Origin of the sequence: Caballeronia sp. LZ032, assembly GCF_031451315.1 — a bacterium.
Lineage (GTDB): Bacteria > Pseudomonadota > Gammaproteobacteria > Burkholderiales > Burkholderiaceae > Caballeronia.
Window position 1 is genome coordinate 1 of the sequence record NZ_JARUXP010000004.1, and the last position, 56856, is coordinate 56856.

The window sequence follows — 56856 nt, forward strand, 5'->3', positions numbered from 1 at the left end:
GCCGAGGTTGTCCTCGAACGCATACGCGTTCTGGAAGCCGAAGATGATGCCGGTCTTGTTTTCCTTCTTCGCGCGCAGGATGTCGTCGGTCGTGCGCACGAGCGTCAGGATCTCGCTGTACTCGCGGATCTGCTGCTTCATCTCCGCGATGTTGTCGATGGTCTTCTGAAAGTCTTCCCACACCGAGACGGTGCAGTTGACGGCGGTGACGTTGCCTTTGCGCATGTCCTCGAACACGGAGCGCTCGAACTTCGAGATGTTCAGGCCGTCGATGATGATGCTGTTGTCGTGCAGGGTGCTCATCGTGAATTGCTCCGTGTTGCGCGGTAAATGGGAAAGCGTTCGCACAGCGACGCGAACGGTGTTTCGAAGCGAGGAGTCGGGTTCGACATGAAAGAGTCCGTGGGATCATCAGGCAGGTCTGGCGCGGCTCGGAGCCGCTTCTCGCCGCCTTCTTTCGTTGCGTCTATTCTTGACTTTTGCCCCGTCGGTCAATTTACGAATTTAGACGTGTTCTTGGCGTTTTCCGACATCCACGTCTGTTTTCGACAAGTGGCGAATCAGGATTCGGTGTAGCCCTTCGAACGGCAGTGCTTGCTGCACTGCGACGGGACGATCGTGCGCTGGACCGGTGCGCGCCTTTGTCCGTCAGGCCCTGCGTCAGTGCGCAGGTGCGTTCAAGCATGAGCGATGCCGTGAGCCGCTCAGGGTTTAGCCTGATGGCATGGTAGTTGCAATCGAAACCAAAATTGCAAAGTGGCAAAGCGCCGCGTCTGACGGCGCCAATCAAACAGATTCGAAGGAATCAGTTCTTACATGTCCCCCGATCGCACGGCGTCGCTGTCGCACTTCGCGTTCATGCCGCTTCCCAACTTCACGATGATCGCTTTCACCAATGCGATCGAAGTCCTGCGCATGGCGAACTATCTGACGGGACAGCCGCTGTATCGCTGGTCGATCGTCAGCCCGGACGGCGGCCCGGTGACCGCGAGCAATGGACTGTCCGTCGATACCGGTCCCGTGGATTGCGTCGGCCAACCGGATATTGTGTTCGTGGTCGGCGGCATCGACGTGCAGCGCGCCACCACCAACGAACATCTGTCCGCGCTGCGCCGCTTCGCGCGCACCGGCAGCGTGCTCGGCTCGCTCTGCACCGGCACCTACGCACTCGCCCGCGCCGGGCTGCTTGCCGGCTATGCATGCGCGATCCACTGGGAGAACATGTCGGCGCTCAAGGAAGAGTTCCCCGACACGCGCTTTCTCAAGGAACTGTTCGTCGTCGACCGCGACCGCGTGACCTGCACGGGCGGCGTCGCGCCGCTCGACATGATGCTCAACCTCATCGCCGCACGGGTCGGCACGGCGCGCGTCACGCAGATCGCGGAGCAGTTCATCGTCGAACACGTGCGCGATACCAGCGCGCAGCAGCGCATGCCACTGGTGGCGCGGCTCGGATCGGCCAACAAGTCGCTCTTCGAAGTGATCTCGCTGATGGAGAACAACATCGAAGAGCCTTTGTCGCGGGAAGAACTGGCACGGCTCGCCGGGATGTCGCAGCGCCAGTTGCAGCGCCTGTTCCGCGAGCATCTCGGCATGACGCCGACGCATTACTATCTGACGCTGCGCCTGCGCCGCGCGCGCGAGCTTCTGCTGCAGACCGACATGTCCATCATGCACATCACGATGGCGTGCGGCTTTCAATCAGCCTGCCACTTCTCGAAAAGCTATCGCGACGCGTTCGGCACCGCGCCAACCCGCGAGCGCCGCAAGCAGGTGCCGCCGCTTTCGTCGGTTTCGGCGATGGTCGCCTGACGTTCAGATGTGCATGCGCAGGCGCGTTTCGCAGACCTCGCAACCGCCTACCCGCTCCGTGCGGAACACGCCATCCAGCGTAAAGCCGAGCGCCTTGTAGAAGCGCAGGCCGCGCGCATTTTCCTCCAGCGCCCAGAGCGTCACCTGCCGATAGCCTTCGCTCGCGGCAGCGTTCACCGCCTCTTCGATCAGCATCCTGCCCGCGCCTTGCCGCCAATGCGGCGGATCGATATAGACCGCCTCGATTTCCGCATCCGTGCGGTTCTTGTCGTAGTCACGCGAGGCGCCCCACGCGATCCAGCCGAGCGTGACGTCGTTGCGCTGCGCCAGCATCACGCGCGGCATGCCGCGCGCGATCAGTTCAGACCATAGCGCCTGGCGCCGCGGCACCGAAAGCGAGGCGAGGAATTCTGCGGGGAAGATGGTCCGGTAAGCGACTTGCCACGCGTTGACGTGGATGCGCGCGATCTCCGCCGCATCGGCAGCAAGCGCGAGGCGGACGGAGAGCGCGGTGCGAAGATAGTCGGCGGTCATACATCGAGTATGCCGCCGTTTCGGCAGGAAAGCTCGAACTGATAAGCCGTCTTATGCGGCCTTCAGCAGCCCATGCGGATCGATGACGAATTTGCGCGGCGCACCACCGTCGAACTTGCGGTAGCCGTCGGGAGCATCATCGAGCGTCACCACTGAAACGTTCACGATGTCCGCAATCGGCAGACGGTCCCACAGGATGGCCTGCATCAGATTGCGGTTGTACTTCATCACCGGCGTCTGGCCCGTATGGAACGAATGCGACTTCGCCCAGCCCAGACCGAAGCGAATGCTCAGGCTGCCCTTTCGCGCGGCGGCGTCCACGGCGCCCGGATCGTCCGTGACATAAAGGCCCGGAATGCCAATCGCGCCCGCCGCCTTGGTGATCTCCATCAGCGAGTTGAGCACCGTGGCCGGCGCTTCGTGGCCGCTGTCCGAGCCATGACCGTGCGCCTCGAAACCCACGCAATCCACCGCGCAATCCACTTCAGGCTTGCCGAGCAGCTGCTCGATCTGCTCGCCGAGCGTCGCGTCCTTCGAGAGATTGATGGTCTCGAAGCCCATCTTGCGCGCATGCGCGAGACGCTCCTCGTTCATGTCGCCGACGATCGTGCACGCCGCGCCCAGGATGCGCGCCGAGGCCGCCGCCGCCATGCCGACCGGACCCGCGCCCGCGATATACACCGTCGAACCCGGACCCACGCCGGCCATCACGGCGCCGTGATAACCCGTCGGAAGAATGTCGGAGAGACAGGTGAGGTCGCGGATCTTGGACATCGCCTGATCCTTGTCGGGAAACTTCAGCAGATTGAAGTCGGCATACGGCACCATCACATACTCGGCCTGCCCGCCAATCCAGCCGCCCATGTCGACATAACCGTATGCGCCGCCCGCGCGCGACGGATTCACGTTCAGGCACACGCCCGTATGCTGAGCCTTGCAGGTCGGGCAACGGCCGCAGGCCACATTGAACGGCACGGAAACCAGGTCGCCGATGGCGAGCGTCTCGACATCGCGGCCCACCTCGATCACTTCGCCCGTGATCTCGTGGCCGAGCACGAGGCCGACCGGGGCAGTCGTGCGGCCCCGCACCATGTGCTGATCCGAGCCGCAGATATTGGTGGTGACGACGCGCAGGATGACGCCGTGGCCGATGTCGCGGCCGCGTGGATCGACCATCTTCGGATAGTCGATGGATTGCACTTCGACCTTGCCCTGCCCCAGATAAACGACACCGCGATTGCTGCTCATTGATCGTCTCCATGTTTCGTGGACGGCTCGCGCGACTTTTGTGCATGCACCTCTGCGGTCCATCGCGCCCGTGCATCGAGGGTAGCGCCGCTTGCACACCGCGACTGCCATTCAATGCGACGCGCGTTTGACTGAATCCGACATCGCCGCCCCGGAACGTTCCTTTCCGGTTTTTATTGATTGACCGTTCAAAATAAAAAACCTACCATCGGCGCACGATACTGACTGGAACGCCTGAGATGCCCAAGCTCGGCATGCGCGAGATTCGCCGCGCACAATTGATCGACGCCACGCTGCACACCATCGACCAGTCCGGTCTCGCGGGGGCCACGCTGGCCTCCGTCGCGCAGCGCGCCAGCATCTCGACGGGCATCGTGAGCCACTATTTCGGCGACAAGGACGGCCTGCTCGAAGCCACCATGCGCCACGTGCTGCGGGCGCTTTGGCAAGGCACGGCGCGCCGCCGCAAGACGGCGAAGCCCGACCCGCGTTCGAAGTTGCGGGCCGTGGTCGCGGCGAATTTCGACGTCGAACAGGTGAACGGCCCGGTCATGAAAACGTGGCTGGCGTTCTGGTCGGAAAGCATGCACAAGGCCGAGCTGAAGCGGCTGCAACACGTCAACACGCGGCGTCTCCATTCCAATCTTTGCGCGGACTTCTCCCGCGCGCTGCCGAAGCCCGCCGCACGGCGCGCGGCGAGCGGGCTGGCCGCGCTGATCGACGGACTGTGGCTGCGCGGCGCGCTCGCCGGCGAGCCGTTCGACACCAAGGCAGCGCTGCGCCTGGCTTACGACTACATCGATCTCGTGCTGGACGCGCGCGGTTGACCTCATCTCACTTGAAGGAGCGCGACATGTCGGCTTTCGAAGAGCAACGGCTTTACATCGGCGGCGCCCACGTCGATGCAACCAGCGGCGAAACCTTCGACACGCTCGATCCCGCCAACGGCGAGTTGCTCGCCCGCGTACAGCAGGCTTCGCAAGCGGATATCGACCGTGCGGTGCGCGGCGCGCACGAAGGTCAACGTGAATGGGCCGCGCTGACCGCGGTGCAGCGCTCGCGCATCCTGCGGCGCGCCGTCGATCTCCTGCGCGCCCGCAATGACGAACTCGCCGCGCTCGAAACGCGCGACACCGGCAAGCCCATTGCGGAGACGCGCGCCGTGGATATCGTCACGGGCGCGGACGTCATCGAGTACTACGCGGGACTGGCCACGGCCATCGAAGGCGAGCAGATTCCCTTGCGCGAGTCATCGTTCGTCTATACGCGGCGCGAACCGCTCGGCGTGTGCGCGGGCATCGGCGCGTGGAACTATCCCATTCAGATCGCGTGCTGGAAATCCGCGCCCGCGCTCGCGGCCGGCAACGCGATGATCTTCAAGCCGAGCGAAGTCACGCCGCTGAGCGCGTTGAAGCTTGCGGAAATCTATACCGAAGCAGGCGTGCCCACAGGCGTCTTCAACGTCGTGCAGGGCGATGGACGCGTCGGCGCGATGCTGGCGGAACATGCGGGCATCGAGAAGATTTCGTTCACGGGCGGCGTCGAGACCGGCAAGAAGGTCATGGCACGCGCGGGTGGATCGACGCTCAAGGAAGTCACGATGGAACTGGGCGGCAAGTCGCCGCTCATCGTGTTCGACGACGCCCATCTCGAACGCGCGGCGGACATCGCGATGAGCGCCAACTTCTTCAGCTCCGGGCAGGTGTGTACGAACGGCACGCGCGTGTTCGTTCAGCGCGGCGTGATGGAGGCGTTCGAGGCGCTGCTGCTGGAGCGTGTGAAGCGCATCCGCACCGGCGCGCCCGATGATCCGCAGACGAACTTCGGTCCGCTCGCCAGTGCGGCGCAGTTGCAGAAGGTGCTGGGCTTCATCGAGAGCGGCAAACGCGAAGGCGCGCGGCTCATTGCGGGCGGCGCGCGTTTGACCGAGGGCATCTTCGCGCGAGGCCAGTACGTCCAGCCCACCGTCTTCACCGATTGCCGCGACGACATGCGCATCGTGCGCGAGGAAATCTTCGGTCCCGTCATGAGCATCCTTTCATTCGACGACGAAGACGAAGTGATCGCCCGTGCCAACGACACCGACTACGGTCTCGCAGCAGGCGTGGTGACGGAGAATCTGTCGCGCGCGCATCGCGTGATTCATCGGCTGCAGGCGGGTATCTGCTGGATCAACACCTGGGGCGAGTCGCCGGCGGAAATGCCGGTCGGCGGCTACAAGCAGTCCGGGATCGGCCGCGAGAACGGCATCGCCACGCTCAATGCCTACACGCGCATCAAGTCCGTGCAGGTGGAGCTCGGTCCCTATCAGCCCGTGTTTTAAGGAGCTTCACGATGAGCGCGAACGAATACGACTACATCGTCGTCGGCGCGGGATCGGCGGGCAATGTGCTCGCCTCGCGTCTCACCGAGGACGCGGACGTGACCGTGCTGTTGCTGGAAGCGGGCGGCCCCGATCATCGCTTCGACTTCCGCACGCAGATGCCCGCAGCACTGGCTTATCCGTTGCAGGGACGGCGTTATAACTGGGCCTATGAAACCGAGCCCGAGCCGCACATGAACAACCGCCGCATGGAGTGCGGTCGCGGCAAGGGACTGGGCGGGTCGTCGCTCATCAACGGCATGTGCTATATCCGCGGCAACGCGCTCGATTACGACAACTGGGCCTCGATGCCCGGTCTCGACAACTGGAGCTATCTCGACTGCCTGCCCTATTTCCGCAAGGCGGAGACACGCGACATCGGGCCGAATGCGTATCACGGCGGCGACGGCCCGGTGCACGTAACGACCAGCAAGCCCGGCAACAACCCGCTCTTTGCCGCGATGGTCGATGCAGGCGTGCAGGCGGGCTATCCGCGCACTGAAGATCTCAACGGTTATCAGCAGGAAGGCTTCGGTCCGATGGACCGCACCGTGACCGCGAAGGGAAGGCGCGCCAGCACCGCGCGCGGCTATCTGGACCGCGCGAAACAGCGCGGCAATCTCACGATCGTCACGCATGCCACGACTGACCGCGTGCTGTTCTCGGGCAAGCGGGCGATCGGCGTCGCCTATCTGCATCTCGGCGAACGCGTGACCGCGCATGTGCGCCGCGAAGTGCTCGTGTGCAGCGGCGCGATTGCCTCGCCTCAGTTGCTGCAACGCTCGGGCGTTGGACGGCCTGACTGGCTGAAGCCGCTGGAGATTCCGGTCGTGCATGATCTGCCGGGCGTCGGTGAAAATCTTCAGGATCACCTCGAGATGTACATGCAGTACGAGTGCAAGGAGCCCGTGTCGCTGTATCCGGCGTTGCAATGGTGGAACCAGCCGGCCATCGGGCTCGAATGGATGTTGAACGGCACGGGCATCGGCGCGAGCAACCAGTTCGAGGCGGGCGGCTTCATCCGCACGCGCGACGACGATCCATGGCCGAACATCCAGTATCACTTCCTGCCTGTCGCGATCAACTACAACGGCTCAAACCCGATCCGCATGCACGGCTTTCAGGCGCACGTCGGCTCGATGCGTTCTCCGAGCCGTGGTCAAGTGAAGATCAAGTCGCGCGATCCGCACGCGCATCCTGGCATCCTGTTCAACTACATGGCCGATCCGCTCGACTGGCGCGAGTTCCGTGACGCCATTCGCATCACCCGCGAAATCATGCGTCAGCCCGCGCTGGAACGATACCGGGGCCGCGAGCTGCATCCGTCCGACGACCTGAAGAGCGACGCGGAACTCGATGCCTTCGTGCGCGCGAAGGCGGAGACCGCGTATCACCCGTCATGCTCGTGCAAGATGGGCTACGACGACATGGCGGTCGTGGATGGCGAAGGCCGCGTGCATGGCATGCAGGGTCTGCGGGTCGTGGATGCGTCGATCATGCCGCAGATCACGACCGGCAATCTCAATGCGCCGACCATCATGCTGGCGGAGAAGATCGCGGATCGCATCCGGGGCGTCGAGCCGCTGGCGCGGGTCGAGACGCCTTACTTCGTGGCGGGCGGAAAACGAGCGCGGGCGGCGCAGGTACTGGATCTGGCCGGACACTGATCGAGCCCGGTGAGGTTCGTCGTACTGCGGTACGACCGGGCTTGATTGGCTACGGTCTTTAATGGAATACGTGAAGGGCGGACGCATCGCTGCTCCCGCCCGACAACTCAAAGCCCGAGAGTGTTCCATGTCAGTCAGTTCCGTCGACAGCCGCCCTGCCGATTCAGCAACGCCCGCCGACTCGTCGGATTCCAGTACGTCGCAGCCCGTTCAACAAGACGCGCCTCAGCCAGAAAAGCCGGACGACAAGGACACAGGCGTCCAGGCCGACCAATCGCACGCGCCATCCATTCCAACTCAGCTCTCGGTCGACCCGCCGACCGACTCCACGCCTGCGCCGGACGCCACGGCGTCCGCACCCACGCCGCCAGCTCCGGAAGCATCCAAGCAGGACGACACCATCCTTCGAGGCGCCACCGCCGACGAACTCGAACGTCTCAACGAGACCTACGATCATGACGACAAAGCCTCTTGGCGCAATCAGGACAACGCCGCCAGCGCGCGCGAACTCAACAGCATCAACATGACGGGCCGTCCGGACTATGCCAAGGCGTTCCAGAATCAGTTGCCGGGCCTTCAGGCGCAGATCGCCGACATGCCCGACGACGCCTTGCGCGAACAGAACCTGGCTCAGCTCTCGATGTTCAGCACGGCTTTCGGGAACGCCGCCGATCCCGGCCAGCGCGCCATCATCGTCAAGCAGTTCGAGTCGTTTCGCCAAGCCGTGTCCGAAGAGCATGACGACACCCAGGCCGATCCCGTCAAGCATGCCGAGTCGATCTTCACGGCGCCCTTCGGCAGCGGCTATCTCGATGCCGACGGCAAGCGCGGCATCGAGCGTCTGGATAATCTGCGCGACAACTTCGAGAGCGCCACCACGTCTGCAGAGCGCGAAACCGCCATGGCCCAGGGCACCGCGCTCAAGCGTGTTCTGCAGTCGAAGATCGCCGACCGTATTTACGACGAGGTCGATGCAGCGAGACTCGCCCGCCAGAAGACCTTCGGCGAGGTGATCAAACGCCTGAACGAGGCCTCCGGCATGACCATCTCCGGCCCGGGCGACGATTCACCCGCACGGCTGGAGCACTTCGGCGCGATCCTGCAGGACGAGCAGCATGCGCTCGCCTTCACCGAACTGATGAAGATGAGCCCGGAGGGCTTCAGCAAACTCAGGGAATGGGAGGACCGCACCCGCCGCCGGGACGCCAACGCGGAGCAAGCCGAGCAGAGCCATCTGTTCCATCGCTTCGAGTTGCCGCCTTTCTCCAGCATCTCCGATGTCCTCAAGAACCCGCCCTTGCCCAACGATGACTACGGCAAGAACCTGGTGGCCGGGTATCAATGGGCACAACGCCGGCTCGTGGCCGCGGAACAACGCATCAGCGTGCAAGGCAAGACCGACCTCAATCCGCTGCGCCGCGAATACCTGACCGCTTACTCACCGCCTCCGCCGGAATGGCTGCAGGAGCTCGACGAAGCGTTTTGCCGCCTGACCGTCGGCGCCATGCCGGTGGCGAGCCTGTTCACCAATTCGATCTGCCCGCACACTCATCTGAACGATACCGCTCGAACGTTCATCGATATGGGTGCGGGGGTGCTGGGCACAGCGCTGGGCTACAAGATGCCCGATGTGGACTTCGTCGGTCCGGCAATCAAAGGCGGCATGTCGAAGGCCGGCGCGCTGCTCGACCTGCTGCGCAAGCCCAAGGCTGTAGAAATAGCGGCCCCGGGCGCGGCGGAGGTTGCCCAGGCGGCCTCATCCGCAAAGGCGCCGCCGCTGAGCGAACTCGACTCTGCCAGCGCACAAATCAACGGCGAGCAGCCTTTGCCCCCGTCCTACAAGTACGAAACGCCGATCACCCAATCGACGCCGGGCAGCGCGCCCGGTGTCATGGTCGACCAGCAAGGCCAGAACTTCATCACGATGGACGGTCAACCTTTTGCGGTCAAGTACGACAAGGACAACGGCACTTGGCGCGTCTACGATCGGAACAATCCGTGGCGGCCTTCGTTCCCGGTTCGGGTAAATGAGGAGGGCGTCTGGAAGTCCCATTCGGATACCGGGCTTGTCGGCGGAGCGCCGCGTCTTTCAGCCGAAGAGAAGAAAGCCATCCTGGACGATGTGAGGCAGCATCCCTACTTGACGCAGAGAGAGATAGCCCTCCGGAACGGTGTAAGCAGCGCTACGGTAGGCAGTATTCTGCAAGCGAACGACATGGAACAACGGGGACTCGAGCAGCAATGGCAAGCACGCGTGAACCAGCTCACCCCGGATGTCCGGTCGAGAATCACCGAGTCGCTGGCGGCCCATCCCTATCAATATGCGGAGATCGCCCAACAGTTCGACACCACGCCCGGCGTCGTGAAATGGCTGGCCAAAAACGCGCCGGAAAACCTGTCGTTAAAGACGACCGCTGAAGCGATCAAAACCGAACTCGCCGACTTTCCTGGGCTGGATCATGGGGAGCTGGCCAGAAGGTTCGATGTCACCCGCGAAGAGGTCGACGCCATCGCCGCCCTTCCGGTACAGAGTCCGGCGGGCGGAAATATGGCACGCCCCTTGAACAGAACTGCACGGATGCGGCCGGAAGTCATTCAAATGGTAACGAACTACCTGCAGGCATATCCCGATGCAAGCTATTCGAACATCGCGGCAAAGCTTGCTGTCAATGCGCAGGCGGTCTCCAGCATTGCAACGGAAGCTGGACTGACGCGCGCGGTGCCCCGTGTGCGCATCTCAAATGCAACGACTGAAGCAATACAGCGCTACATCGCGACACATCCGGCTGCCGGGTCGAACGCCGTTGCCCGGGAGTTCGGCGTTTCAACCTATGCCGTCAGGAAAATCCAACAACGAACTTTGCGGCGGCAAGACCTGCAACAGGCCGTTGCGACACACCCAACGATCAAGCACCGCGTGGTGCAGGATCTCCGGACGACATCTTTGACGTACGTTGAAATCGCCCGGAAAGAAGGAGCAGACGTCGCCACGGTCATCAAGCTTGCCGAAGCACAGGGATTGAACCGGGCCATGGCCCCTGCCGCCGAAGGCGCGCCACCGCCTGAAGCGGCTCAGGGCGCACCAGCCGCGCCTCCTGCCACCGAAATGGCGCCGCCAGGGCTCACGGAAGCCAACCAGGCCGACATCCGCAGTTTCATGGAGAACTGGGTCAGGCCCGAATACATCGCGCAGATGCTCGGGCTGGACGAAAACCTTGTCTCCCGGTACGTGCAGAACATCGCGCCGAATTACGCGACCACGGGTTACTTCCCTGTCAATCCCGCGCCGGTGGAGCGCAGCGCCCAGTGGTGGCAAGGATCTACATCCGAACAGCCGGGTTCGTCCACGCCATCCACCGCGCCGATGCTGACCCGGCAGGATCAGGAAACCGTCCAGATGCTCATGGGCGACAGCTATCAGTTTCCGCTGCAATCCATCGCGGACTGGATCCAGCAGCCCGTTGAAACGGTGCGAGCCTACATCCAGTCCGTCAACCCGGCGTACTTGCAGGCTCACGATTGATCGAGCGCACGCGACGCCCGCATCACATATCGAACCGTGCACGCGCCGTCGCGGCAATGCTCATCAACGCGTCCACGCTGAGCCGCGCCGCGACCGCCTTCACATAGTCGTGATGCCGGCTTTGCAGCGGCGCATCGAGATACTGTGCATGCAGATAGCGTATCAGCGCGATCCGCCGATGCTTCAGCGCAATGCTTCGGTCAAGCAACGCGAGCGCCGCATCCGCATCGTGCTTCTTGAAGGCACGTGCGGACAGCTGTGCGGCGGCATCGCGCGACGGATTCATGGCGTCGCGAATTCACGCGCAGCGCTACGCAACCGCCACGCCTCATGGTCCGCGCGACGCCAGTCCAGTTCCAGCCCGAGACGTTTCGTGCCCGGGCGGATCTTCGGCTTGTGCAGCGTGAGCGTCAGGGCATCGAGCGCGGGCCATTCATCGAACGAGAGCGCGGCAATCTCCACGGCCAGCGTTTCGAGGAGACGCGTATGCGGCTTCGTCTCGAGAAACGCGCTCACGCGATTGCACCACGCTTCGTAGTCGATGAGGCCATCGTCCGATTCATCCGGCATCGCGCGGTAATGCAGGCTCGCATCGATGCAGACAGGCTGCGGCCCTTCATGCTCATGCTCGTAGAGACCGACGCGCGTCTGCACGATCAATTCGTCGACCACGACGCGCCAGCCTCGTCCGCCCATCTCCAGCGGCTCGAACGGCTTCATGAAAGCAGCGGCCCGGCGGCATCGAGCATGATCTTCACGAAGTAGTCCGCGAAGCTGCGGCGCACGATCAGCTCGAAGCGGTCGCCGCCCAGCGGCACCAGCGTCAGCGATGCCTTGAAGAAGTGGCTCTGCGCGCACTGGCCTTCGCCGAACAGCTTCGGATGCAGATCGAGCGGACAGCCGCGCGACAGCACCTCGCGCGTCTTCGGACCATCGATATCGAGCACCGTATAGCCGCTGCCGATATCCACCGCCGCCGAGAACTGGCCGACGAACGCTTCACGCAGCTTCGCTTCGAGCGGCGCGGGACGCGAGGCGTCGTGAGCGGCGTCGGAATGCACGAGCCATTCGTCGGGACCGAGCCACAGCATCGTGTAGCCATTGCCGCGCGCGACGGTGTTCGGCTTCTCGGGCGGCGTACAGCCGAGCACGTTCTGCACGGCCTTCACAAAACTCGCGTCACGCGTATCGCCACGCACGTTCACGAGTTCGAGGAATGGCCGCTCGGTAAGGCGGAATACCTTCGGCGAGCCGCCCTGATGCGCCTTGAGCAGCGCATCGGCGCCGACGAGCGGGGATTCCTGCCAGGTACCGCTCAGTCCTTGTGCGCCGATGGCACGATCGACGACCGCAGCGCCCGTTTTGATCTCATTCAACATGCTGACGTGCTCCTTCGCTGTCGTAGAACACCGAACTGGTGATTTTTGCCTTCACTTGCTTGCCGCTCGCGAGCGGGATCAGGACCGATTCGCCCATCTTGTCGAGTCCGCCCTTCACGACGGCCAGCGCGATCGAACGCTTCAGGATCGGGCTGTAATAGCTCGACGTCACGTGGCCGAGCATCGGCGCGGTGTCGCCCTGGAACGGGCCTGCCACGATCTGCGCGCCTTCCGGCAGCACGTATTGCGGATCGTCGGTCAGCAGGCCGACGAACTGCTTGCGTCCCTGCTTCGCCGTGTCCGAACGCGTCAGCGAACGCTTGCCGATGAAGTCCTTCGACTTCGCGACCAGTCCGCCCATGCCGAGGTCGTAAGGGGTCATCGAGCCGTCCGTATCCTGGCCGACGATGATGTACCCCTTCTCCGCGCGCAGCACGTGCATGGTTTCCGTGCCATACGGCGTGATGTCGAACTCGGCGCCCGCTTCCATCAGCGCTTCCCACACCGCTCGGCCGACGTTCGCCGGCACGTTGACTTCATAGGCGAGCTCGCCCGAGAAGCTGATGCGCATGATGCGCGCCGCCGCGCCCGCCACCGTGCCGTCGCGATAGCTCATGAACGGGAACGCCGCGTTGGCGAAATCCACGTCGTGACAGACCTTCTGCAGCACCTTGCGGCTGTTCGGCCCGACGACAGCAAAGGTCGCCCAATGGTCCGTCACCGACGCGAGCCGCACGCGCATGTCGGGCCATTCGGTCTGCAGCCAGCGTTCGAGCCACGTCAGCACGCGCGCCGCGCCGCCGGTCGTGGTCGTCATCATGTAGTGCTGTTCGCCGAGGCGCACGGTCACGCCGTCGTCGAAGATCATGCCGTTTTCGTCGAGCATCAGGCCGTAGCGGCACTTGCCCACTTCGAGCTTGCTCCACGGGTTCGTGTACATCCAGTTGAGCAGCTTCGCGGCATCCGGACCCTGGATGTCGATCTTGCCGAGCGTCGATGCATCGAGAATGCCCACGCTTTCGCGCGTCGCGAGCGACTCGCGCGCCACGGCCGCGTGCATGTCCTCGCCCGCCTTCGGGTAGTACCACGGACGCTTCCAGTTGCCGACATCCTCGAACATCGCGCCGTTCTCGACGTGCCACTCGTGAATGGCGGTCTTGCGCACCGGATCGAGAAACTCGCCCAGCTCGCGGCCCGCGAACGTGCCGAAGGTCACGGGCGTGTAGTTCGGGCGGAAGGTCGTCGTGCCGGTTTCGGGAATGGTCTTGTTCAGCGCCTGCGCGAGAATCGCCATGCCGTTGATGTTGCCGAGCTTGCCCTGGTCGGTGCCGAAGCCCATCGCCGTATAGCGCTTCACGTGCTCGACCGACTCGAAGCCTTCGCGCGCGGCGAGATAGATGTCCGCCGCGGACACGTCGTTCTGGTAATCGACGAACTGCTTCGGACCGCGCGTCGCCAGCTCCTTGTTGCCGACGATCCACAGCGGCAGCATCGGCGCCTCGACGATCTCGGCCACCTGCACAGGCTGCGGCTTCGCGACGATATGCCCCGCCGCTCGCGCTGCATCCGCGCCCGCCTCGACGCCAAACCGAAGGCCGCGCGCCAGCGAGAACTCGCCCGCGCATGCGCCGACGCTGCTCTCCGCCTGCATCGCCTTGCCCGGCACGAAGCACGCTTTCTCGTCGTGCCAGTGCGCCTTGCCGCCCGACTGCGCGAACAGGTGCAGCACCGGACTCCAGCCGCCCGACATGGCGACCAGATCGCATGACAGCTCTTCCTGCTTTTGCCCGACCTGTCCGTTCGCATAGGCCGCGACTTCCACCGACGCGACGCGCAGCTTGCCGTGCGCGGCCGTGATCACCGCGTTGTTCATCACGCGGATGCCTTGGCGGCGTGCGGCCGCCGGCAGCGTGCCCTTCGATTCGGCCGTGCGCGGATCCACGACGGTCACGGCAGCGCCGGCCGCCTTGAGGTCGAGTGCGCACTGATAGGCGCCGTCGTTGTTGGCGAACACCACCGCGTTGCGGCCCGGCAGCACCGCATAGCGATGCAGATACGTCGACACCGCCGACGCCAGCATGATGCCCGGCAGGTCGTTGTTGCCGAACACGATCGGACGCTCGTGCGCGCCGGTGGCGAGAATCACGCGCTTGGCGCGGACCTTCCACATCAGTTCGCGCGTGCCCTTGCGGGTCGAGACCGGCAGATGCTCGGTCAGACGCTGTGTGATCGTGACGAGGTTGTGGTCCTGATAACCGAACGCCGTGCTGCGCGACAGGATCTTCACGTCGGGCATGCGGCGCAGTTCGGCTTCGACCTTCTGCACCCATTGCAGCGCGGGCTTGCCGTCGATCTCCGCGCGGCACGACAGCAGCGAACCGCCGAGTTCGCGCTGGTCGTCGACCAGGATCACGCGCGCGCCGGACAAACCCGCCGCATGCGCCGCCGCCAGACCGGACGGACCGCCGCCGATCACGAGCACGTCGCAATGCGCGAAGCACTTGTCGTAGCGGTCGGCATCGAGATGCTTCGGCGCTTCGCCGAGGCCCGCTGCGTCGCGAATCACTTCCTCGTACTTCGGCCAGAACTTGCGCGGCCACATGAAGGTCTTGTAATAGAAGCCCGCCGGAATGAAGCGCGCGATCTTCTGATTGACCGCCATGCGATCGTTCTCGATGCTCGGCTTCGCGTTCACGCTCTTGGCGACGAGCCCCTGATACAGCTCGACTTCCGTGGCGCGCGCGTTCGGCACCGTGTAGGCGCCGGTTTCCAGCTGCACGACGGCATTCGGCTCTTCCACGCCCGCCGTGATGATGCCGCGCGGACGGTGGTACTTCCAGCTGCGCGCGACGAAGCGCTCGCCGCTGGCGAGCAGCGCGGAGGCGAGCGTGTCGCCTTCGTAGCCCTGGTAGGTCTTGCCGTTGAACGTGAAGGTCAGCGTAATGGCGCGGTTGATGCGCCCGCCCAGGCCGAGTCGGTCTTTCTGGCTCATTTCGACTGTGCTCCGTTGTCATTCATCACAGCCAGCGGACGGTCGAAGGTCTCGTAGCCCTGAATCTCGTAGGAAACCGTATCGCGCTGCACCTTGAACCAGCGGCGGCAACCTTGTGCGTGCATCCATTGCTCGCGCGCCGTGCCGCGCGGGTTCTTGCGCATGAAGAGGTAGTCGCCCCATTCGCGGTCGGTGAGCTTTTCGGTGTCGAGCGGACGCGCGATGTCCGCTTCGCCGCCGCAGGAGAATTCGGTTTCGGCGCGTGGCCCGCACCAGGGGCATTCGATCAGCAACATGGTTCTTTCCTCAGTGTGCGGGTCAGTGAGCCACGGCAGCCGCGCCGTGTTCGTCGATCAGATGGCCGGTATAGAAACGGTCCAGCGAGAAGGCCGCATTGACCGGATGCGGTTCGTCGCGCGCGATGGTGTGCGCATACGCCCAGCCCGAGCCGGGGGTCGCCTTGAAGCCGCCCGTGCCCCAGCCGCAGTTGAAGTACAGGCCCTTGACGTCGGTCTTGGAGATGATCGGGCAGGCGTCCGGCGAGACATCGACGATGCCGCCCCACTGCCGGTTCATGCGCACGCGCGAGAACACCGGGAACATCTCGACGATCGCCTCCAGCGTGCCTTCGATGATGTGGAAGCTGCCGCGCTGGCCAAAGCCCGTGTACTGGTCCACGCCCGCGCCGATCACGAGATCGCCCTTGTCGGACTGGCTGATGTACGCGTGCACCGCGTTCGACATCACCACCGTGTTCACCACCGGCTTGATCGGCTCGGATACGAGCGCCTGCAACGGATGGCTCTCAAGCGGCAGGCGCACGCCGGCCATGTCGGCCAGCGAGGTCGTGTTGCCCGCTGCAACCACCGCGACCTTCTTCGCCTTGATGAAGCCCTTGGTCGTATCGACGCCCGTCACCTGGTTGCCCTCGCGGCGAATGCCCACGACCTGGCAGTTCTGGATGATGTCCACGCCTGCACGGTCCGCGCCGCGCGCGAAGCCCCAGGCCACGGCATCGTGCCGGGCGACGCCGCCACGCCGTTGAATGGACGCACCCAGCACCGGGTAACGGCTGTTGAGGTTGATGGTCGGCTCGATTTCCTTGATCTGCTGCGGCGTCAGGAACTCGGCATCGACGCCGTTGAGGCGGTTTGCATTCACGCGGCGCTCGGTGTCGCGCACGTCCTGCAGCGTATGCGCCAGGTTCATCACGCCGCGCTGCGAGAACATCACGTTGTAGTTGAGGTCCTGCGAGAGGCCTTCCCAGAGCTTCATCGCCTTTTCGTACAGCGCGGCGGATTCGTCCCACAGATAGTTGGAACGCACGATGGTCGTGTTGCGCGCCGTATTGCCGCCGCCGATCCAGCCCTTCTCCAGGATCGCGACATTCGTGATGCCGTGTTCCTTCGCGAGGTAATAAGCGGTCGCGAGACCGTGGCCGCCGCCGCCGACGATCACCACGTCGTATTCGCGCTTCGGCTCCGGACTTCTCCACTGGCGTTCCCAGTTCTCGTGATACGACATGCCGTTGCGCAGCAGGCTGAATATCGAGTAGCGGCTCATGGTGTTTCCTTCTTCGTGCGGGGTGTTATGCGTTGAATCAGAATCAGCATTCGATGACGTTCACGGCCAGGCCGCCGCGCGACGTCTCCTTGTATTTCGTCTTCATGTCGGCGCCGGTTTCGCGCATCGTCTTGATGACCGAGTCGAGCGACACGTAGTGCGTGCCGTCGCCTTTCATGGCCATGCGCGCGGCGTTGAGCGCCTTGATGGCGCCCATTGCATTGCGTTCGATGCACGGAATCTGCACGAGCCCGCCGACCGGATCGCAGGTCATGCCGAGGTTGTGTTCCATGCCGATCTCGGCGGCGTTCTCGACCTGCGCAGGCGTGCCGCCCATGACCGCGGCGAGCGCGGCGGCGGCCATCGAGCAGGCGACGCCCACTTCGCCCTGGCAGCCCACTTCGGCGCCGGAGATCGACGCCGTTTCCTTGTAGATGATGCCGATGGCCGCGGCCGTCAGCAGGAAGCGCACGATGCCTTCGTCGTTCGCGCCGTGCATGAACTTCACGTAGTAGTGCAGCACGGCGGGAATCACGCCGGCGGCGCCGTTGGTCGGCGCGGTGACCACGCGGCCACCCGCGGCGTTTTCCTCGTTCACGGCCATGGCGTAGAGATTGACCCAGTCGAGCATCGACAGCGGATCGCGCAGCGACTCTTCGGAGCGCGAGCGCAGCGACGCGGACAGGTCCGCCGCGCGGCGCTTCACGTGCATCGGGCCGGGCAGCTCGCCGCGTTCCTTGCAGCCGCGCTCGACGCAGGCGGCCATCACGCGCCATACGGCCAGCATGCCTTCGCGCACTTCGGCTTCGCTGCGGCTCGCGCATTCGTTCTGCATCGTCACTTCGGCGATGGAGAGACCGGTTTCGCGGCAGACGCGCATGAGGTCGTCGCCGGTGCGGAACGGATGCGGCACCGTGCCGCCCGCGCGCAGGCCGTTGACGCGATCGCCGTCGCGATTCACGACAAAGCCGCCGCCGACCGAGTAATACTCCTTCTCGACGAGCAACTGGCCGTTGTCGTCGAACGCCTGGAAGCGCATGCCGTTCGGATGCACGATGCTCGAACCGGGCGCGCCCGGCATCAGCTTGCGATAGAAGCCGATGTGCTCGCGCTCTTCGAACATCACTTCGTGCTTGCCGAGCAGCATCAGGCGCTTGCCCTTGCGGATGGCGTCCAGGCGCGGCGCGATCACGTCGGGATCGATCAGATCGGGCAGATTGCCTTCAAGGCCGAGCAGCACGGCCTTGTCGGTGCCGTGGCCCTTGCCGGTCGCGCCAAGCGAACCGAACAACTCGACGCGCACCCGCGTGACGAAGGCGAGCAGGTTGGCGTCCTCGATGTGGGACGCGAACCGGCACGCCGCGATCATCGGTCCGACGGTATGCGAGCTCGACGGTCCAATGCCGATCTTGAACAGATCGAAGACGCTGACGTTCATGTGCGAATCCCTTTGCTTGGCTTTGACTGGGCGCGGCGCGGCAGGCGCGTGCGTCGTTTCGGTATGGCGCTCATTGCACCAAACCGCAAAAAGACTCGATAGAACAAAAGCGCCGTCGAAATGGGATGGCGGCGTCAGCGCGTGGCGCAGCGTGCACGCATCGGTGTAATCCCTAGGCTCTGAACCGGCCTGCGCGTTTTCTGACGCGGGTGCCGCGCGCCGCGCGCGAGTGCTATGCTCGCCGGATCACTTCGAGCCGCCGCACGTCACGCGCATGAACCCCGCAGAGTCCCTTCCACCGCTGTCCATCGACGGTCAATCGAAATCGCGTATCCGCTTCGGCATCATCCTGCTGCCGAACTTCACGCTGACCGCGTTCTCCGGTTTCGTCGACCTGCTGCGCCTCTCCGCCGACGAAGGCGATTTCAGCCGCCCCGTGCGCTGCTCCTGGAGCGTGATCGGCGAGACGCTCGCGCCGGTCCGCGCGAGTTGCGGCATCCAGGTCACGCCGTGGGAAACCTATGAGAAAGCCGAGCCGTTCGACTACGTGGTGGTGGTCGGCGGACTGCTGCATTCCGGCCCCGCGACGAGCGATGCGACGCTGCAGTTCATTCGCCGCGCAGCCGCGGCGGATGCGACGATCGTCGGCATGTGTACGGGCGTGTTTTCGATGATGCGCGCCGGTGTGCTCGAAGGACACCGCATCTGCGTGAGCTGGTTTCACTACTGGGACTTCGTCGAGCGCTTTCCGCATGCGGATGAACAGGCGCTCGTCGCGGACCGGCTGTTCGTGATCGACCGGCGGCGCATTACGTGCTCGGGCGGACGCGCTTCCATCGACGTGGCCGCGGCCATTCTGCTGCGCCACTTCGAGACCGCGACAGTGCAGAAGGCGTTGCGCATCCTGCTCGTCGACGACATGCAGAAAGGCAACGCGCCGCAGCCGCATCCGCCCGGTCTCGCGCCGGCGACGCATCCGAAAGTCAAACGTGCGATCCTGCTGATGGAGCAGCACGTCGGGCGTTCGTTGACGCTGGACGAACTGGCCCACAAGCTCGACATGTCGACGCGCCAGCTTGAGCGTCTTTTCAAGGCGGAGACGGGCAAGGCGCCGCAGGCGTATGCGAAGCAGGTGCGGCTGCGCACGGCGGCATGGCTGCTGACGAGTTCGGACAAGACGGTGGCGGATATCGCGTCGAGCTGCGGCTTCTCGGATGCCTCGCATCTGGGCCGCGAGTTCCGCAAGCAGTTCGGCGTGCCGCCGATGATGTATCGAGAGCAAGGCGGTGCACAGGACGCGCAGGCCGCCGAGCAATCGATGGACTACGACGAGACTTTTCCGGGCCGCGCCCAGGCGCTGTAGAGCGCCTTCAGAGTACTTGGTTCACGTTTTCCGCGGCTCATCACACCAAGGAGGAACGGCATGGCGACTCACGGATACTCGCAGGAAGAATGGCAGGTGCGTTGCGATCTTGCGGCGCTCTATCGCGTGATCGGGCATTTTCGCTGGACCGACATGATCTTCACGCACATCAGTGCGCGCGTGCCGGGATCGGACCATCACTTTCTGATCAACCGCTATGGCGTGCTGTTCGACGAGATGCGCGCGTCGGATTTGGTGCGCATCGACAGCGAAGGACGGCCGGTCGAGCCCGGCGCCCGCGACGACCCGGAGCGCTATCGCGTGAACCCGGCGGGTTTTACGATTCATTCGGCGATTCACATGGCGCGTCACGAAGTGGCGTGCGTCGTACATACGCATACGGCGGCGGGTGCGGGGGTTTCGGCTCAGAAGCGCGGGCTGCTGCCGATCAGTCAGCATGCGTTGAAGTATTACGGGCATCTGGCTTATCACGATTATGAAGGGATCGCGCTGGATCTGGCCGAGCGGGATCGGCTGGTGAACGATCTGGGTTCGCATAACGCGATGATTCTGCGTAATCATGGGCTGCTGACTTGCGGGAAGTCCATTCCGGAGGCGTTTCAGGAAATGTATTTTCTTGAACGGGCTTGTGAGATTCAATTGCGGGCGCTGGCGGGAGGCGGGGAATTGAACTGGCCTTCGGAGAAGGTGTGCGAGGTGACGGCTTCGCAATATCGGCGGGATGAGTCGGAGGGGATTACGCGCATGCAGTGGGAAGCGGCGTTGCGGATGATCGAAGGTGGGGCGAGGACGGATTATCGGAGTTAGTTCGATTTGCTTGTTGCTGATCGCAGTCTTATATGCCCTCGATTTTGTTGATCTGGGGCATTTTTGTTTTACAAATTTTTATGCATGTTTACGGCTTCAGGCGGTACCGTTCGATGCTCAGTCCATCACGAAAAGTCGAATGCCGTTTCAATACAAGTTCAATATTATTCGGAGAGGGCTTCATAGTAGCTGGCAAAGAACTAAACGCACCCTTCGTCATTTTCTGCAAATGGCCCTGTTTATCTGCGTCACTTTTCGCGCCGGAATTGCTTTGGCAGTCTTCTTGATAGAGAAGACATCCATCATGTCGGACTGGCTGGATGACGCCACTCGCTACGTCCTCAGGCTAACGCATTCGGACATCAATTATCACGAAGATATCTTCGTGATTTCGGATCTCGCCGTTTTAATCGCGTGCTGGATTGTAGTAGACGTCACGGTGTTCGCGGCCTATGTTTTCGCTTCCAGATTTTGGCGTGGCAGGGAGCAAATCAAGAACGCGACTGCGAGGTGAGTCACTTCGATGCCTGTCTTCATTTTCGCAACAAAACGCATCTTCAAATTAATCCTTCAGTTTTCGCTTTGGCTCGTACTTTGGTATGGGCTCGGTGTTGTCCTTTTTCGTTATCTCAATGCGCGCGTCGAAGAAGCGCCGGGATGGATCGAATGGACCGTGCGCTTTGCGCTCGAAACCCTAGGCTACGGCGATGTGCAAGAACCTGAAACCATCGGCGCCTTTTGTGAGCTTGTCGCGCTCGTGCTCTGCTGGATATTCGTCGCGATGGTCTTGTTGATTGGATATCGATTGATCGCCCGATTCATTCACAGCGGCTGAAGCACGTGTGTTCTCCGTCCATGCATTTTGGTGCACGTTAAATTGTCAGGCGGTAAGAAAATCGTGCGCGGAGGCAACGAGTCTACTCTTATAGGTGCCAGCTCAAAGCGTATTCGATTTTCGCAGGTGGTGGCGGCAAGTTATCTATAAATTTATTACAGAACTTTTCACACTGCATGGCAATCAACCGCTAAGGTTGTGAGCGCGATTAATAACTCTACGAAGCGCGCTTGGAAAATCAATGCCAGTCAGCTGTGTATTCAAACTCAACCGACAGGTTTCCTCCGATCTGACCTGCACAGGTTTCGGCAGCATTGAGGCGTATTCAGGAAGAGGCGTGGGTCGTGACAATCCGGACGCCGTTTCGCTCGAAAGCGTGGGTCCCATTCCGCCTGGACGCTACTACCTTATTGATCGCCAAGCCGGCGGTCGTTTAGGTTGGCTTCGTGATTGGTGGACTGACTTAGTTATCGGTAGCGACCATACCCAATGGTTCACCCTCTGGAATCCCAAAACGGGCGACTCAACGATTGTAAATGGCGTCAAGCGCGAGAGTTTCAGGCTTCATCCGAACGGAGTCAGCGGGACAAGCATGGGTTGCATCACAGTAGTTGACAAGAAGGCCTTCGAAAAATTGAAAAGATTCATTCGTTCAAGCCCGCCGACTATCTCTATTCCTGGGACGTCATATAAGGCCTATGGCGTGGTGGAAGTTCAATGAAGAAGATGGCCTGGTTCGTTCTTCAGATTTCTCTTTGGATTTTCCTCTCCTACAAACTGGGCATTTTCCTTCTCCGTTTTATCGACGCGCACATTGAAGCGTGCCCGGAGTGGATTGAAAGGACCGTGCGCTTTGCACTCGATTCATTCGGCTACAACGACGTGCGGGATCCAGAAACCGTCGGTGCCGCCTGCGGCCTCTTCGCCCTGGTCCTCAACTGGATCCTCTCAGCCCTGGCCCTGTGGCTGGCCTACCGCTTGATCACCTGCATCGTCCGTAGACGACATCAATAACCCCGCTTCCGTTCACCCTAAATCCCACCCCCATGCACTCCGACATCTCCTCAACCTACAGGGAATCGACGGCGAATCGCAGGACAAAACCCATCCCAAAGCCATTCAGGTGATCTTCTGGGAATGGACCGTTTCCCAACCCTCCTCCATGCACGTCAATTCAGGCGGCGGCTCGGGCAAGGCGTCCTTCTCCGGCCTCGAATTCAAGCACGAGATCGACCGCGCATCGCCCAATCTGTTCCTCTACAGCGCCACCGGCAAGCACATACCCAAAGCGGAACTCATCATGCGCAAGGCCGGCGGCACGGCCCTCGAATACTTCCGGATCACCATGGAAGACGTGTTGATCACGAAGGTCCATCCATCCGCCGACGCCGGCTATGCCATCGAAAGCGTCGGCCTGTCCTTCGCGAAAATCAAACAGGAATACGTCGTGCAAAACGCCCAAGGCGGCAGCATGGGCGCGGTCACTGCCGCCTTCGACATCAAGGCCAACAAGGCCCTGTAACTCAATTCGCCCCCGCCACATAAGCCTTCACCGCCGGCAGCCCGTCCTTCCCGTCGAACGTCTTCACACCCGCAAGCCACTTGTCCAGCACCGTCGGATTGGCCTTCAGCCACTCGCGCGCCGCCTTGTTCGCATCGGTCTTGTTCATGATCGGCAGCATCACGTGGTTCTCGATATCCGTCGTGAATTGCAGATTGGAAACCAGCTTCGCGACATTCGGACAACGCGAATCGTAATCCGTCGGCGTCACAGTCAGCACCTTGGCCTCGCCATAATTGGGACCGAAAACCTCATCGCCACCCGAGAGATAATCGATCTTCATCTGCACGTTCATCGGGTGCGGCTCCCACCCCAAAAATACGATCGGCTTCTTCTCGCGAATCGCGCGATTCACCTCCACCAGCATGCCCGCCTCGCTCGATTCCACCAGCTTGAACTTGCCAAGTCCATATTGATTCGAATCGATCATCTTCTTGATCAGCGCATTGCCATCATTGCCCGGCTCGATGCCATAGATCTTGCCATCGAGCTTGTCATAGTTCTTCGCGATATCGTTGAAGTTGCGAATACCCGCCTGATACGCATAATCCGGCACCGCGAGCGTGTACTTCGCGCCTGTGAGATTCGGCGTCGCCAGTACCTTCAATTGATTGTTCTTCTTGAACGGATCGATGATCGGATCCATCGTCGGCGACCAGTAACCCAGGAACACGTCGATCTGCTTGCTCTTGACGCCCGCGAACGTAATCGGCACCGAGGCAATCGTCTTCGTCGGGTTGTAGCCGAGGCCCTGCAGGATCGTCGATGCGAGTCCGGTCGTCGCCGCGATATCGGTCCAGCCGACATCCGCAAAACGCACGTTCCTGCACGCCGCAGGCTCGGCCGCGTGCGCCACGCTCACACCCGCCAGCATCGCCGCAGCGAGCGACGCGATCCACAAACGCTTCATGTTTTTCCTCTCTCTCAGGTTCATCAGGACGCAAGTCAGCCCGCGCGCGGCCCGTCACGAACCGGCGCGGAACAGAATCATTCAGACAATGGACGCGCTAGGCCGAGAGGCGCCGCTCCACGCTGGGCGCATGCCCGAACTGCGCGCGATACGCCTTGCTGAAGTGACAAGGCGAATGAAATCCGCATACGCTCGTCACGCGTGCAATCGACGCATCTGTATTGCGCAACAGTTCGCGCGCGCGACGCAGCCGCAGCGTGAGGTAGTAATGCGTCGGCGAGACGCTGAGGAACATCTTGAACATGCGCTGCAAGTGCCGCTGCGACAGATGCACGAGCCGCGCAAGCTCATCGAGCGAGAGCGGCTCTTCGATGTTCGCCTCCATCAGCCGGACCACTTCCACGAGCTCGGCGCGCGAAAAGCCCACGCGGGCATCGACGGGAATGTGCTGGTAATCCGTCGAGCCGCGTATCCGTTCGACAATGAACTGTTCCGACACCTGCGCCGCATGCGCCTGCCCCAGCCGCATGCCGACGAGATTGAGCATCAGGTCGAGCGGCGCGGTGCCGCCCGTGCAGGTCAGTCTGTCCCGGTCGATCACGAACAGTTCGTCAGCGAAACGCACATGCGGGAAGCGCTTGTTGACCGGCGACATGTCTTCCCAATGCAGCGTGCAGCGATAGCCGTCCAGCAGCTTCGCGGCCAGCAAGGCATACGGCCCGGTGCAGATGCCGCCCAGCGGAATGCCCGCCTCATGCGCGCGTTGCAGAAGGCCGATCACCTTGTCGTCGACGTAATCGGCGACCTGCCAGCCCCCACAGACGATCAGCACATCGGGCATGCCGGTTTCGTCGATCGTCGTGGCCGGCTTGACCGTGATGCCGTTGCTGGCGCGCGCGGGTTCGCCGTCCGGCGTGATGATCGACCATCGATAATGCTGCGCACGGCCGACGTAATTGGCCATGCGCAACACCTCGACCGCGCTCGTGAACGCGATCATCGAGAAGTTCGGCAGCGTCACGAAGCCGAAGTGCGCGAGATTGGACAACGGTGAATCCACAGCCGCCGGGACGATCGCGTCGCGCTTCATGCACAAGCCTCTCAGCTTTGTTGGGTCGCCGGCGTGCGGCGCACTTTCATCACGCTCTTGAGACCCGCGAACAACGGAGCGCGCGCCATGCCAGGCGAACGGCCGAAGCTTTCCGTGATGCGGTCCAGGATGATCGCCAGCAACACCACGGACAGGCCGCTCTCGAAGCCCAGGCCGATGTCGAGGCGCTGGATCGACGCCAGCACGTCGTTGCCGAGGCCGCCTGCGCCCACCATCGACGCAATGATCACCATCGACAACGCCATCATGATGGTCTGGTTCACGCCAGTCATGATCGACGGCAGCGCGTTCGGGACCTGCACCTTGTAGAGCAGCTGCCACGGCGTGCAGCCGAAGGCCTGACCGGCTTCCACGATTTCGCGGTTCACATGCTTGATGCCCAGCGACGTGAGACGCACGGCAGGCGGCATCGCGAAGATCACGGTGGCGAGAATCCCCGGCACGCGGCCGAGACCGAACAGCATGGCCGCCGGAATCAGGTAGACGAATGCGGGCATGGTCTGCATCAGGTCGAGCACCGGACGCACGATCATTTCCACCGTCCGGCTCTTCGAGGTCCAGATGCCGAGCGGAATGCCGAGCAGCAGGCTGATGAAGGTCGACGACAGCGTGAGGCCCAGCGTGATGACCATCTGATCCCAGAAGTTGGTCGCGTAGACCAGCAGCAGCGCGGCCAGCACGAACGCCGCGAATCGCCAGCCGACCCGCCACAGGCCAATGCCCACGAAGATGGCGATCATCAGCCACATCGGAATGGCCTGCAGGCCATGCTCGACCGCCGCGGCGAACGTTTCGATGACCTTGCCGATCGAGTCGAAGGTCTTCGCGTCGTGATCGAGGAGATAGTGGACGCCGTGGTCCACCCAACTGCCAAGCGGAATGATTTCAGACATGGGAACCTCGATGGTGCGTAAGGACCTTCAGGACGTTGGCCTTGTTGATCGAACCGCAATAGAAGCCGTCGGCATCGACAACCGGCAGCGGCGCCGGACTCGCAACCACGCGGTTCACGACATCGTCGAGAGCCATGCCGCGCTCGATGCACTCGATGGGATTGATCTGCGGCACCGCGTTGCCATTGCCGTCGCGGCCGACGAAACCGCGAATGCGGCGCTCGCCGTCCATCACGAACGCGTAGTCCGCGCTGCCGTTGAGCGTCGCCGCCACGCTCGACGCGTCGATCTGCGGCGCATGCTTGATGAGCGGCACGGCATCGGTCTGCATCAGGTCGCCCGCGGTCAGATAACGGCTCGTGTCGATACCCTCGAAGAAGGCCTCGACATAATCGTCGGCGGGATTGGTGATGATTTCCTGCGGCGTGCCTATCTGCACCACCCGGCCGCCTTCCATGATCGCAATTCGAGTGCCGATGCGCATCGCCTCTTCGAGATCGTGCGACACGAACAGGATCGTGCGACGCTGCTCGCGTTGCAGATCGAGCAGCACGTTCTGCATCTCCTTGCGCTTGAGCGGATCGAGCGCGGAGAAGGCCTCGTCCATGATCATCAGCGAGGGATTCACCGCCAGCGCGCGCGCCAGTCCCACGCGCTGCTGCATGCCGCCCGATAGTTGCGCAGGCAACTTCTGGGCGAACGGCGCGAGGCCGACTTGTTCGAGCACGGTCATCGCCCGTGTTTCGCGCTCCTTCTTGCCGACGCCCGCGACCTCGAGGCCGAATGCGGCGTTGGAAAGAACAGTGCGCTGCGGCATCAGTGCAAAGGACTGGAACACCATGCTCATGTCCTTGCGGCGCAGTTCGGTGAGTTCCGAGCGACGCACGGCGGCCACGTCGCGGCCGTCGATCAGCACTTTGCCGGCGGTCGGCTCGACGAGCCGGTTGATGAGTCGGATCAGCGTGGATTTGCCGGAGCCGGAAAGGCCCATCAGCACGAAAATTTCGCCTTCCTTGACGTCGAACGAGACGTTATGGACGCCGACGATCTGCCCGGTGCGCTTGAAGACTTCTTCCTTCGTCGCACCGCCGGCCAGCATGTCGAGCGCTTGCTTGGGACTGTTGCCGAAAACCTTGCACAGTCCCTCGACTACCACTTTGGGGGAATTCATCGAGTCTCTCCTGGCGGGGCGGACCTGCGTCCGCGCTGTGCATACATAGTTGCCAGAAAAAAGTCACGTCAGCCGACTAATTGCGACAGGCACATGTGGAAATACGACACTGGAATAAGGCCGGATGTGCGCAATGCTCGTCGGGGCCTTGCTGGATAAGGCTTTGCCGCCAGCGTAATGAAACGGCTCGGCGATTTTTGCGTGTCGCGTCAGGACAAGTCTGGATGCTTGTTGACGATGCAGGCGAATTGCCGGGTAGACGTCAGACAGACGAAAGGAAGGGCAATGCGATCTCGCGCAGGAGGCGCTTAGGGGACAGCGAGAAGATGCTAGAAAAACTACATGTAGCGGTGACTTGGCGGGCGGGTCGTACGGCAAAGGGCCGTCGTGTGTTGCTTGTGTTGTGTTTCCCGCGCCGCCGTCAGCGACGCATTACAGGCGAATGCCGAAAGCCGTACCGCGTGCCTTGCGCTGACGCTCCGCATCACGGAAACGTGCTTGGTAGGAGTAGTCTTTGTCGAGCGGAAGGTTCGGCGATTCGAACAGCGAAGCAAATTTTTGCAGCAGGGCGAAAAGGTAGCTCATGTCTGGCTCCGGTTAGCGTTAAAGGGTTTTCCCTTAGGACGCATTATAGGGTTTGCCCTGATTCATTCCTAGTGCGTCGCAGCATTTTCGAATAAATTTGTTGTAGTTTTTCTACATTTTACCGATTCCTGCGAGTGATTTCGCTGCTCTGAATGTGGCGACAGCCGGTAAACGCCCGTCCGGCCGCGTCTCGGCGTCGGGACACGCGAAAGCGCGACATGCCGCCGCAGCGCGTAACGATGAAACGGGAAGGCGAAGAATCAGTGTGCCGTCGAACCGGCGCGATGGTGCGCGGAACGCGCGTGCTTTTTAGACGGATAGTCCGGGCTGACCGCGCTCACCGGTTGCACCGGCGAGGCGTCGGTTCCGTACGGGTCGCGGTCATGCCGCAGGCTGACGGTGTCCGAGTCGGTATCGAGGAGCGAGACAAGCGTCGCCTGTTGGTTGAGCATCAGTTGCTCCATGCGGTCCTGCTGCAATTTGCCGTCGCGGCCCATATGCACCAGCAGCACCGTCTGCGCGATACCGGTTGCCACGGTGACGAGCATCACGCAGACGATGATCGACAACATTGTCTTCATCCGGCGCGCGTGCGCGGTCGCGGACATGCGCTGCTCGATCATGACGGCGTGGAGCGCCTCCACCGTGTCGGCAAACGCGGCGGCCCGCGCGCGGTCAAGCTCGGGCCCGGCTCCGGCCTTGATCTGCGGCGGCACCTCGCCGGGCGCTCCAGAAGATTGCACCGGCTGCGACACCCCAACGGCGCCGTGCCCATCGAGCGCGACGCTACTCACGCTCGCCGCACGCGGCACGGCGGCGGCGAGCGCACAGGATTTCACGGGCTCCATGCCGTCGCCTTCGTTGGATGGCGAGGGCTGCGCTTCGTCCTGAAACAACCCTTGCACCGGCTCGACCGGCGCCACGTTCGTCTTTGACGCCCGTTTCGCCGCGGCCGCCTCGGACGGCGACGCAGCGTGGTTCGACTGCACTGCTGCGAGAAACACCTCAGGCAGCTCGAAGCCTTCGAACGTGCCCTGACGGATATCGGTATTCAGTGCCTGAAAATGCGCGCGTTCGGCGTCTTCGGCGAACAGGTCGAGCGTTTCGCCATTGCGCGCGCCGTCGCTCAATTGCGCGAGACGCTGCGCGGAGCGCGCCGCGCGGGCGAGTTTCTTTTCGATGTCGACGCCGTCCTGTCTGGCCGGCGATTCGGGCTCCCGTCGCGGCATGGCGCGTCCGGCGGTATCGCCCGGGAGCGTGTCGGGCGTTTTGTTTGCAGCGGAATCTGGCATAGGTTCGAAAGGCCGCGGCCCTGGACGCACGGTGGTCCGGCGGTCGCGGCGAATTCTTCGAGAGGCCGCATTGTCTCACGCGGCGGGGCGCCGCCCGCATCCCTTAGGCAAATTAGCTGGCATCGTCCTCACGAAATTCGCGCACGACGTCGAGATGCCGCAAACGATCGCAGATCGCCTGATATTCCATCGCCGATGCGCGCGACAGCTCCACGCGCACTTCATCGAGATCGGGCGAGTCGTCGCTCTGCTGGACGACAAACTGCTTCACGCGCACGCTGCCGGGACCCAGCGCTTCGTGCAGGCCATGAAACGTCAGCGAGCCGCGCTCGACCAGCATCGTCAGTTGCCGGCGCTGCTTGACGCTGATGAAGCGCCGTTCCAGCGGTTTGATGCCCGCGAGAATGACGAGGATGATCGCCGTCGCCGCGATCGACGCCGTGTACAGCCCGCCGCCCACCGCCAGCCCGATGGCCGCAACCGACCACAGGCTCGCCGCCGTGGTCAGTCCGCGCACGATCTCGCCGCGCAGGAGGATCGAGCCTGCGCCGAGAAAGCCGATGCCCGACACCACCTGCGCCGCGACCCGCGACGGATCGAGCACGACGTGATCGCCCTTCAAGGCTTCCTCGAAACCATAGGCCGACACGATCATGATCAGCGCCGAGCCGACGCACACGAGCATGTGCGTGCGCAATCCTGCTGCCCACGAGAGCCGTTCACGCTCGAAGCCGATCACGCTGCCAAGCGCCGCCGCCATCACGAGCCGCGAGATGATCTCAATATTGCCCAACATGTCAGTGACCTCCTCTGGTCGAAAGCCCGGCGAGCGGCCTCGAGAACCGGTCGGCGCCAGGCTGGTTTGTTATGCTTCCGTGCTGCGCGCCTCGGGCAAGGGCGCGTCCCCTGGGTCCATCCGAGTCTATCCATGCAGGATCAGCAAACCAACGCTCAGTCCAATGCTCAATCGCCGCTGCAAGCGGTGCGCCCGGACTCCGCCGCCGCGCTGCGCGCGCATTATGCGGATGTCGTGCTGCCGATATGGCGCGGTCCCGGATTCAACGCCGCGCTCGGCTTGGCGTACGAAGCCGTCGCGGCGCATGACCATGCGCCGCTGCCGCCCAGGCGTTATCGCGCGATGGCCTGCGCGCGGCAACTGTTCGCCTTCACGGACGCCGGCGACCTCGCGCATGCCGCTAAGCTGTTCGACGCGCTACGGCACTATTTTCTGGACCGGCAAAACGGCGGATGGTTCTATAGCGTCGATGCGAACGGCGCACCGCTCGAGCGCCAGAAGGATCTCTACACCCATGCATTCGTGGTCTTCGCGTGCGCGCATTACGCCAAGCGCACCGGCTCGGCCGACGCCTTCGCGCTGCTCGACGAAAGCTCACGCCTGATCGAAGCACGCTTTTCGAGCGGCGGTGATCTGCTGAACGCGGTGCTTGCCGAAGACTTCGGCGCCACGCTCGAAACCCCGTTGCAGAATCCGCTGATGCATCTCGCGGAAGCATGGCTTGCCGCGCGCGAAGCCACCGGCGACGCCGCCTACGACCGGCGGCTTTTGCAACTTGCACGCTCCGTCGCGGACGCGTTCGTGCATGCGCCGAGCGGCTCGATCGCCGAATTGCCGATGGGCGCGCCAGGCAACCGGCTGGAGCCGGGCCATCAATTCGAATGGTTTTTTCTGGCGCTGGGAAGCCGGCACGAGGCGTTCGAGGCGGCCGGGCTCAACGAAGGACTCGCGCGCGCCTTCGAATTCGCACAACGTCACGGCGTGGACCCGGAAACGGGCGGGGTGTGCGCGGCCATCGACGAGAGTGGCCGCGTGATCGACGGCACCCAGCGCATCTGGGCCCAGACCGAATATCTGCGCGCGCTGGTCACGCGCGGCGAAGCGCCCGGCGAGCAGATCGCGCGCTTCGGCGCGCGCTTCCTGCATGACAAGGGCTGGGTGGAGGCCCGGTCGGCGCAGGGAGACGTCATTCGCGCCGAGATGCCGTCGACGACGCCGTATCACCTCGCGACGTCGTACGCGGCCTTGACTGACTGACGGGCGCTGTCTCAGGCGAGCTGGAACACCGACACCGCCGCCTTGAGCTGCCGCGTCTGCTCATGTAGCGACGACGCAGCAGCAGCAGCCTGCTCGACGAGCGCGGCGTTCTGCTGGGTCATTTCGTCCATCTGCGTGACGGCCTGGTTGACCTGCTCGATCCCGACGCTCTGTTCGAGCGACGACGCGCTGATCTCCGCCATCATCTGCGTCACGCGTGAGATCGACGCCGATACGTCGCGCATGGCCGCGCCCGCGCGTTCGACGAGCAGCGAGCCGTCGCTCACCTGCGCCACCGACTCGCCGATCAGCGCCTTGATTTCCTTCGCCGATTGCGCGGAACGTTGCGCGAGGCCGCGCACTTCTCCGGCCACGACCGCGAAACCGCGCCCCTGTTCGCCCGCGCGCGCCGCTTCGACGGCCGCATTCAGCGCGAGGATGTTGGTCTGGAAGGCAATCCCGTCGATGACGGAAATGATCTCCGCGATCTTGTCCGAGCTGGACGCGATGCCGCGCATCTTCTCGACGACATCATCCACGACGCTCGAGCCGCGCGAGGTGGCCTGCAGCGCTTCACCGGCCAGCGTGTTGGCCTCACGTGCGTGCTCGGCGTTCTGCCGCACCGTGGCGGTCAGCTCTTCCATGCTCGATGCCGTTTCTTCCAGCGAGGCCGCCTGGTTTTCCGTGCGCGCGGACAGATCGGCGTTGCCGCTTGCGATCTCGTCGGCGCCGAGGTTGATCGAATCCGACGTCGCGCGCACCGCCTTGACCGTGCTCGCGACGCTCGCCTGCATCGTCGCGAGTCCGGCGAACAGCCGGCCGATCTCGTTGCTGCCGCTGCGCTCGATGCGTTCATCCAGATGCCCGTTCGCGATGCGTTCGAAGTGCCGTCCCGCTTCCTCCAGCGGCGCGATCACGCCACGGCGCAGCGCCACGTGCGTCAGCGCGATGCCGGCCACGAGCGCCACCAGAATCACGATGCCGACCGCGCGAAACCATGCATAGCGCGTGTCGATCGACGCGAGATAGGCGCGCCCGGCCTCATCGCCGAAATTGACGAAATTTTGCTGTTCCGCGAGATAGCGGTCCTGGAAGCCTTGCGTGGGCTGATCCAGAAACGCCTGGATGTTGCCCGCATCGAGATACTGGACGAGCTCCGCCAGCGCCTTCGCATACTCCGCGTATTTGCCTTGCAGCGCAGTCGAGCGCGCGATGTTCTCGTCGCCGGTCTTGGGCGCATTCAGGAAGGCGTTGAAAGACTTGTCCGCCGCCGCGATCTGCGCGCGCGCGTGCTGCACGATGTCGGTCGGCTCGCTGCCGCCGCGCACCATGCGGGTGCCGGCGCGGGACAGGTTGATACGTGCATCCATCAGATGCTGCGTCGTCTGGTTGACTGCATTGACCTGCTTGAGCGCGATGTCGGAAAGATTGCCGACATCGTCATGCGTGCGTGAGAGGGACCAGAAACCGAGTCCCTCGGTGACCAGCTGAAAGAGACAGAACACCACCAGTACAGCCAGCAAACCCGTTGAAACCTTGATCCTTGCAAACATCACCCGCACTCCGAATTTGCGAAATCACACCCGCCCGAGCGGTAACAGTGAGGGTTTACGGCAATGCCGTCAGAAAGCTTGAATCGTTTGCGGAACCGGCTGTCTACGCGAATGCGGAGATCGCTGCGGGTTTGACTGGGCATCGTCGAAGGCGCACATCACGCGGCCCGAACGCTCCATTGCACAAAATTTGCAGGAGTTTCTTGCAGTGCGCGCGATCGCTTTCTATTGTCTTTGCAGGACGGCACCGAACCCACCCAAGGAGTGTCCGAATGGCCGAAATAGTCGATATCGCGCGCGGTGCGCTGAATGCGCAACCGTTCAGCGCCTTGCTTGGTACCAAACTGATGCAGGTCGATTCAGCGAGTCTCACGCTGTGTCTGACCATCAGGGACGAACTCAGGCAACAACATGGCTTCGTACACGGCGGGGTGGTGAGTTATCTCGTGGACAACGCGCTGACCTTCGCCGGCGCGCTGCGGCTGGGCCCGAAGGTCGTGACGGGCGAGTACAAGATCAACTACTTGCGCCCGGCGGTCAGTGGCACGCTGATGGCCCGTGCGCGCGTCGTGCATGCCGGCATGACGCAGGCCACCTGCCAGTGCGACGTGTTCGTCACCGATGGCGGCGCTGAACGGTTGGTCGCCGTCGCACAGGGGACGATCACGCGCATCAATGACGGCGTCGCGAGCGAGCCGGTTTTCCACGCCTGAGCCGCATTCTCCCTTTATCCCGTCGTCCAGAAAAAAACCTCGCCGCAGCGAGGTTTTTTTCGTTGCGCCGCCAACGTTACTTGGCTGCGACCGTCTTCTGCGTCTGCTCGCCGAGCCCTTGAATGCCCAGCTTCATCGTCTGGCCGGCCTTCAGGTACACCGCGCTCGGCTTCACACCCATGCCGACGCCCGGCGGCGTGCCGGTGGAGATGACATCGCCCGGCTGCAGGCTCATCACCTTCGACAGATACGCCACCAGTTGCGCGACCGTGAAGACCATCGTCTTCGTGTTGCCGTTCTGATAGCGCTTGCCGTCGACTTCGAGCCACAGGTCGAGCTTTTGCGGATCAGCGATTTCGTCCTTCGTGACGACCCACGGTCCGATCGGGCCGAACGTATCGAAGCCCTTGCCTTTGTCCCATTGCGTGCCGTGCTCGAGCTGCCATTCGCGCTCGGAAACATCGTTGATCACGCAGTAGCCGGCGACGTAATCGAGCGCGCTGGCTTCGTCGACATACTTCGCTTCCTTGCCGATCACCACGCCCAGTTCGACTTCCCAGTCGGTCTTGACCGAGTTGCGCGGGATTTCGACGTCGTCGTCCGGACCGCTGATCGCGCTGGTCCACTTGTTGAAGATGACCGGCTCGGTGGGCACCGGCAGGTTCGACTCGGCGGCGTGATCCGCGTAGTTCAGCCCGATGCAGACGAACTTGCCGATACGGCCGACGCACGGTCCGATGCGCGGATTGCCGTCGACGACCGGCAGCGTCGCGACATCCACCGCGCGCAGTTTCGCCAGGCTCGCCTCGGTCAGCGTCGCGCCGGTGATGTCATCGACGACCTTCGACAGATCGCGAATCCGGCCCTCGGCGTCCAGCAGACCCGGTTTTTCCTGACCCTTGGGGCCGTAACGAAGCAGCTTCATCTGAGTTGATCCTCCTGGTTCGAAAAAGAACGATGACCGGTCAGTTCGACCAGCCACCATCGATGATGTGAATCTGACCCGTCGTGAACGACGAGTCGTCCGAGCCCAGATACAGCGCGAGCGCGGCGATTTCCTCGGCGCGGCCGACACGTCCCATCGGCTGGCGGGCGACGAAGGCGGCCTGCACCTGATCGACGGTGGCGCCCTGCGCCTTGGCCTGTTCCGCGATGCGGTCCTTGAGCGACGGCGACTCCACCGTGCCGGGACAGATTGCGTTGCAGCGGATGCCGCGCGTGACGAAATCGGCGGCAACGGACTTGGTCAGGCCGATCACGGCCGCCTTCGACGCGCCATACACGAAGCGGTTCGGCACGCCCTTCACGCTCGATGCCGCCGACGACATGTTGATGATCGACCCCCCGCCCGTCTCCAGCATTTTCGGCAGGAACGCGCGGATCGTACGATACATGGCCTTGGCGTTCAGGTCGAAGGCGAACTCCCAGTCTTCCTCGGTCGCTTCGAGAATCGAGCCGGCATGCACGTAACCCGCGCAGTTGAACAGCACGTCGACCGCGCCGATTTCCTGCGCGAGCGCGTTGACCGCCTGCGAGTCGCGGACGTCGAGCCTGCGCACTTCGAAGGGCTTGCCGTCGAGCGACTCCGTGCGGATATCGGTGGCGATGACGCGCGCGCCTTCCTTCGCGAAAAGCTGAGCCGTCGCGAGGCCGATGCCCTGTCCCGCCGCCGTAATGAGCGCCGTCTTGCCTGCCAGTCTTTGTACCATCTACTGCTCCAGTCGAAGTTGTTTTTGAGACATCTTGGCTATAAGAGCCGGTTTGGGTTTTTTCCGAATCGCTTCAGAGTCGATAGAAATTTTGGGCGTTTGCGCCGAATATCGCGTCTTGCGCGGCTTTGTCGAGATGCGCGGTCAGACGGCTTGCCGTGGCGTGCCACACGGCATAGTCGCCGTTGAGATTGAGCACGGGCCAGTCGCTGCCCCACATCAACCGCGCGGACCCGAACTGTTCGACGAGATGCGCGACATAGGGTTTCAGCGTGGCCTCGGTCCAGCCAGCGTTTGCCTCAGTCGCGAGACCGGAAATCTTGCAGTGAAGTTGCTGCGGTAGTGCGGCTAGTCTCGCGATGCTGTCGGCCCAAGGCTGCCAGCTGGATTCGATGCCGTCGCGGATCGGCGGCTTGGCCGCGTGATCGACGACGATTCTCAATGTCGGATAGCGCTCGACGAACTCGATCAGCGACGGAACATGCCGCGTGAAGATGAGCGCGTCGAAGGCAAGATCGAGATCGATCAAGCGATGGATCGCCGCCGGATGTGGCGCGTGGGCGATCCATGTGTCGTCGGGCAGATCCTGAAGCATCGGCCGCACGGCTTTGAACTTCGGGTCGCGAGCGAATGTGTCGATCATCTGCACGGCATCGGGCGAATCGAGCGGCACCCAGCCAATCACGCCGGCAATCGAATCCTCGGTGCGGGCCAGATCGAGCAGATAGCGCGTTTCATCGATGGTCGGCGCAGCCTGCACGACGACCGTTCGAGCGATACCGGTTGCTTGTCGCAAGCGCGTGAGGTCATCGGGTGCGAAGACGCGGTAGAGCGGCTTCATGTCCGGCGTGAGCCAGCCGTAGTCGCCTCGCGCCGGATCCCAATAGTGTTGATGCGCGTCGATGTTCATCGCGGCACCGGCGCATCCGCATGCAGCAAGCCTTCGGCGCGCAGTGCATCCCAAAGCGCCGGCGGAACCGGCGTCGCAAAAGATGCCGCGTTCTGACGCACTTCATCCGGCGTGCGGGCGCCCATCAGCACCGTGGCCACGACTTTATGCGCATAAGGAAACTGGATGGCCGCGGTCGACAGCGCTACGCCGTGCTCCCGGCACACGCGCTCCAGTTTGCCGACACGCTCGACGATGTCCTTCGGTGCATCGCCGTAGTTGAACTTGAGATCGCCATGCGCTTGATGGTCAAGCCCGCGTGCCAGAATGCCCGAGTTGAACGCGCCGCCCAGCAGGATGCTGACGCCACGCTTTTCGCATTCGGGCAGGAGATCGTCGAGGGTGTTCTGTTCAAGCAGCGTGTATCGTCCCGCGAGCAGCGCGCAGTCGATGTCGTACTCGGCCATCATCTCGCGCACTGCAGCGCCTTCATTCACGCCGAGGCCGACCGCCTTGACGCCGCGCGACTGCTTCAACTCGTCGAGCGCGCGAAAGCCGCCTTCGTTGGTCAGTTGCTTCCAGTAATGTGCGTTGTTTGCACCATGGGTGACCCGGCCGATGTCGTGAATCAGCACGATATCGATGTCCTTCATGCCAAGGCGCATCTGGCTGTCCTCGAAGGAACGCAGGATGCCGTCGAACGTGTAGTCGTAGATTGCCTGGAACGGCAGCGGCGCGGCCCAGCCTTCGCTGCCGTCGTCGGGCGTCGTGCGTGGGACGAAACGGCGCCCGACTTTTGTCGACAGCACGAAGTCTTCACGTGGATAGCGCCGCAATGCATCGCCAAGACGATGTTCCGCCTTGGTGTGGCCATAGTGTGGCGCGGTATCGAAGAAACGAATGCCGGCTTGCCAAGCGGCGTCGACCGTCGCACGCGCGGCGTCTTCAGTGAGTTCGTGATAGAGGCCGCCGAGCGGCGCAGTACCGAGCGACAGCGCGCTCACTTCCAGCGGCGTGCGGCCAATCTTGCGTCGGCGCGAAACAGCCTGGGTGTCTCCGGTCATGTGCAAGCCTCGGTGGTTTCCTTCAGTGTGAAGCGTTCTCGGCCGTGCGAGACGCCACAGTACCCTGTCGCGCTTCGCCTCGCAAACCTGCGGACCGGGACATTGACCTTATGAGGAATCCGCGGACTGCCGCTGCTTGCGATGTTCGAACTTCGAGGAGCTCGAGATCACGCGCGTTTGCAGCGGACTCGGCCAAGTGGCGATGCGCGCCTTTGATCGCAGTCGGCGCCGCGACGTCCGTGCCAACGCCTTTTGCTATAACAGCGCGCGGCAATTCTCGCAGTGCGTCGATCTCCTGCAAGCCTCTCATCGGCGCCTGGTTTTGCGTGTACATGGCTGCCACTGGATTTACGGACGCCCATGCAAGCGCTCTGTCAGACATCATTTCCCGGCGCGTTTATTCATCAGTGAACGTAATATTCATATTCGCACGACACGAAGTCAAGAAAGCGTTGAGTCGGAACGGCAAGTAGTTTCCCGAACGCGCCGAAATGTGAACCCTTTCTGCGGCTTACACTGGCGCTCCTGACACCAGATATCCACCCAGACTGAGAATGCCTTCCGAACCGATGGACCAGGATGTCGATGCCGACCGCTACCGTGCACCCGCGCTCGACAAAGGCCTCGACATCCTCGAACTGCTGTCTGAGCAGAAGTCAGGGCTGACGCGCGCGGAAATCACGAAGCGGCTCGGGCGCAATGCGAGCGAGATGTATCGGATGCTGGAAAGGCTGGTTGCCCGTCAATATGTCGTGCGTTCGCCGGAAGGCGATCGCTACTCGCTGAGCCTCAAGCTGTACGCACTTGCGCATCGTCACCCGCCGATGAACCGGCTGATTGCAGCGGCCCTCCCAGCGATGCAGCGTTTCGCCGACGCTGCCGAGCAGTCCGTACACCTCGTGGTCTACGAGCGCGGGAATCTGCTGGTGATCGCCCAGGTGGATGGGCCTGGGACTTGGGGCATATCGGTGCGGCTTGGCGCGCGCGTCGGTCTGATCGATACCGGCTCGGGCCGCGTGATGCTTGCTTTTCAAACGGACGAGCAACGCGAACACATGCTCGCCGAACATACGAAGGTCAAGGGCGAGATGACCGTGGACGGTGCAGTGCTGGACGCCGACTATCGGCAGATCCAGGAAGCGGGTTTTTCGAGGAAGGACAGCCAGCAGAGTTTCGGCGTGACAGACGTGACGTTTCCGTTGCTCGGTCCTTCGGGCCAGGCGATTGCCGCCCTCACCTGTCCATATATGCGACGCATCGACGACTATGTTGCACCGTCCGTTGAAGAAGTGACTGCCTTGCTGATGGAAGCATCGAACTCGCTTTCGATGACGCGTGACTGAGCACCGTGCGCGACGCGTTAGAATGGCGACCCTTCCAAAAGGCAAGGCGTCATGACGGCGCATTGCCGTGTTCAACCCGACGCATTTCCGATGGCGAAACTCCTTTCCGATACCGAATTCCTGCGCTTCTCCGAACTGCAGCAAAAGCAAGCCAGCTTCACCATCACGTCCGACGAAGCGGACGAGCTGCGCGAAATCGTCGCGCGCGCACAGAAGAAACGCGACGATCGGGCGGCTGCGATGCAATCGATCGAAACCTACATCGCGCAGTTCGAGATCTCACCGGACGAACTCTTCTCGGCTGAGCAGATCGGCGAAGCGGCGCGAACCTTTGGCCTCATTCCGGCCGCGAAAAAAGAACGCGCACTACCGCCTCAGTTGACGCACAACGGCAAGCCATATCAGTGGACCTCGCGCGCACTGCCCGAGGAGATTCGCGCGCCGCTCTTCGATGCGTTCGTCTCGGGACAGTCGGTCAAGCCGTTTATCGCGACGCTCAAGGACACATCGCGCTGTGCGCTGACCATTGCGCGGCTCGAGAAGGAAACGGGAAATTCGTATGCCGAAGCATTGCTCGATGAGCTCTCGATCTCGCGCGCGCAGGTCGATGACGCGCGAGACAAGCTCGCGGCCTAGTTCGAGGCCGGCTGTGTCGGCTTGACGCCCAGCCGCATCTTGAAGCCGACGACGCCTGGATCTTCAGTCTTCGTCAACTCGAAGCCGGCACGACGCGCCAGTGCGATCATGCCGGCGTTCTCCCGCAACGCCTCGCCCACCAGCCAGCGCGTGCCGCGCTTTCTCGCGTAGTCGATGATGCGCGAGAGCAGAAGCCCGCCTAAGCCCCTGCCTTTCATGTCCGAGCGCGCCGCCACGGCGAATTCGGCTGTCTCGTTGTCCGGATCGGCAATGGCTCGCGCGACGGCCAGCGTTTCGCCGGTGCCCGCATCGTCGGCGTGGGTGACGATCAACGCCATTTCCCGGTCGTAATCGATCTGCGTCATGCGGGCGAGTTGCGAGTGATCGAAGCTGCGCACGGCACCGAAGAAGCGAAGACGCAAATCCTCCGCAGTATTGGCCGCGACGAAGGCGCGATGAGCGTCTTCGTCCTCGGGCCGGATCGGACGCACCGTAATGCGCATGCCACGCCAGTCCAGCGTCTCCTCGAGGCAGCGCGGATAAGGGACGATCGCCAACGGCTTGCGATGCACACCGAGTGTGAGTTGCGCCTCGTGCGCGGAGACGGAATCGCGCGTCACACGCAGAACCAGCCGAAGCGCGACGATTTCTTCGATATAGCAAACCAGCTGCGAAAGTGCGGTGAGTGCCGCGAGCAGCAACTCCGTTGGCAGTTCGCGCGAGCGCGGTGAGCGCATGACCAGATCCCGCGACAACACGGGATTGAGCGGCGGCAGCGCGAATTCGTGCAGCGCATCGGCCAGGCCCAGAGCCCCCTCGGCCTTGAACTCAAATACAGGACCGAACACACGATGATTGAGCAGGCGCGCCTGGATCTCGACTGCGTCGCTCGCCAATGCATTCGATGGTCCGGGTTTGACCGGAATGCCGAAGCGTTCGAGTGCGCGTGCGGCTCGTTCTCCATCCAGTTCCGCTACGCCGTTCGCTAACGCAGCACGGATGTCGTTCTGCGCGGTGTGGAGATCTCGCGGGAGCTCGGCCGGCTGACCGTCCGGCGTCTGCATGAGCAGTTCGCGTCCTTGTCGAAAATCGACAAGACGGGCGAAGGCACGCGCCAGCCGATGCGGCGTCGTATGGACCGGGATTCCGTTCGCGTGCAGGGCGTCGCGGGTTGTGGAATCCACGCAACCGAAAAAGCACGCCAGCAATCCGCGATAGGCGTGATGGCGCTCATCGATCAACGCGCGTGCGACATCGGCTACGGGCGCACTGTGCGTCGGCGCGTGCACGATAAAAGCTGTGCCGGACTCGCGATGATCCGCAAGTGCGCGAATGGCGGAACCGAAATCGGCAGGCGTGGCATCGTCGCCAAGGAGAAGAGGATTACCGGCATGAGCGCGCGGAAGCGCAGCCGCGATGGCATCGCGCGTGGCGGCCGGCCAGTGAGCGAGATCGTCTCCTGCGCTGGAGAACGCATCCTGCGCAAGCGCGGCGACACCGCGGTCACTCGTGATCAACGTCGCGACGTCACTCGACGCGACCCGGCCGATACCCAGGGTTTCGATTTCATCGAGCAGATCATCGAGCGAATCGACGCGCACCAGACCCGCGCGGCGGAATACGGCACCGTAGAGCCGATCGAATGGATCGTCGCGACCGGTGCGCAGGACCAGCACGGGCTTGTTGCGCGCGGCGGCCCGGGCGGCGGAGATGAACTTGCGTGCGGAAGTCACGCTCTCGATGGCAAGCAGGATCGCTCGTGTGGAGGGATCGCTGGCGAGGAAATCGAGGATGTCACCGGAGTCGACATCGGCCTCGTCGCCCAGTGCAATGACTTTCGAGAAACCAAGGCCGCGTGCGTTCGCCCAGCCGAGAACGCCGTTAGTCAGCGCGTTCGATTCCGATACCCAGGCAACACCACCGGGTTTGACCTTGCAGGCGGGAGCTCCAAGACACGCACCGATGGCAGGTGTGACGACGCCTAGGCTCGATGGCCCTACGATGCGCATCAGGTAAGGGCGCGCAGCGGCGAGGGCCCGTGCGGTCCACTCCTGGGTGCCAAGACTTGCTGCTTTCCACTGCGCTGGTTGCGTGGCTGAGGAGCCTCTTTCTTGCCGATCGGCCTCACCGACGATTACTGCCGCCTTGGTTCCTCGTCTACCGAGGTCCTTGATGAGCGCTGGCCAAGTATCGGGGCGCGTACAAAGGATGGCGACATCAGCGCAGTCAGGCAATGCAGCGACAGTCGGATAGACGGGGGTATCGTTTAGCGTTTCATGCTTGGGGTTGACGGGCCATAGCGATCCAGCGAATCCGGCACATAGCGCGCGCGTCCAGACCATTTCTCCAACGCTTCCGCTCCGTGACGACGCACCGACCACGGCAATCGACTTCGGTCCAAACAGTGTGTCGAGGTTGCGAACGGTCATGGCAACTCCAGCATCGATGCTTGATAGAGCGCTCAAGGATAGGCGATTTCGCTTGATGGCATTGGCCGCGGCGGACAGTCGTGAGCCGTGCCTTTATGCGCATAAAGCCTCCCCATCGGATCCACGAGCTACGCCAGCGAGAGCTTCATATCGTTCGTGCGATGGGAGCGTCCAGGCTTTATGCGCATAAAGCTCGCAGTGATCGAGGCACACTGAGACGCTCATGCCTGAGACGACAGCAGGCAGCCGCCGAAAGATTCATTTCGCGACAAGTATCGGCGCTGATCGCAGGAAACCGGCAAGGGCTCGCCTTTCCTTTTGTTCTTGAATGTCTCAACGCCATAGCAAACGATGGCAAACCTAAACGAGAAGAACCGTCCACGAATCACACGCGAACCACACTCAGGCCAAACTGCCTCGCCATGTGGCTTTATGCGCATAAAGATCTCGCAACGCGGGCAATTGGAAATGCGCCGCGGCCCCATTGAAACATCTGCGCATTGCCATAACACGCGCAGCCGTGAAGCATTGACACCACCGCGCAGCGGCGTTGTTACTCAAACCTCCTCCTGTCTTAGTTCGGCTCAATCGAAGCTTTATGCGCATAAAGCTAGGCCGAACGACCAGCACACTCTGAATTCAGCTAATTTGACTGGAAAAATCACTACGTCAATGTAGAATTCAACGAACTTCAAAGATTCGGAGCAGAACGTGGCAGCGGAAATCATAGCGATCACGCAGCAGAAGGGCGGGGTCGGCAAGAGCACCATTGCGATGCACTTGGGGGCAGCTTTTCACGAGAAGAAGAAGCGGGTTCTCGTCGTGGATGCGGATGGGCAAAACACACTCGTCCACTGGTCCAGCGCTGCCTCGGACGAGGCCCACGGTATTCCGTTTCCTGTGGTTAATCTGTCGGAAGCGGGGGGACAGATCCATCGGGAGATCAGGAAATTCGTCAACGACTACGACATCATCGTGGTGGATTGCCCGCCCTCCATTACGGAGAAAGTTTCCGGCGTGGTTCTTCTTGCAGCGAGTGTCGCTGTTATTCCGACGTCTTCATCACCAGCCGATTATTGGTCAAGCGTGGGCCTGGTCAAACTGGTCCAGCAAGCGCAAGTTATGAACGAAGACTTGCGCGCTGTCTTCCTCCTCAACAAGACCGAAGAGAAGCGCATGCTGACGCGCGAACTCAAGGTAGCCCTCGAAGAGCTTGGTTTCCCTCTGCTCAAAACTCAAATCCCCACCCGCGAGTGCTACAAGCAGGCAATGGCACTCGGCCAAACCGTGCTTCAGATGACCGATCGTGGTTCGCGTCTCGCTGCGATCGAGATTCGCGCCGTTGCCGATGAAATCCTCGGCATGCTCTCCTGACTTTATGCGCATAAAGGACCCTGAATGAAACCGTCCCAGTTTGCAAATGGCTTCAAGGCCCGTCCCGACTCCACGAGCAGCGAGAAGCGCACGGCGCTTGACCGCCTCAATGCGATCGACGGAATCGTCGATATCCAGCAGGCAAGTCAGGCCGCTGCAAATGGCCGTTCCAGCGCCTTTGTTGCCGACGACACCGCCGATGTCATCACCGGCGCCGAAACCGATGATTACCGGGCCTGGAGACGAGCAAACCGCTACACCGCCGGTCAGATCATCGATTTGCCGCTCAAGTCAATCAAGCCAAGCCCATTTAATCCCCGCCACTTTTATCTGAAGACGTCGATCGCCGAACTTGCTGTCAACCTCGCGAAGCAAGGGCAGCAACAGGCTATTCACGTCATCCCGGACTACGCCAGCCCAGGAACCTTTTTCGTCAGTGACGGCGGCCGTCGCGTGCGCGCGCTGAAGGAGGCGAACAAGGAGACGGTCAAGGCGGTGGTGGTCGACTTGCCTATCGGCATCGAGAGTTACAAGCTTGGCTACGATCTCAACGTCCAGCGCGACTCCCAAACCGTGTTCGACAACGCCGTAGTCTGGCGGCGCTTCCTCGACGAGAAACATTTCCAGAGCCAGCGCGAATTGGCCGAGCATCTCGGACTCGACGAATCGACGATCGCAGTGGCCCTGTCCGTCGCCAAGCTTCCCGAGAACGTCATGCAGGAGATGGTCACTCGACCGGACCGGTTCGGCTCGAACATGGCCTATCAAATCGCGCGCTACCATACCGCCCGCGGCAGCGACGCTACGCTGCGCCTGATCAACAAGATCACGTCCGACGATCTCAGCACACGCCAGGTCGCTGATATCGTGAAGGGACGCGCGAGCGGTCAGGCTGGATCCAGGACACCGAGCCGTCAGCGCTATGCCCAGCGACTCGAAATCAAGCTGGACGGAATCGCGGTAGGTGATTTGAAGTCTTACGGAGAAGATCGGCTCGAACTTCGTTTGCGTGGCTTGTCGCGCGAAAAGCGTGATGAACTGCTGCATCAGATCGAGACGATGCTCGAATCGGGAAAGCTCAAGAAGTAAGTGTCGCCCGTCGTCGGGGCTGAGCCCTGCCGACGCTGTGGGCCAGTCGCCTTCCAGCGGAACCGAGGTTCAACCAGCGCGCGACTGGCTCAGCGTGAACGCGAGAAGGTCTCCATCGGTGGGCTCGCCCCAGGTCTTTCGCGCAAGCCAGTCGAAGAACGACGTTTCACCCAGTTTCGAATCCAGGCCGCGCTTGCGCCAATCCTCACGCATATGCGTACCCAGTCCCGGTAGCACATCTTCTTCGAACGACTGACGCGCAACTTCCCGTTCATCCTCACCTTGCTCGTCGTAGAGCACGCGTGCTTCCTTGCGTCGATAAGCCGAGAACTCGCTCAGCAGACGCGCCTTGAGATCGTCCGCGCCATTGACCGCTGCGGCCATCGCTGCACGCGGCACGGCACCGTTCGCAGCCGGCGGAGCGGCATCTACGGGAGGTGCGTAGCCTTTCTTGAGTGCATCCTTGAACAAGGCAGCTGCGCTCCGAACCGCCGGCAATGTCGTGCTGCGCATGCGCTGCTCCGTCATCTGCAAGGCCGCGCGAATACGGTTCTCTTCACTGTCTGCGTAGAGCGTTTGCGCATCCTTGAGCGGAATACCGATCTTTACCATCCGGTCGACCAGCGTGCTATCGAAGACATTCGGATGTTCGTCCAGCGCCAGCATGGGCTGTTTCCGCTCGGTCACGCGAAACTGGATCTCGGCGACTCGACGTCCCTCCCGGTGCTCCACCAACTCGACAAAGATGTTCGTCACCGCGTTCACTTCAGCAATGGCTGGACGCAAGTAATCCCGCTTGAAGTACTTGTATTCTCGTTTGGCTTCGTCGCCCGCTTCCGTGTCCGGCGTACCGGATAAAATCGGCCGCCACCATTCCCAGGTCTCGCGCATCGTCAGATGGCTGGGATTGGTCAGGTATCTCACGCAAATCTCATATAGCGCAAGGCCGGCGCTGCTGCGTAACTGACTCTGAAACTGAAGGCTCAAACGGGCGTACTGGACGGGATCGAGCAGCTTTTTCTTGATCTTCGGCGCGAAGGAAAACTCCACCCAGACCCGGCGTGTCGTTGGATCCTCGAGAATTTCGGCGTCAGCGATAAGCGTGGAAATGCCCCACTTGCGACCAGGCTTCTGACTCGATGTCCCCGTGCTCCATTCGACCTGCACTGAGACCATGCGCCGCAGATGTTCCTTGACCAATGCTGTGTCATTCGAATCGAATGCAGAGTTGGCCACAATATCCGACAACAGCGCGCGGTAAGTGTCACCGGATTCGTCCGCCTGCTGCGCAACGGCCAAGAGTACGTTGAACAACTTGCGAGTTAGCAGCGTGATCTTTCCGCTTTTTGGCTGAATTGCAATGGCTTCGACGGCCTTGCGCAGCTCCGCCGAGCTTGGGCTGACGACGTCGGTTTTCTTGGTGCGCTTGGTTGCCATGCGGTAAACGGATTCGAGATTGCGGTGAGCATACCGATTGGGGTGAACGGCGTCTATAGGGTCAATCTCACCGTCGAGCGGTGAAGCCTTGCAAGTCGTGTCGACTCACTGCGGTGCGATCCCGCAAACACTCACCCCTCACCGGTCGATCCCATCGGAGCAGCGCCGTATCCACGCGCGTAAACGGGAAGCGCCTTGTTTTCGAGGCTCCGGTGGACGAATCAATTAGTCCCGAAAAGACTCACCTTAAAAATTTTTCTGCTCGGCGGCCCTCGTGATGACGCTGGCGAAGTACGCCGGTGGTGGCCATGCAGTGCGTGTATCGGCGTCGAATGAAGTCGACGGATGCCACGAGGTGCCTCGATGGCCCAATCAATCCGAGATATCTCCCGGAAAACCTCACCTTTGCCCCGAAACCATTTGGTGCATATGCCTTCACGATGCCCATTCGACACGCCTTTGTGCTTGGCCAGCTCCCGAATTGCCTCACCTTAGCCCAGCAAAGGTGGCGCGAAGCCTCAAAACAACCGTAAGGCGTCTCCCGAAAATCCTCACCTTTCAGCATCTGCATGTCAGAACTCTCGTCTTTGCAGGCACTTATCTCGCTTTCCTCATGCCTATTCGAGCGTAAGAGCACCTGTAGAACCTCACCTTTTGTCCCTACCAGCTCTCGCCGCGGTGGATGTGACAGCTCCTGAAATGTCTCACCTTTCGCCGGATCCGAAACTTCGCGTCATCTATAACCCATTGTTTTAGAAGTATTTTTCAGAAAAAGAGAAAGTTTCGCCCTTATCGAAGAACTGCCGGGAGACTGCCGCGTCCCGTAATTCCTCACCTTTCTGATTGTGACTTGCATCAAAAACGAACGAGTCAGCATAGAGATGACGTCCCGAAAACTCTCACCTTAGGCTCGATAGAGGCCTTCCAAAGGAGAAGGGAAGACAAATCAGCGTTGGCTACTCCCGCAAGCTCTCACCTTTACCGGTTTCAGCAAGCAAAAATCGAGGCCAGCACCGCTTGGCGCCTGAAAAGACTCACCCTCATAGCGCGTTGAGTCCCGAATCGCCTCACCGATACGTAACAATTGCCGATTCAGTCCGAAATTTCGTTCTCTTCGGTTGCTCCCGAAAACTCTCACCTATGACTTGGGCTCGCCAACGATAATCAGCATGCAAATCAACGTATCGAGCCTGCCAAGTTCCCGGAAAGCCTCACTGCTGCTGAACACACGGTCCCTGAATCCGCTCACGATGCCTCCTGTTGAACCTCACGATGCTCCCCGAATCTCATCACCGCAGCTTCCCGTAGAGCTTCACCATCCATCCCGGAGGTTCTCACCCAATCGCGCGCAAAGCCTTATCCATCAAGGGTTTCGCTTGGCGTTAACGGTTTTAACTAGGTTCAAAGGTGTTTACTTTCTAACACTCTCAAGCTCCGCGAGTTCTCAGAAGAGCACAAACAGCAAACAGCCTTCGTGAAACAGCAGCGCATGGAACGCGCTAGCATTAATTTCATAAAAAACATAGAGTTGAGGCTTTTAGCTCACTATGTTTCACGAATAGGCCGCCTTGAGCGTCGATCAGCATGACCTATTCCGGCCAGCATCATGGCAAACCCGAGCAACGCTGTTGCAAAACTTCAAATTAGTATCAAACAGAACGTAAAACGTTATGATCGATATCTCGACATTGGCGTTTAAGCTATGAATCCAGACTTTCGCACCGCGCTTAGAGATGAAATCGAGACAATGCGAGCCAACGGCGCGCGGCGGCAGGATCTTTCCCAACATGCCTGCAAACGTCTCTTCTTCGACTTCGGCGTCAGGCCATCGGTAACGACGGTGCGTGAAATCACGCAAATCGGCAGCGCCAGCGATATTCCCCGAGACATCGACGCCTTTTGGACCGAGGTACGGACCACGCTTCGTCCCCGACTTGATGCGGGCGCGATTCCGGAATCGCTAAGAGATCGCGCCGGCGAGCTGTTCGCCGCGCTCTATGACGACGCACTTCAGCACGCCCGTAGCGCGCTTGCAGAAGACAGGGCTCATCTCGATACTGCCATACGAGCCGCTGAATCTCAGGCTCGCGACGCAGACATTCGCTGTGAAGCGACCGAGCAGGCGCGAGAACGGGCGGATGCGCGCGCCGAGGCCGAAGTCGCGCGTGTTGCCGTGCTCGAAGCCGAACTGAACTCACTCCGAAATCAGCGGGCTGAGGCACAGGCGGGCCTGCGCGAGATTGTCGCTCGTTGGGAAACCGAGAATGAAGCGCTTTCCGCTCGTCTGCAACAGGAGCAATCAACGGCGGCACGTCTGCACGACCGGGTTGATCAACTGCAGAACGAGATGCGTCAGAGCGCAGAGCACTACGCTCAGCAAATCAAGGATGCCGTCAAGGAAGCGGAACGGCGTGTAAGGCCCATGCTCGTCGAACTCGACTCCTTGCGTGGCATGGCAGCCACATACCAAGCGGGCATGCGCGAGACGAGTCAAAAGGAATTCGACTTCATTCAGCAACTGAGCGCGGCCAGAAGCCGCGCTGAGAGGCTTGAGTCTCAAGTGCGCGTTCAATCCGATGAAATCGACGCGCTTGTGCGCGAGCGCGACCTCCGGAGCACCCAAGCGAGCGTCAGCAAGGAAATTGGTGAACTGCTCGCGGTGCTGGCGGGAGACGGGCGCCTGAGTGCAGCGGAAATCGCCGGGCTCGGCACTCAGGTCGACAACTACGTCGTCACGCCGATCGTCTGTCCAGGCTGCGATGCTGGCGAGCCCGAGATGCAGCGCCACGAAGATGAGTTTGAGCTTTCCTGCCCGCATTGCGAAAGAACGTCGGGCGCGGTGGCGTCGAAACTGGCGGCGGTGGATGAGTTTTTCCGCTCCAGCCGCGTCAACCATCCCTGAGTGGCAGCAGAGCAATGCACCCGAAAATCAAAGGTGAGGATTTTCGGGACCACTGTCGAGGCGCCGTGGGCTCACGTATCGGCGCCCGATTCATGGGCATGGGCCAGATCTCGCTCCCGTATCTGCTCACCCATCCAGTCTTGCCACGCGCGATAGAGGCGGTGTGCTGACACTGTCTGCTGAAGCCCGAGCCACTGCCCAACTCTGTCTGGATCCGTTCCGTTCTCGAACAGTTCAGCTGCGTAAGTGTTACGAAGTGTTTGCGGACTCGCCCTGGCGACGCGCGATGCGGCAATGCCGGATGCGTCCACGACGGCGTCGATCGCACGCAGCATGGTCGCCTTGTGCATCGAGCGTCCGGCCAATGCCGCAGGGAACAGCAGATCGCCGGCATGTCCCGCTGCTTTGCGTTCTGCCATCCACTGGTCGAGCAAATCGAGCGCGAACGGCGCGAGGCGCGCCTGTCGGATCAGCAACGGGTTGGCCGCGTCCACGGTGAGATACGGCGCGCCGGTTGCGTAACACTCGACGGTCAGCTGCGCCGCTTCGCCCGTCTTCACGCCGGCGCCAAGAAAGGCCGCTACCAGCGCCCGATCGCGCCGCTCCTTCCAGCGCTGGCCGGCCAGCAGCGAGCCCAGGGGCGAGTGCAGATGCGCGATGAGCAAGGCACGCTCGTCGTGCGTGAGAAAGCCGGTTGGCTCGTTGTCGCGGGCCTTGCGCCATGCCGCGTCTCCATCCTGCGCGATGAATCGCGCAGGGTTCGTCGCCGCCGATTCGACTTCCCGCACATGATCGAGCACGCGCTCGATGAGTCGCAGATAGCGCATCCGCTGCGGCCGGCGAATGTCCAGTTGCGCCACGAATTGTTCGATGACAGGCCGTTGCACCGTATTCAGCGTCGCGCGACGAGACGTCAGCCACTCGAGAAAGTTGCCCCATTGCGCGCGATAAACGTCCGCCGACGATGCGCGGAACTCCTGTTGAGCAAGCCACGCGTCGAAGGCCGAGTGAGGGTCGGCTTGCCAGTCAGCGCGCTGTTGGTCGAAGAGATCGGAAGTGTTCGGCATGGTTTCGGTAGCGCGTGCCTCGCTGTGTTGCACTGTGCACAGGGTCGTGTGTCGTGCTTTCTACGTCAAGCACCGCTGTGATAGAGATCGGAACGCTCGTCTTGCGCGAGTCGGGTGCGGTGATAAAGCCCGCGAAACTCACTGATGAGAAAACTCTGATTTCTCGCCACCCACCGAGGAAGCATCGGGTGGCTTCGGCGGGAATTTAATGCTCGTGGGAGCACGCGGATTGTCCCGCGTGCCAGGACCCTTGGCCTCAGTGCGCGGCGATTGCCAGTTGCGGTCGGCCATGTCGAGCAGCGCGCTCGTAGGCATCGACAGCGAACGCGAATACTGCGGGTAAGGCGTCGGACGAAGCGACGTCGACTACGTCGTCGGTCTGAGGGAAATGGAAGTTATCAGGCCGCGAGAAGAGTTCGCGAAGCGTGGCTTCGTGCCGCCCGGCGAAGCCCAGATCCGCGACGGCCTCTGCTTCGATGGCATGCAGGAGGCGCCAGGTCAGCGGCACGCCCTTGTCGATATAGCGTGCGGCGATCTGCCGTGTGATGCGTTCCAGATCACGTACCGCACGAGCAAACTGCCTTCTGCTGAGACTTTCGCCGTTCGACTCCATGATTCACCCCTTTGCGAGCTGGTCTTATTGTACTGTATAAATATACAGTACTGGTGCGATGAAACTAGCGTCGCGCTACTGGTCGCGGCTGTATGTGCGATTCCGCCTACGCGTCTTTCAGACATCCGCCGCTATGCGCGCTTGCCAACGAAGCGCACTCTGGAGCCATGCTTGGGAATGGTCCTGGGCGAGGCGCGCAGAGAGCGGTTGAGAGCGGTTGAGTACGTCTGAACCGCATAGCGCACCCATTACGCTGCAAGACACGGGAGAACCGATATGAACAAGGATCAAGTGGAAGGCGTTGGCAAGCAAGTCAAGGGCAAGATCAACGAAGGCGTTGGCAAGATGACGGGCGACAAGGTCCAGGAAGCCAAGGGCGATATGCAGCAAGCCGCCGGTAAGGTGCAGAAGGGTGTGGGCGATGCACGCGAAGACGTCAAGGACAGCGTCAAAAAGAATCCGTAAGCGGATCTGACCGAGGCGATTTTGGCGCATCAGTTGCGCCGCTTTGAAGTGGGACGCTCATCGTTGAGCGTCCTTTTTTTATGCCGATCGGTCCAAGGAACCTTAGGCATGTCGAGTCGAGCGCGACGTCAGACGTTTATGCGCATAAAGCCCACCGCGGCGGTAAAGACCGCAGCAGCTACCCATGAATGACGATAAGGAGCGCCTTGGCTTCAGCACGTCCGACGTTGCAAATCGCATGCGCTTCATCTGCCGCATAACGCGCGGTATCGCCTGCTTTTAGTCGACGTGCCGATCCCGACGCCTTGATCTCTATAGCTCCGTTCAGCACGGTGAGATGTTCGCGCGTGCCGGGTTCATGAGCTTCCGAAGTAAGCGCCGCACCAGTTTGCAGCGTGAGTTCATACCACTCGAATTTACCGGCTAGCTCGATCGGCCCCCAGACACGCAGCTGATAGCCGCCGTTGTCGCCGGTCAAGGTCGGAATGTCGTGGGGGCTGGCGACGCGAATCGCTTCCACTGGCCTTTGTTGCGCGAATAGTTGATCGAGGCTGATCCCGAGCGCATTGGTCAGTCGCCATGCAACCGCGATAGTCGGATTGGCTTTGTCTCGTTCGATTTCCGACAACATCGATTTCGACACACCCGCCGCGCGAGACAGGTCGTCGAGCGTCAGCTGTCGCTCACTGCGCAAGCGCTGAATCATCTCGCCGACACGCGGCGGAGTCGCGCCGGCGGATTCGGTTGCCTTTCCTTCCGGTCCTGAACTTGCCATGACTCCCACAATCCCTTAGAGTGTTCGGTATATCGGAAATATGTTCGAAATATCGAACGTGTTCAACGTATTGAATGGACTATAACAGGGCTATTGGTTGCGCGCGCACGCATGTTGGACTGCGTGCAACCTCCACCGGCCGCCACGAACGAGGATTTGCCATGAACGACCGATACCTCAGTCATCTCCGCGAGACACTCGAAGAAATCAGGGCTGCCGGTTTTCACAAGACCGAGCGTGTGATCGCCAGCCCGCAGTCGCCAGACATTCGCCTTGCGAACGGAAACGGCGTGCTTAACTTCTGTGCGAACAACTATCTCGGGCTAGCGGACGATCGCCGATTGATCGATGCAGCCAAGGACGGGCTCGACATGGATGGCTTCGGCATGGCATCGGTGCGCTTCATCTGTGGAACTCAGACGGTGCACAAGGAACTCGAGCACGCCATCGCGCAATTCCTGAAGACCGAAGATGCCATTCTCTATTCCAGCTGCTTCGACGCCAACGGCGGCCTATTTGAGACGTTGCTGACCGAAGAGGATGCAATCATCAGCGACGAGTTGAATCACGCAAGCATCATCGATGGCGTACGACTTTCAAAGGCCAAGCGTCTGCGCTACAAGAACAACGATCTCGCGGACCTCGAAGCGCGTCTGCAGGAAGCCGACGCGGCCGGCGTCCGCTTCAAGCTCATTGCGACCGATGGCGTGTTTTCGATGGACGGCATCATTGCCGATCTCGCCGGCATCTGCGATCTCGCCGATCGTTATCAGGCGCTTGTCATGGTTGATGATTCGCATGCCGTCGGCTTCATCGGTGAGCACGGACGCGGTACGCCGGAACACTGCGGCGTGCTGGATCGCGTGGACATCATCACGGGGACACTGGGCAAGGCGTTGGGTGGCGCATCGGGCGGGTATGTCGCGGCAAGCAAGGAAGTCATCGACTTGTTGCGTCAACGCAGCCGGCCTTATTTGTTCTCGAACTCGCTGGCGCCGAGCATTGCGGCAGCATCGCTCAAAGTGCTCCAACTGCTCGCCAGCGACGAAGGCGCTTCTTTGCGCAAGCGGGTCAAGGAGAACGGCAGGCGTTTCCGCGGGGCGATGACATCGCTGGGCTTTGATCTCGTGCCCGGCGAGCATCCCATCATTCCCGTCATGCTGGGTGACGCACAGCTTGCGTCGAAGATGGCCGATGCGCTGCTCGACGAGGGCGTTTATGTCATCGGCTTCTCTTACCCCGTGGTGCCCAAGGGGCGTGCCCGTATTCGCACTCAGATGAGTGCAGCCCACACGTCGGAACAGATCGATCGCGCGGTCGAAGCATTCGGACGCGTCGGGCGCACGCTCGGCGTCGTTCGCTGAGCCTCAAGGCAGGCTTTATGCGCATAAAGCCTGAAACGGCCGCCTAAGCACCAAGGGACGCGTGCCGGGTCACAAGCCCGCACCACTCCATGCACGCGATTCCAGCACAAACCGTCAAGACCACCGTCAGGACCAAAAGCAATGAAAGCTCTCGCCAAACTGGAACGCGCCCCGGGCCTCACGCTTACACGAGTGAAGCGGCCCGAAGTCGGCCATAACGATGTCCTCATCCGCATTCGCAAGACCGCGATCTGCGGGACCGATATTCATATCTGGAAATGGGACGAATGGGCGCAGCGGACCATTCCCGTGCCAATGCACGTCGGACATGAATACGTTGGCGAGATCGTGGAGATGGGCCAGGAGGTGCGCGGTTTTGCCATCGGCGACCGCGTATCGGGTGAAGGTCACATCACGTGCGGCTTTTGCCGCAACTGTCGCGCGGGGCGGCGTCATCTATGCCGCAATACCGTTGGCGTCGGTGTGAATCGCGAAGGCGCGTTCGCCGAGTATCTCGTCATTCCCGCCTTCAACGCGTTCAAGATTCCCCCGGACATCTCGGATGATCTCGCCGCGATCTTCGATCCATTCGGCAACGCAACGCATACCGCCCTCTCGTTCAACCTCGTCGGCGAGGACGTGCTGATTACCGGCGCCGGGCCCATCGGCGTGATGGCGGCGGCGATTGCGCGGCATGTCGGCGCACGTAACGTCGTGATCACCGATGTCAACGACTACCGGCTCGAGCTCGCGCGAAAGATGGGTGCAACGCGTGCCGTCAACGTGTCGAATGAAAATCTGCGCGACGTGATGAGCGAAGTCGGCATGACCGAAGGTTTCGATGTTGGACTGGAGATGTCCGGCGTACCGAGCGCGTTCACCGCCATGCTGGAAGCGATGAATCACGGCGGCAAGGTCGCGCTGCTGGGTATCCCGCCGGCGCAGACTGCCATCGACTGGAATCAGGTCATCTTCAAGGGACTTGAGATCAAGGGAATCTACGGTCGCGAGATGTTCGAGACCTGGTACAAGATGGTCGCGATGCTGCAAAGCGGTCTGGATCTCTCACCCATCCTCACGCACACCTTCCCCGTCGACGACTATCAACGCGCGTTTGACACGATGCTCTCCGGCAACAGCGGCAAGGTCGTACTCGACTGGACCGCAGAAACAATCTGACACCTCACTGCGCCGAATCCGCGCGCGGCTTTGAAAACTCGGCCTGGATGGCGACGTGCACATCGTCGCCGACTGCCGGATACCACGTCGTCAGCCCGAACTGTGAGCGGTTGAAGTGTCCATCGGCCGAGAAGCCCAAGGTTTCCAGCTTCGTGAGCGGATCTACCGCGTGCCCGTTGAAGGTGACGTTCAGGCTGACCGGCCGCGTCGTACCGCGAATGGTCAGGTCGCCCGTCAGCGTGCCTTTGTCGTCACCCGTGCGCTGGAAGCCCGTGCTGACGAATACGATTGTCGGATAGCGCTCCACGTCGAACATGTCCGGTCCCTTCAGCATGCGGTCCAGCAGCGGTACATTCGTGTTGACACTCGATGCATCGATGGTCGCTCGCACCGAACTGCCGGACAATCCGTCCGCAATCCAGTCGAGTTGCGCCTTTGCCTTGTCGAATCGAATGACGAAGCGTGAATAGTGAAGATGATCGACGTCGAAACTCACATTCCAGTGATGCGCATCGAGTTGATACTGTCCTGGTGGAACGCTCGATTCGCTCGACGACACATGGTGCGTAACGACCTGCAACGGCGTGCAGGCCATCATCGACGCGACAAGACTGGTTGAAACCAGCGCCTTCAAAACGTTCATCGCTCACTACCTCGAATACGGAAATTACGAACTGGAAGATCGGATCGGACGCCTTGGAAACACACGCCCGCCGTCACGTCGATTTCGTGCGTCCACCCGATAATGACGCGATCCGGTAGAGTTCGCCTCGCCCTCTCTCTCAAAAAAAAGCGCCGTCGCTGCCACGCGATGGCGGAGAACCTATGCGTCTGTCGCTACCCTGGCTCCGATCGTTTCATTCCGTGTTGCTGACCATTGCCGCAGTGCTGGCGTCCGGCTGGACATCCGCCGCTCATGCAAGTCTGTGCGGCGACGGTCTCTGGGCGGACGCGATGATCGCGTCGCATCACGTTCATCCGGACAAGGACTTCGAGCAGTTCAATCCGGGTATCGGCGTCGAATGCTGGGTCGCGCCGCAATGGGCGGTGACGGGCGGTTATTTCCGCAATTCGCTGTCGAAACCGTCTTTCTATGGCGGCGGTGTGTGGAGCCCGGATTTCCTGCACTGGCAGTATGTCCGTTTCGCGGTCATGGCCGGACTGATCTCCGGCTATGACTATGGCAGCTACGGAATCGGCCATAACCATACGGTCGGTCCCGTGGCCGCGCCGCTGATCATGCTCGAATACAAACGGGTCGGCGCCAATATCATTCTGATTCCGCCCATTCCATCGAGCGATCTTCCGTTCACGCTCGGCTTCATGCTTCGAGTGAAGTTCTGAGCCAGGCGATCCCGCTCCCCCTCACACCGTCCGGGCAGCATCTCTCAAACACTCGACCAACATCGTCGCGGCCGGCGTCAGCGGACTGTCGCGCCGCGTAATCACCCGCACTGATACCGCGGGCAACGGATCCGTCACCGGGAACACCGCGAGTCCGTCACGCGCCCACGGATGATCGAGCAAGCCCGCGGGCATCGACGCCACCGCATCCGATCCGCGCAACAGACCATGCGCGATGATGAAGCTCGGACATTCGATCACGCGTCGCGGCACCGCCAGCCCGCGCTTCGCATAGGCGTCGAGCAGCGCCTGAGTCGAGCTTTCCGGCGACGGATTCAACAGCCATTCGGCCTCTGACAATTCCGCGAGCGCCGTGGCATGCCGCAGCGGATGATCCGCGCGCCCGACAATCGAAGAGCGGCTCTCATACAGCTCCATGTGATCGAATTCCGGAGCGAGAAGCTCGGGCACGACCACCGCCACGACGAAGTCGAGCGAACCGTCGCGCAGACGCGGCATCGCCACGCCTGGAAAGCCCTCGATAAAGCTCACACGCGCATCCGGCATTCGCCGCCTGAACGCCCGATAAGCCTGCGGCAGGATCGAGAGCGCCGCGGTCGGCGTAACGGCCGCGCTCACGCTGCCCGCACCGGCGCCTTTCATCTGCGCGATGTCGTCTTCGGCACGGCGCATCTCGCTCACGATCAGATGCGCACGGACCCGCAACTGCTGACCGAACGCGGTCAACTGCACGCCGCGCGCGGTGCGCAGCACGAGCGCCACGCCCAGATCCTGTTCCAGTTCCTTGATGGCCTTGGTCAGCGCCGCCTGCGACAAATGCAGACTGCGCGCCGCAGCGCGAATGCTGCCTTGCTCGGCCGTGGTCAGAAACGCGCGCAGCTGGTGATACTTCATGCTCATGACCGACACCCTAGGGTTAGCACCGACAACTATCAGTAATCACGCATTCAATTTACCGTCTTTTGGTTGGCTTTTCGGCTTTATATGCTTGGTGCACGTCGAATCGCATCGAGCAAGGAGGAGCCTCATGTTGTCAGTCGAACCTGTAATCCCCGGCATTGCAGCCATCGCGCGGGAATTTGTCGAAGTACGCCGGCGCATCCATGCGCACCCGGAACTGGCCTTCGAAGAAACCCGGACCAGCGAACTCGTCGCCGGGATGCTCGCGCAATGGGGCTATGAAGTTCATCGCGGGCTTGGCCGGACGGGTGTCGTCGGAGTGCTGAAGCAGGGCGAGGGCGGCAAGCGCATCGGCTTGCGCGCGGACATGGATGCCTTGCCAATCGAAGAAGCCACCGGACTGCCCTACGCAAGCCAGCACGCCCGCACGATGCACGCATGCGGACACGACGGCCACACCGCCATGCTGCTGTGCGCCGCGCGCTACCTTGCCGAGAGCCGCCAGTTCTCGGGCACGCTGATCGTGATCTTCCAGCCGGCCGAGGAAGGCGAGGCGGGCGCGCGGGCCATGCTCGAAGACGGACTCTTCGAACAGTTCCCGTGCGATGCCGTATTCGGCCTGCACAACATGCCCGGCCTGCCCGCAGGCGACATGTTCTTCACGCCGGGTCCGGGCATGGCATCGTCGGATCGCGTGAATATCGTGGTGCGCGGCGTCGGCGGCCATGGCGCGATGCCGCACGCAGCGCGCGATCCGATGCCGGCCGTCGCCTCGATCATGCTGGGCCTCAACAGCATCGTGGCGCGCGAAGTCGATTCGCAGAAGCCCGCGGTGGTTTCGGTGGGCAGTGTGCAGGCGGGCGAAGCCAA

51 protein-coding genes and 3 pseudogenes (1 of these 54 only partly in view) are annotated in these 56856 nt (G+C 61.8%); 25 read left to right on the top strand and 29 right to left on the bottom strand.

Going from position 1 to position 56856, the window contains the following annotated elements; all coding sequences use genetic code 11:
* Positions 1-303, bottom strand: a 303-nt coding sequence (locus QCE69_RS27960) for a membrane dipeptidase (protein ID WP_309934230.1), incomplete at its 3' end; no start/stop codon positions are given.
* Positions 304-816: 513 nt separating this feature from the next.
* Between QCE69_RS27960 and QCE69_RS27965 the strand changes: the two genes are divergently transcribed.
* Positions 817-1812: a GlxA family transcriptional regulator gene (locus QCE69_RS27965; RefSeq protein ID WP_309934232.1), complete on the top strand. Its 996-nt coding sequence runs from the start codon at positions 817-819 to the stop codon at positions 1810-1812.
* Between the two features lie 3 nt (positions 1813-1815).
* Here QCE69_RS27965 and QCE69_RS27970 read toward each other — a convergent pair whose 3' ends face one another.
* Both QCE69_RS27970 and fdhA read right to left on the bottom strand, forming a co-directional pair.
* Positions 1816-2346, bottom strand: a complete 531-nt coding sequence (locus QCE69_RS27970) for a GNAT family N-acetyltransferase (RefSeq protein WP_309927427.1) — start codon at positions 2344-2346, stop codon at positions 1816-1818.
* Positions 2347-2397: 51 nt separating this feature from the next.
* On the bottom strand, positions 2398-3594 hold the full coding sequence (gene fdhA, locus QCE69_RS27975) for a formaldehyde dehydrogenase, glutathione-independent (protein WP_309818915.1): 1197 nt from the start codon (positions 3592-3594) through the stop codon (positions 2398-2400).
* A gap of 239 nt (positions 3595-3833) precedes the next feature.
* On the opposite strand from fdhA, the gene betI reads away from it, so the two are divergent.
* From betI to QCE69_RS27995, 4 genes are all read left to right on the top strand, one after another.
* Entirely contained in the window at positions 3834-4421 is a 588-nt protein-coding gene (gene betI, locus QCE69_RS27980; RefSeq protein WP_309934233.1) for a transcriptional regulator BetI, read from the top strand.
* A gap of 26 nt (positions 4422-4447) precedes the next feature.
* Positions 4448-5917: a betaine-aldehyde dehydrogenase gene (betB, locus tag QCE69_RS27985; protein ID WP_309934235.1), complete on the top strand. Its 1470-nt coding sequence runs from the start codon at positions 4448-4450 to the stop codon at positions 5915-5917.
* An 11-nt stretch (positions 5918-5928) separates the two neighbouring features.
* Complete coding sequence (gene betA, locus QCE69_RS27990) at positions 5929-7623, top strand: choline dehydrogenase (protein WP_309934237.1); 1695 nt, start codon at positions 5929-5931, stop codon at positions 7621-7623.
* 127 nt (positions 7624-7750) lie between these two features.
* Positions 7751-11146, top strand: coding sequence for a hypothetical protein (locus QCE69_RS27995; RefSeq protein WP_309934239.1), 3396 nt, complete (start codon positions 7751-7753; stop codon positions 11144-11146).
* 22 nt (positions 11147-11168) lie between these two features.
* Here QCE69_RS27995 and QCE69_RS28000 read toward each other — a convergent pair whose 3' ends face one another.
* The 7 genes from QCE69_RS28000 to QCE69_RS28030 are packed head-to-tail and all read right to left on the bottom strand — an operon-like array spanning position 11169 to position 18518.
* On the bottom strand, positions 11169-11432 hold the full coding sequence (locus QCE69_RS28000) for a hypothetical protein (protein WP_309927437.1): 264 nt from the start codon (positions 11430-11432) through the stop codon (positions 11169-11171).
* Positions 11429-11866, bottom strand: a complete 438-nt coding sequence (locus QCE69_RS28005) for a dihydroneopterin aldolase (protein WP_309818925.1) — start codon at positions 11864-11866, stop codon at positions 11429-11431. The genes QCE69_RS28000 and QCE69_RS28005 overlap by 4 nt, the downstream gene beginning before the upstream one ends.
* Positions 11863-12525 (bottom strand): sarcosine oxidase subunit gamma, encoded by a 663-nt coding sequence (locus QCE69_RS28010; protein WP_309927438.1) that lies wholly within the window; start codon positions 12523-12525, stop codon positions 11863-11865. Before QCE69_RS28010 ends, QCE69_RS28005 begins: the two co-directional genes overlap by 4 nt.
* Positions 12515-15517, bottom strand: coding sequence for a sarcosine oxidase subunit alpha family protein (locus QCE69_RS28015; RefSeq protein WP_309934241.1), 3003 nt, complete (start codon positions 15515-15517; stop codon positions 12515-12517). The genes QCE69_RS28010 and QCE69_RS28015 overlap by 11 nt, the downstream gene beginning before the upstream one ends.
* On the bottom strand, positions 15514-15813 hold the full coding sequence (locus tag QCE69_RS28020) for a sarcosine oxidase subunit delta (RefSeq protein WP_309818931.1): 300 nt from the start codon (positions 15811-15813) through the stop codon (positions 15514-15516). Before QCE69_RS28020 ends, QCE69_RS28015 begins: the two co-directional genes overlap by 4 nt.
* Positions 15814-15835: 22 nt before the next feature.
* Entirely contained in the window at positions 15836-17080 is a 1245-nt protein-coding gene (locus QCE69_RS28025; RefSeq protein ID WP_309927440.1) for a sarcosine oxidase subunit beta family protein, read from the bottom strand.
* Between the two features lie 43 nt (positions 17081-17123).
* Positions 17124-18518, bottom strand: a complete 1395-nt coding sequence (locus tag QCE69_RS28030; RefSeq protein ID WP_309934243.1) for an L-serine ammonia-lyase — start codon at positions 18516-18518, stop codon at positions 17124-17126.
* A gap of 274 nt (positions 18519-18792) precedes the next feature.
* Between QCE69_RS28030 and QCE69_RS28035 the strand changes: the two genes are divergently transcribed.
* The 7 genes from QCE69_RS28035 to QCE69_RS28065 all read left to right on the top strand — a co-directional run bounded on the left by QCE69_RS28035 (position 18793) and on the right by QCE69_RS28065 (position 23066).
* The gene (locus tag QCE69_RS28035; protein ID WP_309934245.1) at positions 18793-19881 is read left to right on the top strand and encodes a GlxA family transcriptional regulator; all 1089 of its coding nucleotides are present in this window, start codon (positions 18793-18795) and stop codon (positions 19879-19881) included.
* 60 nt (positions 19882-19941) lie between these two features.
* A complete protein-coding gene (locus QCE69_RS28040; RefSeq protein WP_309934248.1) occupies positions 19942-20709 on the top strand; it encodes a class II aldolase/adducin family protein in 768 nt (255 codons plus the stop codon).
* Positions 20710-20722: 13 nt separating this feature from the next.
* Positions 20723-21223: a hypothetical protein gene (locus QCE69_RS28045; RefSeq protein WP_309934250.1), complete on the top strand. Its 501-nt coding sequence runs from the start codon at positions 20723-20725 to the stop codon at positions 21221-21223.
* A gap of 9 nt (positions 21224-21232) precedes the next feature.
* On the top strand, positions 21233-21544 hold the full coding sequence (locus QCE69_RS28050) for a hypothetical protein (RefSeq protein WP_309934252.1): 312 nt from the start codon (positions 21233-21235) through the stop codon (positions 21542-21544).
* 241 nt (positions 21545-21785) lie between these two features.
* Entirely contained in the window at positions 21786-22265 is a 480-nt protein-coding gene (locus QCE69_RS28055) for a DUF2778 domain-containing protein (RefSeq protein WP_309934254.1), read from the top strand.
* Positions 22262-22558, top strand: coding sequence for a hypothetical protein (locus tag QCE69_RS28060; protein WP_309934256.1), 297 nt, complete (start codon positions 22262-22264; stop codon positions 22556-22558). The genes QCE69_RS28055 and QCE69_RS28060 overlap by 4 nt, the downstream gene beginning before the upstream one ends.
* Positions 22551-23066, top strand: coding sequence for a type VI secretion system tube protein Hcp (locus QCE69_RS28065; protein ID WP_309935393.1), 516 nt, complete (start codon positions 22551-22553; stop codon positions 23064-23066). Before QCE69_RS28060 ends, QCE69_RS28065 begins: the two co-directional genes overlap by 8 nt.
* Before the next feature lies 1 nt (position 23067).
* Here the strand turns inward: QCE69_RS28065 and QCE69_RS28070 are convergent, their stop codons facing one another.
* From QCE69_RS28070 to QCE69_RS28100, 7 genes are all read right to left on the bottom strand, one after another.
* Positions 23068-24015, bottom strand: a complete 948-nt coding sequence (locus QCE69_RS28070) for a choline ABC transporter substrate-binding protein (protein ID WP_309934258.1) — start codon at positions 24013-24015, stop codon at positions 23068-23070.
* A 97-nt stretch (positions 24016-24112) separates the two neighbouring features.
* Entirely contained in the window at positions 24113-25105 is a 993-nt protein-coding gene (locus QCE69_RS28075; protein WP_309927456.1) for a GlxA family transcriptional regulator, read from the bottom strand.
* An 11-nt stretch (positions 25106-25116) separates the two neighbouring features.
* Positions 25117-26019, bottom strand: coding sequence for a choline ABC transporter permease subunit (gene choW / locus QCE69_RS28080; RefSeq protein WP_309927458.1), 903 nt, complete (start codon positions 26017-26019; stop codon positions 25117-25119).
* Positions 26012-27190: a glycine betaine/L-proline ABC transporter ATP-binding protein gene (locus QCE69_RS28085; RefSeq protein WP_309909234.1), complete on the bottom strand. Its 1179-nt coding sequence runs from the start codon at positions 27188-27190 to the stop codon at positions 26012-26014. Before QCE69_RS28085 ends, choW begins: the two co-directional genes overlap by 8 nt.
* A gap of 432 nt (positions 27191-27622) precedes the next feature.
* A complete protein-coding gene (locus tag QCE69_RS28090; protein WP_309934260.1) occupies positions 27623-27775 on the bottom strand; it encodes a hypothetical protein in 153 nt (50 codons plus the stop codon).
* Between the two features lie 260 nt (positions 27776-28035).
* On the bottom strand, positions 28036-29004 hold the full coding sequence (locus tag QCE69_RS28095; RefSeq protein WP_309934262.1) for a hypothetical protein: 969 nt from the start codon (positions 29002-29004) through the stop codon (positions 28036-28038).
* 175 nt (positions 29005-29179) lie between these two features.
* Positions 29180-29863 carry an MgtC/SapB family protein gene (locus QCE69_RS28100; protein WP_309927462.1) on the bottom strand — a complete coding sequence of 228 codons (684 nt, stop codon included), beginning with the start codon at positions 29861-29863 and terminating at the stop codon, positions 29180-29182.
* A gap of 132 nt (positions 29864-29995) precedes the next feature.
* Between QCE69_RS28100 and QCE69_RS28105 the strand changes: the two genes are divergently transcribed.
* Positions 29996-31120 (top strand): AGE family epimerase/isomerase, encoded by a 1125-nt coding sequence (locus QCE69_RS28105; RefSeq protein WP_309934263.1) that lies wholly within the window; start codon positions 29996-29998, stop codon positions 31118-31120.
* Positions 31121-31131: 11 nt separating this feature from the next.
* Here the strand turns inward: QCE69_RS28105 and QCE69_RS28110 are convergent, their stop codons facing one another.
* Positions 31132-32673 (bottom strand): methyl-accepting chemotaxis protein, encoded by a 1542-nt coding sequence (locus QCE69_RS28110; protein WP_309934265.1) that lies wholly within the window; start codon positions 32671-32673, stop codon positions 31132-31134.
* 272 nt (positions 32674-32945) lie between these two features.
* Here QCE69_RS28110 and QCE69_RS28115 point away from each other — a divergent pair, with 272 nt between their 5' ends.
* A complete protein-coding gene (locus QCE69_RS28115) occupies positions 32946-33386 on the top strand; it encodes a PaaI family thioesterase (protein WP_309934267.1) in 441 nt (146 codons plus the stop codon).
* A gap of 76 nt (positions 33387-33462) precedes the next feature.
* On the opposite strand, the gene QCE69_RS28120 is transcribed toward QCE69_RS28115, so the two are convergent.
* The 4 genes from QCE69_RS28120 to QCE69_RS28135 form a co-directional block, all read right to left on the bottom strand.
* Positions 33463-34311, bottom strand: coding sequence for an ureidoglycolate lyase (locus QCE69_RS28120; protein ID WP_309925368.1), 849 nt, complete (start codon positions 34309-34311; stop codon positions 33463-33465).
* 40 nt (positions 34312-34351) lie between these two features.
* A complete protein-coding gene (locus QCE69_RS28125) occupies positions 34352-35095 on the bottom strand; it encodes an SDR family oxidoreductase (RefSeq protein ID WP_309925371.1) in 744 nt (247 codons plus the stop codon).
* Positions 35096-35168: 73 nt separating this feature from the next.
* Complete coding sequence (locus tag QCE69_RS28130) at positions 35169-36005, bottom strand: amidohydrolase family protein (protein WP_309934269.1); 837 nt, start codon at positions 36003-36005, stop codon at positions 35169-35171.
* The gene (locus tag QCE69_RS28135; protein WP_309925376.1) at positions 36002-37048 is read right to left on the bottom strand and encodes an aldo/keto reductase; all 1047 of its coding nucleotides are present in this window, start codon (positions 37046-37048) and stop codon (positions 36002-36004) included. The genes QCE69_RS28130 and QCE69_RS28135 overlap by 4 nt, the downstream gene beginning before the upstream one ends.
* 554 nt (positions 37049-37602) lie before the next feature.
* On the opposite strand from QCE69_RS28135, the gene QCE69_RS28140 reads away from it, so the two are divergent.
* Together QCE69_RS28140 and QCE69_RS28145 are read left to right on the top strand one after the other, a co-directional pair.
* Entirely contained in the window at positions 37603-38391 is a 789-nt protein-coding gene (locus QCE69_RS28140; RefSeq protein ID WP_309925378.1) for an IclR family transcriptional regulator, read from the top strand.
* Positions 38392-38481: 90 nt separating this feature from the next.
* Positions 38482-39027 carry a hypothetical protein gene (locus QCE69_RS28145; protein WP_309934270.1) on the top strand — a complete coding sequence of 182 codons (546 nt, stop codon included), beginning with the start codon at positions 38482-38484 and terminating at the stop codon, positions 39025-39027.
* Here QCE69_RS28145 and QCE69_RS28150 read toward each other — a convergent pair.
* Positions 39024-41456, bottom strand: coding sequence for a GNAT family N-acetyltransferase (locus QCE69_RS28150; protein WP_309934272.1), 2433 nt, complete (start codon positions 41454-41456; stop codon positions 39024-39026). The genes QCE69_RS28145 and QCE69_RS28150 overlap by 4 nt on opposite strands.
* Positions 41457-42167: 711 nt before the next feature.
* Between QCE69_RS28150 and parA the strand changes: the two genes are divergently transcribed.
* The 3 genes and pseudogenes from parA to QCE69_RS28160 form a co-directional block, all read left to right on the top strand.
* A complete protein-coding gene (gene parA / locus QCE69_RS28155) occupies positions 42168-42830 on the top strand; it encodes a ParA family partition ATPase (RefSeq protein WP_309925386.1) in 663 nt (220 codons plus the stop codon).
* A gap of 24 nt (positions 42831-42854) precedes the next feature.
* A pseudogene (locus QCE69_RS39585) lies at positions 42855-42960 on the top strand (chromosome partitioning protein ParB); the annotation flags it as partial.
* A 92-nt stretch (positions 42961-43052) separates the two neighbouring features.
* Positions 43053-43919, top strand: a pseudogene (locus QCE69_RS28160) (ParB/RepB/Spo0J family partition protein); the annotation flags it as partial.
* A 69-nt stretch (positions 43920-43988) separates the two neighbouring features.
* Here the strand turns inward: QCE69_RS28160 and QCE69_RS28165 are convergent.
* Positions 43989-45356, bottom strand: a complete 1368-nt coding sequence (locus QCE69_RS28165; RefSeq protein WP_309925390.1) for a replication initiation protein — start codon at positions 45354-45356, stop codon at positions 43989-43991.
* A 1702-nt stretch (positions 45357-47058) separates the two neighbouring features.
* On the opposite strand from QCE69_RS28165, the gene QCE69_RS28170 reads away from it, so the two are divergent.
* Complete coding sequence (locus tag QCE69_RS28170) at positions 47059-48258, top strand: DNA-binding protein (RefSeq protein WP_309925394.1); 1200 nt, start codon at positions 47059-47061, stop codon at positions 48256-48258.
* A gap of 122 nt (positions 48259-48380) precedes the next feature.
* On the opposite strand, the pseudogene QCE69_RS28175 reads toward QCE69_RS28170, so the two are convergent.
* A pseudogene (locus QCE69_RS28175) lies at positions 48381-49325 on the bottom strand (tyrosine-type recombinase/integrase); the annotation flags it as partial.
* Positions 49326-49581: 256 nt separating this feature from the next.
* The gene (locus QCE69_RS28180; protein WP_309925399.1) at positions 49582-49938 is read right to left on the bottom strand and encodes a DUF2471 family protein; all 357 of its coding nucleotides are present in this window, start codon (positions 49936-49938) and stop codon (positions 49582-49584) included.
* A gap of 276 nt (positions 49939-50214) precedes the next feature.
* On the opposite strand from QCE69_RS28180, the gene QCE69_RS28185 reads away from it, so the two are divergent.
* Positions 50215-50403 (top strand): CsbD family protein, encoded by a 189-nt coding sequence (locus QCE69_RS28185; RefSeq protein ID WP_309925401.1) that lies wholly within the window; start codon positions 50215-50217, stop codon positions 50401-50403.
* Between the two features lie 178 nt (positions 50404-50581).
* Here the strand turns inward: QCE69_RS28185 and QCE69_RS28190 are convergent, their stop codons facing one another.
* Entirely contained in the window at positions 50582-51178 is a 597-nt protein-coding gene (locus QCE69_RS28190; RefSeq protein ID WP_309925404.1) for an XRE family transcriptional regulator, read from the bottom strand.
* Between the two features lie 161 nt (positions 51179-51339).
* Between QCE69_RS28190 and QCE69_RS28195 the strand changes: the two genes are divergently transcribed.
* Both QCE69_RS28195 and tdh read left to right on the top strand, forming a co-directional pair.
* On the top strand, positions 51340-52542 hold the full coding sequence (locus QCE69_RS28195) for a glycine C-acetyltransferase (protein WP_309935394.1): 1203 nt from the start codon (positions 51340-51342) through the stop codon (positions 52540-52542).
* A gap of 141 nt (positions 52543-52683) precedes the next feature.
* The gene (tdh, locus tag QCE69_RS28200) at positions 52684-53721 is read left to right on the top strand and encodes an L-threonine 3-dehydrogenase (protein ID WP_309927466.1); all 1038 of its coding nucleotides are present in this window, start codon (positions 52684-52686) and stop codon (positions 53719-53721) included.
* A gap of 4 nt (positions 53722-53725) precedes the next feature.
* Here the strand turns inward: tdh and QCE69_RS28205 are convergent, their stop codons facing one another.
* The gene (locus QCE69_RS28205) at positions 53726-54364 is read right to left on the bottom strand and encodes a YceI family protein (RefSeq protein ID WP_309934277.1); all 639 of its coding nucleotides are present in this window, start codon (positions 54362-54364) and stop codon (positions 53726-53728) included.
* 182 nt (positions 54365-54546) lie between these two features.
* Between QCE69_RS28205 and QCE69_RS28210 the strand changes: the two genes are divergently transcribed.
* Entirely contained in the window at positions 54547-55065 is a 519-nt protein-coding gene (locus tag QCE69_RS28210) for a hypothetical protein (protein ID WP_309925407.1), read from the top strand.
* Between the two features lie 21 nt (positions 55066-55086).
* Here the strand turns inward: QCE69_RS28210 and QCE69_RS28215 are convergent, their stop codons facing one another.
* A complete protein-coding gene (locus QCE69_RS28215) occupies positions 55087-55980 on the bottom strand; it encodes a LysR substrate-binding domain-containing protein (protein WP_309935396.1) in 894 nt (297 codons plus the stop codon).
* 133 nt (positions 55981-56113) lie between these two features.
* Here QCE69_RS28215 and QCE69_RS28220 point away from each other — a divergent pair, with 133 nt between their 5' ends.
* On the top strand, positions 56114-56856 hold the 5' portion of the coding sequence (locus QCE69_RS28220; RefSeq protein WP_309934279.1) for a M20 aminoacylase family protein. It continues 439 nt past the right edge of the window; the window shows 743 of its 1182 coding nt (coding positions 1-743); the start codon lies at positions 56114-56116; its stop codon lies beyond the right edge, outside the window.

Excerpts from the sequence above, each read along its gene's own strand:
- QCE69_RS27965 (WP_309934232.1), top strand. The coding sequence starts at position 817 with ATGTCCCCCGATCGCACGGCGTCGCTGTCGCACTTCGCGTTCATGCCG.
- QCE69_RS27970 (WP_309927427.1), bottom strand. The coding sequence starts at position 2,346 with ATGACCGCCGACTATCTTCGCACCGCGCTCTCCGTCCGCCTCGCGCTT.
- fdhA (WP_309818915.1), bottom strand. The coding sequence starts at position 3,594 with ATGAGCAGCAATCGCGGTGTCGTTTATCTGGGGCAGGGCAAGGTCGAA.
- betI (WP_309934233.1), top strand. The coding sequence starts at position 3,834 with ATGCCCAAGCTCGGCATGCGCGAGATTCGCCGCGCACAATTGATCGAC.
- betB (WP_309934235.1), top strand. The coding sequence starts at position 4,448 with ATGTCGGCTTTCGAAGAGCAACGGCTTTACATCGGCGGCGCCCACGTC.
- betA (WP_309934237.1), top strand. The coding sequence starts at position 5,929 with ATGAGCGCGAACGAATACGACTACATCGTCGTCGGCGCGGGATCGGCG.
- QCE69_RS27995 (WP_309934239.1), top strand. The coding sequence starts at position 7,751 with ATGTCAGTCAGTTCCGTCGACAGCCGCCCTGCCGATTCAGCAACGCCC.
- QCE69_RS28000 (WP_309927437.1), bottom strand. The coding sequence starts at position 11,432 with ATGAATCCGTCGCGCGATGCCGCCGCACAGCTGTCCGCACGTGCCTTC.
- QCE69_RS28005 (WP_309818925.1), bottom strand. The coding sequence starts at position 11,866 with ATGAAGCCGTTCGAGCCGCTGGAGATGGGCGGACGAGGCTGGCGCGTC.
- QCE69_RS28010 (WP_309927438.1), bottom strand. The coding sequence starts at position 12,525 with ATGTTGAATGAGATCAAAACGGGCGCTGCGGTCGTCGATCGTGCCATC.
- QCE69_RS28015 (WP_309934241.1), bottom strand. The coding sequence starts at position 15,517 with ATGAGCCAGAAAGACCGACTCGGCCTGGGCGGGCGCATCAACCGCGCC.
- QCE69_RS28020 (WP_309818931.1), bottom strand. The coding sequence starts at position 15,813 with ATGTTGCTGATCGAATGCCCCTGGTGCGGGCCACGCGCCGAAACCGAA.
- QCE69_RS28025 (WP_309927440.1), bottom strand. The coding sequence starts at position 17,080 with ATGAGCCGCTACTCGATATTCAGCCTGCTGCGCAACGGCATGTCGTAT.
- QCE69_RS28030 (WP_309934243.1), bottom strand. The coding sequence starts at position 18,518 with ATGAACGTCAGCGTCTTCGATCTGTTCAAGATCGGCATTGGACCGTCG.
- QCE69_RS28035 (WP_309934245.1), top strand. The coding sequence starts at position 18,793 with ATGAACCCCGCAGAGTCCCTTCCACCGCTGTCCATCGACGGTCAATCG.
- QCE69_RS28040 (WP_309934248.1), top strand. The coding sequence starts at position 19,942 with ATGGCGACTCACGGATACTCGCAGGAAGAATGGCAGGTGCGTTGCGAT.
- QCE69_RS28050 (WP_309934252.1), top strand. The coding sequence starts at position 21,233 with ATGCCTGTCTTCATTTTCGCAACAAAACGCATCTTCAAATTAATCCTT.
- QCE69_RS28055 (WP_309934254.1), top strand. The coding sequence starts at position 21,786 with ATGCCAGTCAGCTGTGTATTCAAACTCAACCGACAGGTTTCCTCCGAT.
- QCE69_RS28060 (WP_309934256.1), top strand. The coding sequence starts at position 22,262 with ATGAAGAAGATGGCCTGGTTCGTTCTTCAGATTTCTCTTTGGATTTTC.
- QCE69_RS28070 (WP_309934258.1), bottom strand. The coding sequence starts at position 24,015 with ATGAAGCGTTTGTGGATCGCGTCGCTCGCTGCGGCGATGCTGGCGGGT.
- QCE69_RS28075 (WP_309927456.1), bottom strand. The coding sequence starts at position 25,105 with ATGAAGCGCGACGCGATCGTCCCGGCGGCTGTGGATTCACCGTTGTCC.
- choW (WP_309927458.1), bottom strand. The coding sequence starts at position 26,019 with ATGTCTGAAATCATTCCGCTTGGCAGTTGGGTGGACCACGGCGTCCAC.
- QCE69_RS28085 (WP_309909234.1), bottom strand. The coding sequence starts at position 27,190 with ATGAATTCCCCCAAAGTGGTAGTCGAGGGACTGTGCAAGGTTTTCGGC.
- QCE69_RS28090 (WP_309934260.1), bottom strand. The coding sequence starts at position 27,775 with ATGAGCTACCTTTTCGCCCTGCTGCAAAAATTTGCTTCGCTGTTCGAA.
- QCE69_RS28095 (WP_309934262.1), bottom strand. The coding sequence starts at position 29,004 with ATGCCGCGACGGGAGCCCGAATCGCCGGCCAGACAGGACGGCGTCGAC.
- QCE69_RS28100 (WP_309927462.1), bottom strand. The coding sequence starts at position 29,863 with ATGTTGGGCAATATTGAGATCATCTCGCGGCTCGTGATGGCGGCGGCG.
- QCE69_RS28105 (WP_309934263.1), top strand. The coding sequence starts at position 29,996 with ATGCAGGATCAGCAAACCAACGCTCAGTCCAATGCTCAATCGCCGCTG.
- QCE69_RS28110 (WP_309934265.1), bottom strand. The coding sequence starts at position 32,673 with ATGTTTGCAAGGATCAAGGTTTCAACGGGTTTGCTGGCTGTACTGGTG.
- QCE69_RS28115 (WP_309934267.1), top strand. The coding sequence starts at position 32,946 with ATGGCCGAAATAGTCGATATCGCGCGCGGTGCGCTGAATGCGCAACCG.
- QCE69_RS28120 (WP_309925368.1), bottom strand. The coding sequence starts at position 34,311 with ATGAAGCTGCTTCGTTACGGCCCCAAGGGTCAGGAAAAACCGGGTCTG.
- QCE69_RS28125 (WP_309925371.1), bottom strand. The coding sequence starts at position 35,095 with ATGGTACAAAGACTGGCAGGCAAGACGGCGCTCATTACGGCGGCGGGA.
- QCE69_RS28130 (WP_309934269.1), bottom strand. The coding sequence starts at position 36,005 with ATGAACATCGACGCGCATCAACACTATTGGGATCCGGCGCGAGGCGAC.
- QCE69_RS28135 (WP_309925376.1), bottom strand. The coding sequence starts at position 37,048 with ATGACCGGAGACACCCAGGCTGTTTCGCGCCGACGCAAGATTGGCCGC.
- QCE69_RS28140 (WP_309925378.1), top strand. The coding sequence starts at position 37,603 with ATGCCTTCCGAACCGATGGACCAGGATGTCGATGCCGACCGCTACCGT.
- QCE69_RS28145 (WP_309934270.1), top strand. The coding sequence starts at position 38,482 with ATGGCGAAACTCCTTTCCGATACCGAATTCCTGCGCTTCTCCGAACTG.
- QCE69_RS28150 (WP_309934272.1), bottom strand. The coding sequence starts at position 41,456 with ATGACCGTTCGCAACCTCGACACACTGTTTGGACCGAAGTCGATTGCC.
- QCE69_RS28165 (WP_309925390.1), bottom strand. The coding sequence starts at position 45,356 with ATGGCAACCAAGCGCACCAAGAAAACCGACGTCGTCAGCCCAAGCTCG.
- QCE69_RS28170 (WP_309925394.1), top strand. The coding sequence starts at position 47,059 with ATGAATCCAGACTTTCGCACCGCGCTTAGAGATGAAATCGAGACAATG.
- QCE69_RS28180 (WP_309925399.1), bottom strand. The coding sequence starts at position 49,938 with ATGGAGTCGAACGGCGAAAGTCTCAGCAGAAGGCAGTTTGCTCGTGCG.
- QCE69_RS28185 (WP_309925401.1), top strand. The coding sequence starts at position 50,215 with ATGAACAAGGATCAAGTGGAAGGCGTTGGCAAGCAAGTCAAGGGCAAG.
- QCE69_RS28190 (WP_309925404.1), bottom strand. The coding sequence starts at position 51,178 with ATGGCAAGTTCAGGACCGGAAGGAAAGGCAACCGAATCCGCCGGCGCG.
- QCE69_RS28195 (WP_309935394.1), top strand. The coding sequence starts at position 51,340 with ATGAACGACCGATACCTCAGTCATCTCCGCGAGACACTCGAAGAAATC.
- tdh (WP_309927466.1), top strand. The coding sequence starts at position 52,684 with ATGAAAGCTCTCGCCAAACTGGAACGCGCCCCGGGCCTCACGCTTACA.
- QCE69_RS28205 (WP_309934277.1), bottom strand. The coding sequence starts at position 54,364 with ATGAACGTTTTGAAGGCGCTGGTTTCAACCAGTCTTGTCGCGTCGATG.
- QCE69_RS28210 (WP_309925407.1), top strand. The coding sequence starts at position 54,547 with ATGCGTCTGTCGCTACCCTGGCTCCGATCGTTTCATTCCGTGTTGCTG.
- QCE69_RS28215 (WP_309935396.1), bottom strand. The coding sequence starts at position 55,980 with ATGAAGTATCACCAGCTGCGCGCGTTTCTGACCACGGCCGAGCAAGGC.